General features: G+C 74.3%; 52 protein-coding genes and 2 riboswitches (2 of these 54 running past the window's edge). Of the genes, 25 read left to right on the top strand and 27 right to left on the bottom strand.

Annotated elements, in window-relative coordinates:
• On the top strand, nt 1-723 hold the 3' portion of the coding sequence (locus tag M8C11_RS03840; protein WP_252448329.1) for an ATP-dependent DNA helicase. The gene continues 1,419 nt to the left of window position 1, outside the view; only the last 723 of its 2,142 coding nucleotides appear in the window; its start codon lies beyond the left edge, outside the window; it ends in the stop codon at nt 721-723.
• 53 nt (nt 724-776) lie between these two features.
• Here M8C11_RS03840 and M8C11_RS03835 read toward each other — a convergent pair whose 3' ends face one another.
• Complete coding sequence (locus M8C11_RS03835; protein ID WP_308212722.1) at nt 777-2,051, bottom strand: AI-2E family transporter; 1,275 nt, start codon at nt 2,049-2,051, stop codon at nt 777-779.
• Nucleotides 2,052-2,223: 172 nt separating this feature from the next.
• Between M8C11_RS03835 and M8C11_RS03830 the strand changes: the two genes are divergently transcribed.
• Both M8C11_RS03830 and M8C11_RS03825 read left to right on the top strand, forming a co-directional pair.
• Nucleotides 2,224-2,571: a co-chaperone GroES gene (locus M8C11_RS03830; protein ID WP_120572899.1), complete on the top strand. Its 348-nt coding sequence runs from the start codon at nt 2,224-2,226 to the stop codon at nt 2,569-2,571.
• Nucleotides 2,572-2,678: 107 nt separating this feature from the next.
• The gene (locus tag M8C11_RS03825) at nt 2,679-2,837 is read left to right on the top strand and encodes a hypothetical protein (RefSeq protein WP_162881441.1); all 159 of its coding nucleotides are present in this window, start codon (nt 2,679-2,681) and stop codon (nt 2,835-2,837) included.
• 27 nt (nt 2,838-2,864) lie between these two features.
• Here M8C11_RS03825 and M8C11_RS03820 read toward each other — a convergent pair whose 3' ends face one another.
• Entirely contained in the window at nt 2,865-4,448 is a 1,584-nt protein-coding gene (locus M8C11_RS03820) for a PrsW family intramembrane metalloprotease (protein WP_252448328.1), read from the bottom strand.
• 23 nt (nt 4,449-4,471) lie between these two features.
• Nucleotides 4,472-4,594: riboswitch (SAM riboswitch) on the top strand.
• Between the two features lie 45 nt (nt 4,595-4,639).
• On the opposite strand from M8C11_RS03820, the gene M8C11_RS03815 reads away from it, so the two are divergent.
• On the top strand, nt 4,640-5,902 hold the full coding sequence (locus M8C11_RS03815) for an aminotransferase class V-fold PLP-dependent enzyme (RefSeq protein ID WP_252448327.1): 1,263 nt from the start codon (nt 4,640-4,642) through the stop codon (nt 5,900-5,902).
• A 119-nt stretch (nt 5,903-6,021) separates the two neighbouring features.
• Here the strand turns inward: M8C11_RS03815 and M8C11_RS03810 are convergent, their stop codons facing one another.
• Entirely contained in the window at nt 6,022-7,275 is a 1,254-nt protein-coding gene (locus M8C11_RS03810; protein ID WP_252448326.1) for an aromatic acid exporter family protein, read from the bottom strand.
• 69 nt (nt 7,276-7,344) lie between these two features.
• Between M8C11_RS03810 and M8C11_RS03805 the strand changes: the two genes are divergently transcribed.
• Nucleotides 7,345-7,980: a metal-dependent phosphohydrolase gene (locus M8C11_RS03805; protein ID WP_252448325.1), complete on the top strand. Its 636-nt coding sequence runs from the start codon at nt 7,345-7,347 to the stop codon at nt 7,978-7,980.
• On the opposite strand, the gene M8C11_RS03800 is transcribed toward M8C11_RS03805, so the two are convergent.
• On the bottom strand, nt 7,906-8,238 hold the full coding sequence (locus M8C11_RS03800; RefSeq protein ID WP_145753703.1) for a DUF4031 domain-containing protein: 333 nt from the start codon (nt 8,236-8,238) through the stop codon (nt 7,906-7,908). The two genes, M8C11_RS03805 and M8C11_RS03800, sit on opposite strands and share 75 nt — an antisense overlap.
• Before the next feature lie 33 nt (nt 8,239-8,271).
• On the opposite strand from M8C11_RS03800, the gene M8C11_RS03795 reads away from it, so the two are divergent.
• Nucleotides 8,272-9,672 (top strand): FAD-binding oxidoreductase, encoded by a 1,401-nt coding sequence (locus M8C11_RS03795; RefSeq protein WP_252448324.1) that lies wholly within the window; start codon nt 8,272-8,274, stop codon nt 9,670-9,672.
• Here M8C11_RS03795 and M8C11_RS03790 read toward each other — a convergent pair.
• Nucleotides 9,669-10,166: a hypothetical protein gene (locus M8C11_RS03790; protein WP_120572894.1), complete on the bottom strand. Its 498-nt coding sequence runs from the start codon at nt 10,164-10,166 to the stop codon at nt 9,669-9,671. The two genes, M8C11_RS03795 and M8C11_RS03790, sit on opposite strands and share 4 nt — an antisense overlap.
• A gap of 66 nt (nt 10,167-10,232) precedes the next feature.
• On the bottom strand, nt 10,233-12,050 hold the full coding sequence (locus tag M8C11_RS03785; protein WP_252448456.1) for a glycerol-3-phosphate dehydrogenase/oxidase: 1,818 nt from the start codon (nt 12,048-12,050) through the stop codon (nt 10,233-10,235).
• A gap of 68 nt (nt 12,051-12,118) precedes the next feature.
• Between M8C11_RS03785 and M8C11_RS03780 the strand changes: the two genes are divergently transcribed.
• The 3 genes from M8C11_RS03780 (at nt 12,119) to M8C11_RS03770 (ending at nt 15,816) form a co-directional block, all read left to right on the top strand.
• Nucleotides 12,119-14,533, top strand: coding sequence for a S8 family serine peptidase (locus M8C11_RS03780; protein ID WP_252448323.1), 2,415 nt, complete (start codon nt 12,119-12,121; stop codon nt 14,531-14,533).
• A 43-nt stretch (nt 14,534-14,576) separates the two neighbouring features.
• Nucleotides 14,577-15,503 carry a GNAT family N-acetyltransferase gene (locus M8C11_RS03775; RefSeq protein ID WP_252448322.1) on the top strand — a complete coding sequence of 309 codons (927 nt, stop codon included), beginning with the start codon at nt 14,577-14,579 and terminating at the stop codon, nt 15,501-15,503.
• Nucleotides 15,504-15,573: 70 nt separating this feature from the next.
• Complete coding sequence (locus M8C11_RS03770) at nt 15,574-15,816, top strand: hypothetical protein (protein WP_120572890.1); 243 nt, start codon at nt 15,574-15,576, stop codon at nt 15,814-15,816.
• Between the two features lie 73 nt (nt 15,817-15,889).
• On the opposite strand, the gene groL is transcribed toward M8C11_RS03770, so the two are convergent.
• From groL to M8C11_RS03755, 3 genes are all read right to left on the bottom strand, one after another.
• Nucleotides 15,890-17,512 carry a chaperonin GroEL gene (gene groL, locus M8C11_RS03765; RefSeq protein ID WP_013288853.1) on the bottom strand — a complete coding sequence of 541 codons (1,623 nt, stop codon included), beginning with the start codon at nt 17,510-17,512 and terminating at the stop codon, nt 15,890-15,892.
• Nucleotides 17,513-17,786: 274 nt separating this feature from the next.
• Nucleotides 17,787-19,007: a hypothetical protein gene (locus M8C11_RS03760; protein WP_252448320.1), complete on the bottom strand. Its 1,221-nt coding sequence runs from the start codon at nt 19,005-19,007 to the stop codon at nt 17,787-17,789.
• Nucleotides 19,008-19,297: 290 nt separating this feature from the next.
• Complete coding sequence (locus M8C11_RS03755; RefSeq protein ID WP_013288855.1) at nt 19,298-19,501, bottom strand: cold-shock protein; 204 nt, start codon at nt 19,499-19,501, stop codon at nt 19,298-19,300.
• Between the two features lie 218 nt (nt 19,502-19,719).
• On the opposite strand from M8C11_RS03755, the gene M8C11_RS03750 reads away from it, so the two are divergent.
• Nucleotides 19,720-20,235, top strand: coding sequence for a GNAT family N-acetyltransferase (locus M8C11_RS03750; RefSeq protein WP_252448319.1), 516 nt, complete (start codon nt 19,720-19,722; stop codon nt 20,233-20,235).
• 60 nt (nt 20,236-20,295) lie between these two features.
• On the opposite strand, the gene paaN is transcribed toward M8C11_RS03750, so the two are convergent.
• The 4 genes from paaN to M8C11_RS03730 all read right to left on the bottom strand — a co-directional run bounded on the left by paaN (nt 20,296) and on the right by M8C11_RS03730 (nt 25,818).
• Complete coding sequence (gene paaN, locus M8C11_RS03745; RefSeq protein ID WP_252448318.1) at nt 20,296-21,969, bottom strand: phenylacetic acid degradation protein PaaN; 1,674 nt, start codon at nt 21,967-21,969, stop codon at nt 20,296-20,298.
• A 52-nt stretch (nt 21,970-22,021) separates the two neighbouring features.
• Nucleotides 22,022-23,041: a GNAT family N-acetyltransferase gene (locus tag M8C11_RS03740; RefSeq protein WP_252448317.1), complete on the bottom strand. Its 1,020-nt coding sequence runs from the start codon at nt 23,039-23,041 to the stop codon at nt 22,022-22,024.
• Between the two features lie 295 nt (nt 23,042-23,336).
• Nucleotides 23,337-24,626 carry a threonine synthase gene (gene thrC, locus M8C11_RS03735; RefSeq protein ID WP_121686418.1) on the bottom strand — a complete coding sequence of 430 codons (1,290 nt, stop codon included), beginning with the start codon at nt 24,624-24,626 and terminating at the stop codon, nt 23,337-23,339.
• Between the two features lie 12 nt (nt 24,627-24,638).
• A riboswitch (SAM riboswitch) is annotated at nt 24,639-24,771 on the bottom strand.
• A 72-nt stretch (nt 24,772-24,843) separates the two neighbouring features.
• Nucleotides 24,844-25,818 carry a DMT family transporter gene (locus tag M8C11_RS03730; RefSeq protein WP_145753691.1) on the bottom strand — a complete coding sequence of 325 codons (975 nt, stop codon included), beginning with the start codon at nt 25,816-25,818 and terminating at the stop codon, nt 24,844-24,846.
• 89 nt (nt 25,819-25,907) lie between these two features.
• Here M8C11_RS03730 and M8C11_RS03725 point away from each other — a divergent pair, with 89 nt between their 5' ends.
• Nucleotides 25,908-26,216, top strand: coding sequence for a helix-turn-helix transcriptional regulator (locus M8C11_RS03725; RefSeq protein WP_091425503.1), 309 nt, complete (start codon nt 25,908-25,910; stop codon nt 26,214-26,216).
• Nucleotides 26,217-26,223: 7 nt separating this feature from the next.
• Complete coding sequence (locus M8C11_RS03720) at nt 26,224-26,865, top strand: DUF4232 domain-containing protein (protein WP_252448316.1); 642 nt, start codon at nt 26,224-26,226, stop codon at nt 26,863-26,865.
• A gap of 54 nt (nt 26,866-26,919) precedes the next feature.
• On the opposite strand, the gene M8C11_RS03715 is transcribed toward M8C11_RS03720, so the two are convergent.
• The 3 genes from M8C11_RS03715 to M8C11_RS03705 form a co-directional block, all read right to left on the bottom strand.
• Nucleotides 26,920-27,366, bottom strand: a complete 447-nt coding sequence (locus M8C11_RS03715) for a DoxX family protein (RefSeq protein ID WP_252448315.1) — start codon at nt 27,364-27,366, stop codon at nt 26,920-26,922.
• Between the two features lie 151 nt (nt 27,367-27,517).
• Nucleotides 27,518-28,435 carry an ABC transporter permease subunit gene (locus tag M8C11_RS03710; protein WP_145753685.1) on the bottom strand — a complete coding sequence of 306 codons (918 nt, stop codon included), beginning with the start codon at nt 28,433-28,435 and terminating at the stop codon, nt 27,518-27,520.
• Complete coding sequence (locus M8C11_RS03705) at nt 28,435-31,299, bottom strand: alpha/beta fold hydrolase (RefSeq protein WP_252448314.1); 2,865 nt, start codon at nt 31,297-31,299, stop codon at nt 28,435-28,437. Before M8C11_RS03705 ends, M8C11_RS03710 begins: the two co-directional genes overlap by 1 nt.
• 374 nt (nt 31,300-31,673) lie before the next feature.
• Here M8C11_RS03705 and M8C11_RS03700 point away from each other — a divergent pair, with 374 nt between their 5' ends.
• Genes M8C11_RS03700 through M8C11_RS03670 form a run of 7 tightly spaced genes read left to right on the top strand, consistent with a single transcriptional unit; the run spans nt 31,674 to nt 40,208 of the window.
• Complete coding sequence (locus M8C11_RS03700) at nt 31,674-32,852, top strand: hypothetical protein (protein ID WP_121686415.1); 1,179 nt, start codon at nt 31,674-31,676, stop codon at nt 32,850-32,852.
• Complete coding sequence (locus M8C11_RS30390) at nt 32,839-35,745, top strand: sensor histidine kinase (RefSeq protein WP_305884528.1); 2,907 nt, start codon at nt 32,839-32,841, stop codon at nt 35,743-35,745. The genes M8C11_RS03700 and M8C11_RS30390 overlap by 14 nt, the downstream gene beginning before the upstream one ends.
• A complete protein-coding gene (locus M8C11_RS03690; protein ID WP_013288866.1) occupies nt 35,742-36,206 on the top strand; it encodes a roadblock/LC7 domain-containing protein in 465 nt (154 codons plus the stop codon). The genes M8C11_RS30390 and M8C11_RS03690 overlap by 4 nt, the downstream gene beginning before the upstream one ends.
• Nucleotides 36,203-36,652 carry a DUF742 domain-containing protein gene (locus tag M8C11_RS03685; protein WP_120572877.1) on the top strand — a complete coding sequence of 150 codons (450 nt, stop codon included), beginning with the start codon at nt 36,203-36,205 and terminating at the stop codon, nt 36,650-36,652. Before M8C11_RS03690 ends, M8C11_RS03685 begins: the two co-directional genes overlap by 4 nt.
• Entirely contained in the window at nt 36,630-37,391 is a 762-nt protein-coding gene (locus M8C11_RS03680; RefSeq protein ID WP_199733027.1) for an ATP/GTP-binding protein, read from the top strand. Before M8C11_RS03685 ends, M8C11_RS03680 begins: the two co-directional genes overlap by 23 nt.
• 45 nt (nt 37,392-37,436) lie before the next feature.
• Entirely contained in the window at nt 37,437-37,931 is a 495-nt protein-coding gene (locus M8C11_RS03675) for a hypothetical protein (protein WP_252448313.1), read from the top strand.
• A gap of 36 nt (nt 37,932-37,967) precedes the next feature.
• Nucleotides 37,968-40,208, top strand: a complete 2,241-nt coding sequence (locus M8C11_RS03670; protein ID WP_252448312.1) for an AAA family ATPase — start codon at nt 37,968-37,970, stop codon at nt 40,206-40,208.
• 19 nt (nt 40,209-40,227) lie between these two features.
• On the opposite strand, the gene M8C11_RS03665 is transcribed toward M8C11_RS03670, so the two are convergent.
• The 4 genes from M8C11_RS03665 to M8C11_RS03650 form a co-directional block, all read right to left on the bottom strand.
• Nucleotides 40,228-41,268: an SRPBCC family protein gene (locus M8C11_RS03665; RefSeq protein ID WP_121683847.1), complete on the bottom strand. Its 1,041-nt coding sequence runs from the start codon at nt 41,266-41,268 to the stop codon at nt 40,228-40,230.
• 3 nt (nt 41,269-41,271) lie between these two features.
• The gene (locus M8C11_RS03660; protein WP_252448311.1) at nt 41,272-41,727 is read right to left on the bottom strand and encodes a hypothetical protein; all 456 of its coding nucleotides are present in this window, start codon (nt 41,725-41,727) and stop codon (nt 41,272-41,274) included.
• Nucleotides 41,728-41,881: 154 nt separating this feature from the next.
• Nucleotides 41,882-42,391 (bottom strand): GNAT family N-acetyltransferase, encoded by a 510-nt coding sequence (locus M8C11_RS03655; protein ID WP_252448309.1) that lies wholly within the window; start codon nt 42,389-42,391, stop codon nt 41,882-41,884.
• A 150-nt stretch (nt 42,392-42,541) separates the two neighbouring features.
• A complete protein-coding gene (locus M8C11_RS03650; RefSeq protein ID WP_252448308.1) occupies nt 42,542-43,444 on the bottom strand; it encodes a hypothetical protein in 903 nt (300 codons plus the stop codon).
• Nucleotides 43,445-43,596: 152 nt separating this feature from the next.
• Here M8C11_RS03650 and M8C11_RS03645 point away from each other — a divergent pair, with 152 nt between their 5' ends.
• Nucleotides 43,597-43,809 carry a hypothetical protein gene (locus tag M8C11_RS03645; RefSeq protein WP_013288875.1) on the top strand — a complete coding sequence of 71 codons (213 nt, stop codon included), beginning with the start codon at nt 43,597-43,599 and terminating at the stop codon, nt 43,807-43,809.
• A gap of 6 nt (nt 43,810-43,815) precedes the next feature.
• Here the strand turns inward: M8C11_RS03645 and M8C11_RS03640 are convergent, their stop codons facing one another.
• From M8C11_RS03640 to M8C11_RS03625, 4 genes are all read right to left on the bottom strand, one after another.
• Nucleotides 43,816-44,271: a DUF3263 domain-containing protein gene (locus M8C11_RS03640; RefSeq protein ID WP_252448307.1), complete on the bottom strand. Its 456-nt coding sequence runs from the start codon at nt 44,269-44,271 to the stop codon at nt 43,816-43,818.
• Nucleotides 44,272-44,409: 138 nt separating this feature from the next.
• Nucleotides 44,410-45,423, bottom strand: coding sequence for an ABC transporter permease subunit (locus tag M8C11_RS03635; protein ID WP_252448306.1), 1,014 nt, complete (start codon nt 45,421-45,423; stop codon nt 44,410-44,412).
• On the bottom strand, nt 45,420-46,418 hold the full coding sequence (locus tag M8C11_RS03630) for an ATP-binding cassette domain-containing protein (RefSeq protein ID WP_308212719.1): 999 nt from the start codon (nt 46,416-46,418) through the stop codon (nt 45,420-45,422). Before M8C11_RS03630 ends, M8C11_RS03635 begins: the two co-directional genes overlap by 4 nt.
• A 96-nt stretch (nt 46,419-46,514) precedes the next feature.
• Nucleotides 46,515-47,300: a DeoR/GlpR family DNA-binding transcription regulator gene (locus M8C11_RS03625; protein WP_120572866.1), complete on the bottom strand. Its 786-nt coding sequence runs from the start codon at nt 47,298-47,300 to the stop codon at nt 46,515-46,517.
• A gap of 198 nt (nt 47,301-47,498) precedes the next feature.
• Between M8C11_RS03625 and M8C11_RS03620 the strand changes: the two genes are divergently transcribed.
• The 3 genes from M8C11_RS03620 to nagA all read left to right on the top strand — a co-directional run bounded on the left by M8C11_RS03620 (nt 47,499) and on the right by nagA (nt 50,546).
• Nucleotides 47,499-48,428, top strand: coding sequence for an SIS domain-containing protein (locus M8C11_RS03620; protein WP_121683852.1), 930 nt, complete (start codon nt 47,499-47,501; stop codon nt 48,426-48,428).
• A 79-nt stretch (nt 48,429-48,507) separates the two neighbouring features.
• Entirely contained in the window at nt 48,508-49,440 is a 933-nt protein-coding gene (locus M8C11_RS03615) for an ROK family protein (protein WP_308212718.1), read from the top strand.
• A complete protein-coding gene (gene nagA, locus M8C11_RS03610; RefSeq protein WP_252448305.1) occupies nt 49,437-50,546 on the top strand; it encodes an N-acetylglucosamine-6-phosphate deacetylase in 1,110 nt (369 codons plus the stop codon). The genes M8C11_RS03615 and nagA overlap by 4 nt, the downstream gene beginning before the upstream one ends.
• Nucleotides 50,547-50,558: 12 nt before the next feature.
• Here the strand turns inward: nagA and M8C11_RS03605 are convergent, their stop codons facing one another.
• A complete protein-coding gene (locus tag M8C11_RS03605; protein ID WP_135242273.1) occupies nt 50,559-51,767 on the bottom strand; it encodes a DUF4032 domain-containing protein in 1,209 nt (402 codons plus the stop codon).
• Between the two features lie 141 nt (nt 51,768-51,908).
• Here M8C11_RS03605 and M8C11_RS03600 point away from each other — a divergent pair, with 141 nt between their 5' ends.
• Complete coding sequence (locus M8C11_RS03600) at nt 51,909-52,670, top strand: phosphatase PAP2 family protein (protein ID WP_252448453.1); 762 nt, start codon at nt 51,909-51,911, stop codon at nt 52,668-52,670.
• 16 nt (nt 52,671-52,686) lie between these two features.
• Here M8C11_RS03600 and M8C11_RS03595 read toward each other — a convergent pair whose 3' ends face one another.
• Nucleotides 52,687-53,832, bottom strand: coding sequence for a hypothetical protein (locus tag M8C11_RS03595; RefSeq protein ID WP_120572860.1), 1,146 nt, complete (start codon nt 53,830-53,832; stop codon nt 52,687-52,689).
• Nucleotides 53,833-54,111: 279 nt separating this feature from the next.
• Between M8C11_RS03595 and M8C11_RS03590 the strand changes: the two genes are divergently transcribed.
• Nucleotides 54,112-55,350, top strand: a complete 1,239-nt coding sequence (locus M8C11_RS03590; protein ID WP_252448304.1) for an APC family permease — start codon at nt 54,112-54,114, stop codon at nt 55,348-55,350.
• Between the two features lie 18 nt (nt 55,351-55,368).
• Here M8C11_RS03590 and M8C11_RS03585 read toward each other — a convergent pair whose 3' ends face one another.
• Nucleotides 55,369-55,858: the 3' portion of a TrkA family potassium uptake protein gene (locus tag M8C11_RS03585; protein ID WP_374666945.1), read on the bottom strand. The gene runs 1,295 nt beyond the window's last position; 490 of the gene's 1,785 nt are visible here — the last part of the coding sequence; its start codon lies off the right edge, out of view; its stop codon occupies nt 55,369-55,371.

Here is a 55,858-nt window from a genome sequence, read left to right as displayed (position 1 = left end):
GCCACCGAGGGCAGCCGGGCGGCGATCGGCACCGTACCGGCGACCGAGGGGCCGGGCTGGAGCTCGCTCGACGTCGGCTCGCCGTTCGACTACGCCCGGCAGGGCATCCTGTACGTGGCCGCGCACCTGCCCCGTCCCAGCGTCTCCGGGCTGCCCGGGCCGGCCGGTGAGGAGCTGCTGGCGCTGGTCGAGGCGCTCGGTGGTCGTACCCTCGGGCTCTTCTCGTCGCGACGGGCCGCGCAGCAGGCGGCGGAGCTGGTCCGCGCGCGGACCGACCTGCCGGTGCTGCTCCAGGGCGAGGAGGCGCTGCCGCTGCTGGTGCGCCGGTTCCGCGAGGTACGGGAGAGCTGCCTGTTCGGGGTGATGTCGCTCTGGCAGGGGGTGGACGTGCCGGGCGACGCCTGCCAGCTCGTGGTGATCGACAGGTTGCCCTTCCCCCGCCCGGACGAGCCGCTCGCGGCGGCGCGGGCGGCGGCGGTGGATGCCGGCGGCGGCTCGGGTTTCGCGGCGGTGAGCGTGCCGATCGCGGCGGTCCGGCTGGCCCAGGGCGTCGGCCGGCTGATCCGGGCCACCGGCGACCGGGGCGTGGTCGCGGTGCTCGACTCGCGGCTGGAGACGGCCCGCGGGTACGGCCCGTTCCTGCGGCGTTCGCTGCCGCCGTTCTGGTACACCACCCGTCCGGAGGTGGCCCGGGGCGCGCTGGAACGGCTCGCCAAGAGCTGACGCCCGCGCCTCCCCGGGCGGGGTGACGCGGGCGTCGGTGGATCTGTCGCCGGTCAGGGCGCCTGGGAGGCGACCACCACCGCGTCCGGTGGGGTGTCCGGCACGGTACGCGCGGCGAGCCGCCGGACCGCGGTGTTGACCACGGCGATCAGCGGCACCGCGACGAGCGCGCCAGCGATGCCGGCGAGCACCACGCCGGCGGCGATGCCGATGATCACGGCGAGCGGGTGGATGGCCACCGCGCGGCCCATGATCAGCGGCTGGAGCACGTGGCCCTCGACCTGCTGCACGCCGACCACCGCACCGAGGATGATCAGGGCGGTCACCGGGCCGCTGTCGACGAGCGCGACCAGCACGGCCACCACGCCGGACAGGAACGCACCGACGATCGGGATGAACGCGCCCAGGAAGACCAGCGCGGCCAGCGGGAACGCGAACGGGATGTCGAACAGCACCAGGAAGATGCCGATGCCGACCGCGTCGATGAAGGCGACGAGGACGGTGGCCCGCACGTACGCGCCGAGCGTCGCCCAGGACGCGCGACCGGCGTCGTCGACCTTCCAGCGGGCCGCGACCGGCAGCAGCCGGACCAGGAACCGCCAGATGGAGTTGCCGTCGCGCAGGAAGAAGAACGTGGCGAACAGCACGAGCACGGTGCCGGTGAGCACCTCGGCGAGCGTGGCGGCGGTGCTGAGCGCACCGCTGGTGAACCGCTCGGTGTTGCCGTTGATCCAGTTCTGCGCCTCGTTGATGTAGCGGTCGAGCTGGCTGTCGGACAGGTGCAGCGGGCCGGTCTTGAACCAGTCCTGGATCTGCCGGATGCCCTCCGAGGACTTCTCGCTCAGCTCCGGTACGCCCTTGATGAACTCGTTGACCACCAGCGTCAGCGTGCCGACCACGGCGGCCAGGCCGCCGACGAGCACCACACCGGTGGCGAGCGAGCGGGGCAGGCGGGCCCGGAGCAGCCAGCCGACCGCCGGGGCGAGCAGCGCGGAGAGCAGGAGCGCGACGGTCAGCGGGATGATCACGATGCTGATCGTGCCGATGATCTTGATGAGCGCCCAGGTCACGATGCCGATCACGATCAGCCGCCAGCACCACGCGGCGGTGATCCGCAGCGCGTGCGGCACCTCCGTGTCGTCCCGGCTCACAGTCGAGGAGTGCAACGCGGCCGGCGACCCGGCGCCCACGACCATCGCCTCCGGCGGGGCGGTCGGCCCCGGCGTGGCGGGCGAGGCCACTCCCGCGTCCTCCGCCTCCGCGGTGGCCCGCCGGGTCCGGGCCGTCTCCCGGCCCGACTCGTACGCGCGGCGGAGCCGCCCGCGCATCCGCTCGAAGCGGCTCAAGCGCACCTCCGGCAAAATCAGCCCCACCAGATCGCAGGGGGCACAGGATACGTCCGTACGCCCCACCCTAGGGCGACTCGGCCACACATTGCCCGCCCTGCGCACTCGCCAACCACACCGGAATCGACCGACGGCCACGCGGTAGCGTCTTCGCGTGACCGCCGACCAGAGTCTCGACGCCGGGCTGCCGATCCGTCTGCTGCACGACCGCGTGCTGGTGCGTACCGAGGGTGGCGAGGGGGAACGCCGCTCCACCGCCGGCATCGTGATCCCCGCGACGGCAGCCGTGGGCAAGCGGCTGGCCTGGGCCACAGCGGTCGGCGTCGGGCCGAACGTCCGCGCGATAGTGGCCGGCGACCGGGTGCTGTTCGACCCGGACGACCGCTCCGAGGTCGAGCTGCACGGGCGGGCGTACGTGCTGCTGCGCGAGCGGGACGTGCACGCCGTGGCGGCCGAGCGGGTGGAGACCACCGCCGCCGGCTCCACCGGCCTCTACCTGTAGCTCTCCCCCTCCGACGCCGCTCGCTGCGCGGCGGTGCTGTTTGCGGCGCTGCCCGGCGGGAAGCCCAGGCACCTCAGCGCGCCCTGGGGAGGGACACCATGCCGGTAGTGATCAAAAAGATCCTCGCCTGGGGATTCCTCGCGTTCCTGATCTACTTCATGGCGTTCCGGCCGGACGGGGCGGCGCAGGTGTTCAAGGGCATCGGCGGCGCGCTGATGGCCATCGCCCAGGGGCTCGGCGACTTCCTGACCGGCCTGATGAGCTGACCGCCGCCGCCGACGGGCCGAACGGCCTCAGCGCCCGGGATGCCAGGGCGCGCCCGGGTCGTGCCGGCCGCCCGGCCCGTGGCCGGCACCCGGGCCGTAGCCGTGACCGGAAGCCGGACCATGCCCGGCGGCCGGGCCGTGCCAGCCGGCCGGTCCGTGACCACCCGGGCCGTAGCCGCTGGGGCCGTAGCCGCCGTGCGGGAAGGCGGGCGGCTGGGCCAGCACCACCGGGATCGGCACCACCGGGTCGTCCGGCGCCTCGACCGGGCGCTGCGAACCGTCCGGGAACCGCAGGTGGTAGCGCTGACCGTCCCAGACCCCGACCGGCGCCTGCGGGTCACGACCGACGAAGAACGACCGGTACGCGGTGATCGCGTCCAGCAGCTCCCGTTCCTCCCGCGCCGTCCGCTCCCGCTCCTCCGGCTTGCGGTCCAGCCCTCGGCGCATCCCGTCGCGCAGCAGCGCCAGGCGGGTCGCGGCGAACTGGTAGCCGCGCATCGCGCGTACCCCGCCGTCACCGGCGACCCGGCGCGCCCACGTACGCGCCGCGTGCCGCCGGCCCAGGCTGCCCAGCGCCGCCACCTCGGGCGGAGTGAGCCAGCCCGCGCGGACGTAGTCCGGCAACGTGCGCTCGGTCAGCCGGCCCTCCCAGGCGCGCAGCCAGACCGCCAGCCCGACCATCGCGAAGAAGATCGGCACCATCACGCCGATGTAGCCGTAGAGCACGATCACGGTCTCGCCGGTGGCCTGGGCCAGCGAGGGCAGCAGGTTCCAGGTGCCGTGCAGGATCATCGCCAGCAGCAGCCCGGCGAGCGGCGCGAGCACCCGCACCCGCCGGTCGGCGGTTCGCGCGGCGACACCCAGCCCGACGCCGGTCATCGACGTGAACAGCGGGTGGGCGAAGCCGAACAGCAGGATCCGGACGATGAAGATCGCGATCACCTGCTGCGCGCCGGTGGCCGGACCGTACTCGTCGGCGCCCGCGCGGTAGCCGTGCCCGCCCAGATAGAGGATGTTCTCCACCATGGCGAAGCCGACCGCGGAGAGCCCGCAGTAGACCAGGCCGTCGGTGATGCCGGAGAACTCCCGCCGCCGGAAGATCAGCACCAGGAGCGGACCGGCCGCCTTGGTCAGCTCCTCGATGAACGGCGCGACCAGCACCGCGGTCAGCGCGACCGGCAGCCCCCGGTCTTCGAACAGCCCCGCGCTGGCCGTGTTCACCAGCAGCGAGATGGCGGTGGAGACGAAGGCGCCCCAGGCGAAGCAGAAGATCAGGTACTTCAGCGGCTCCGGCTCGTAACGGTCGAGCCAGAGGAAGCAGAAGACCAGCACCGGCACCGGCAGGATCGCCGCGATCACGCCGATCAGCAGCGCCTCGGCGCCCAGGCTCTCGCCGAGCGTGAACACCATGAACAGCGCACCGGCCGCGATCAGCAGCACCACGCCGGCCAGCACCAGGAAGCGCCGCCAGCCGAGCCGGCGCAGCGGCATCCGGGGCGCCGGCGCCCCCGGCGGGGCGGCGGGCGCGTGCGGTGGCGGCGGAGCTGCGCCGGGCGGGGTGTCGGCCATGCGGTCAGCGTAGTCACCCACGACCCACTGGTCCGGTCGCATCGTGAGGGCTATGCTCCCGGACAGGTCACGAGCGCCAGCGTCAAGCCCCGGCTTGCTGGCCGGCAACCCTCGTCGAGGTTCGCGGTGGGGTGCCCCGGGTGATGACCGGGCCCGGTGCCGCTCCGCGCGCCGGGCAAGCGCGGACCCCGTCCCGGCACCCCTGGGGTCCCTGTGACCCCGGAGGCTCCGGCATGACCGTCACCCTCGTACCCTCGCTGCCCGTGCTGCCCGCGCCGGTCCGGCCCGACCCGCTCGGCGTGCTCGGCGTACCGGGGGAGATCAACCTGGACCACGCCGCCAGCGCGCCGTGCGCGCGGGCCGCGGCCGACGCGGTGGCCGAGCTTCTGCCCTGGTACGCGAGTGTGCACCGCGGCGCGGGCGCGCTGTCGCGGCGCTGCACGCTCGCCTACGAGCGGGCCCGGCAGACGGTCGGCGACTTCCTCGGCACCCGCCCCGACGATCACGTGATCTTCACGCGGAACACCACCGACGCGCTGAACCTGCTGGCCCGGGCGCTGCCCGCCGGCACCACCGTGATCACGTTCGGCGGCGAGCACCACGCCAACCTGCTGCCCTGGCCGCGCGGATCGGTACGGCTGCCGGTGCCGGACAGCCCGGCCGGCGCGGTCCGCTCCCTCGCGGCGGCGCTCGGCGAACTCGCCCGCGACGCCCGGCCCGGCCTGCCCGTGCTGGTCGCGGTCACCGGCGCCGGCAACGTCACCGGCGAGTGCTGGCCGGTCGCCGAGCTGGCCCGGGTGGCCCACCGGCACGGCGCCCGCATCCTGGTCGACGCCGCGCAGCTCGCCCCGCACGCCCCGATCGACCTGACCGCGCTCGACGTGGACTACGTGGCAGTGTCCGGGCACAAGCTGTACGCCCCGTTCGGCGCGGGCGTGCTGGCCGGGCGCGCGGACTGGCTGGACGCGGCGCCGCCGTACCTGGCCGGAGGCGGCGCCACCAGCCACGTCGGCGCCGCGACGCACGAGGTGCGCTGGACGACCGGCCCGGCCCGGCACGAGGCGGGCACGCCGAACCTGCTCGGCGCGGTGGCGCTCGCCGCCGTGTGTGAGGCGCTCGGCGCGGCCGACCGGGACGCGCTGCACGCCCGGGAACAGGCGCTGCTGGCCCGGCTGCGTACCGGGCTGGCCGCGCTGCCGGACGTGGTGGAGCTGCGCGTGTTCGGCCCGGACGCGCCCCGGGTGGGCATCGTCAGCTTCGTGGTCGCCGGGCGGGACTCCGCCGAGGTGGCCGCCCACCTGGCGAGCCGGCACCGGATCGGGGTACGCGACGGCCTGTTCTGTGCGCACCCGCTGACCCGGCGCCTGCTGGCCGAGGCCGCCGCCCGTACCGGCCGCACCGACCTGCCCCCGACCGCCCTGCGAGCCAGCCTCGGCCTCGGCACCACGCAGGCGCAGGTGGACACCCTCCTGACCGCCCTGACCCACCTCCCCTAGTCCCTCCCACCCACCAGCCGCGCCCCACCCCGTCGATCATGAAGTTGACCGCCTCGGAAAGCGCTCTCCCTCCCGTCAACTTCATGATCACCCCGCAGGAGCCCAGGGGGCGGGGCGGGTCAGCCGACGGGTGGGGCTGTGGGCGGGTGGGCGGCGGGGTTGCGGGCTGCGGGTTCGCCCTGGCGGTTCTCGCCGAACGCCTGCCGTACCAGCCGGTTCGCCTCCTCCTGCTCGATCCCGGAGGCCACCAACAGGTCGCTCGCCGTGGTACGCACCTGGGCGATCACCACGCTGCCGGAGAAGCCGACCCCCTCGGCGTACGCCCGGCCGGCCTCGCTCACCGCGCGCAGCGACCGTTCGCGGGCCTCCTCCGGCTCCTGTCCGGCGGCGAACTCCTGCCGGAGCAGGCGTACCGACTCGGCCAGGTGACCGATCGCGTCCGGCATCGGCTCGGGGACCGGCTCGGCGTCCTCGATCATGGTGACGGCGCGGCGGATCAGCGTGCCGCTGTTGCGCATGGCCCGGTCGATCGGTTCGGCCGCCTCGGCGTAGTGGGTCAGCTCGCCGCGCCGGTGCCAGCGAGCGGGTGACAGCGTGCTCGTCTCCTTGGCGCCCTCGATCGCCTCGGAGAGCGCGGCCAGTTCCTCCTTGTTCTCGCGCAGCCGGAACAGCGCCCGCTGGGCCGCCTCCCGGTCCCGGTCGCGTACCGCGTCGGCGCAGGCGTCGAGCTGGTCGGCGAGCAGGTCCAGCGCCGGCCGGGCGGCCCGGTTGATCACCCGTAGCGGGTTGAGCGGCAGCAGGATGGCGGTGACCAGCAGCGCGATGCCGCCGCCGAGGAACGCGTCGATGAAGCGGGGGAACTCCAGGTTCTCGGTGGACGGGCTGAGCGTCACGATCAGCACCGCGGTGGCCGCCGCCTGGATGACGATGGCGACGCTCGCCCCGGCGAAGATGCTCAGCAGGATCGCCGAGGTCACGACGAGCGCGAGCTGCCACGCGCCGGTGCCGACGAAGTAGATGAGCGCGTCGCCGACGAGCACGCCGACTGCCACCCCGACGATCAGTTCGACGGTGCGGCGGAACCGCTGCCCCACGGAGGCGGCGAGCGTGCCGACAGCGGAGATCGGGGCGAAGACCGGCTGGGGGTTCTTCAGCAGCCGGTGCGAGATCAGGTACGCCAGGCCGGCGGCGAGCCCGGCCTGCACCGCCAGGCCGAACGCGGTACGGACCCGGTGCAGCCGGTCGTGCAGTGTGGCCTTGCTGCGGTGCCGCAGTTCCTCCATCGCGGAGGCGATCCGCTGGCCGTCACGGTCGCCCGGGCCGTCATGCTGATCGCCGCGACGAAGGAACGGCAGTCGTCGGTCCCGGGCCATGGCGGGTACTACCCGCGACGATCCCGCTGAATCCCCGGTCCGGTCGCGGAGTGGGGCAGACTGCACCCGGTGGACGATCTGACGGCACGGTGGCGGGAGACGGCACGGGCTGCGGGCGCGACCGATCCGGCGGGAGTCGACCGGGCCGGCGCCCGGCTGCTGGCGGGCTGGCGGGAGCCGCACCGGCGCTACCACGACGAGGCGCACCTGCGGGCGGTGCTCGACGTGGTCGACGCGTACGCCGGTCTGGCCCGCCACCCCGACGTGGTCCGGCTGGCGGCGTGGTGCCACGACGCGGTCTACGACCCGCGCGCGGCGGGCGACGCCAACGAGCGGGCCAGCGCCGACCTGGCCGGCGAGCTGCTGGCCGCCGCCGGGCTCCCGGCCGCGACGGTGACCGGGGTACGCCGCCTGGTGCTGCTCACCGCCGGCCACGTGGTCGGACCGGACGACCCGGACGGCGCGTTGCTCTGCGACGCCGACCTGGCGGTGCTCGCCGCCCCGCCGAAGCGGTACGACAGGTACGCCGCCGCGATCCGCGCCGAGTACGCGCACGTGCCCGAACCGGACTTCCGCACCGGCCGGGCCGCGGTGCTGCGGCACCTGCTCGCCCTGCCGGCGCTGTACCGCCTACCCGAGCCGCACGCCCGCTGGGAGGCCCGGGCGCGGGCCAACCTGTCCCGGGAGCTGGCCGCGCTCGCCTGAGACGCGGTGCTTCGGGCGGCGCAGGCCGGCGTCACGCAGCAGCCGGACGATCTCCCGCGAGGGCACGACCGTGGCGCCGAGCCACACCGCCGCCCGGAACCGCTCGGCGGGCACGTCGTAGTGATCCCGGTCGAAGCCGCGCCGGGGCGCACCGAGCATCTCGGCGAACGCGTGCAGCTCGGCGTACGAGACGTCGCTGATCAGGTGCGACCAGAGCCGGCCGCGCCAGGGCACGGCGGGCGGGTCCAGGTAGAGCACGGCAACAGACGGTACGCCGGTAGCCTTCCCGGCATGGCCGCCCATCCCCTCCTCGACGACCTGCGGGCCGCGCTCGGCGACGCCGCCGTGCTGACCGACCCGGACCTGCTGGCCGGGCACGAGCGCGACGAGGCCGACCTGTGCGACTCGGGCACGCCGCTGGTGGTGGTGCGTCCCCGCGACACCGACGAGGTGGTGGCGGTGGTCCGGGCGGCCGGGCGGCACGGCGTACCGGTGGTGCCGCAGGGTGCGCGGACCGGGCTGGCCGGCGCGGCGAACGCGGTCGCCGGCGCGGTGGTGGTGAGCACCGTGGCGATGGACGCGGTGCGGGAGATCGACCCGGTCGGCCGGATCGCGGTGGTGCAGCCGGGCGTGGTGAACGCGGCGCTCGCCCGCGCGGTACGGGAGCACGGCCTCTGGTATCCGCCGGATCCCGGCTCCTGGGAGTCGTCCACCATCGGCGGCAACGTGGCCACCAACGCCGGCGGCATGTGCTGCGTGAAGTACGGCGTGACCAGCGAGTACGTGCTGGGCTTGGAGGTGGTGCTCGCCTCCGGCGAGGTGCTGCGCACCGGACGGCGTACCGCGAAGGGGGTCGCCGGGTACGACCTGACCCGCCTGTTCGTGGGTTCGGAGGGCACGCTCGGCGTGATCACCGAGGTGACTGTGGCGTTGCGCCCGGCCCCGGAGGAGTCACTGACCCTGGTCGCGGTCTTCCCCACCGTGGCGACGGCCGGCGGCGCGGTCGCCGGGATCGCCGCGCGAGGGCTCACCCCGAGCCTGCTGGAACTGCTGGACCGGACGCATCTGCGGGCGATCGAGGCGTACCGGCCGATGGGTCTGCGCACCGATGCCGAGGCGCTGCTGCTCGCCGCCGTGGACACCGGCGCCCGGGCCGCCGACGACCTGGCCCGGCTGGCCGAGGTGTGCACGGCGGCGGGCGCCGACGAGGTCTACGCGGCCACCGACGCGACCGAGGCCGCGGCCCTGCTCCAGGCGCGGCGACTGGCCCACCCGGCGATGGAGCGGTTCGCGGCCGAGACGTTCCCGGGCGGCAACGGCGGCCTGGTCATCGACGACGTGGCGGTGCCGCGCGGCCGGCTGGCGGAGCTGCTGGACGGGGTGGCCCGGATCGCGGAGGCGTGCCAGGTGCCGATCGGGGTGGTCGGCCACGCGGGCGACGGCAACATGCACCCCAACATCGTGGTCGACCGGGCCGATCCGGCGAGCCTGGCCCGGGGGCGGCGGGCCTTCGACGAGATCATGCGGCTGGGGCTGGAACTGGGCGGCACCTGCACCGGGGAGCACGGCGTCGGCCTGCTGAAGCGGGACTGGCTGGCCCGCGAGATCGGCCCGGTGGGCGTACGCGTGCACCAGGCGATCAAGGCGGCGCTGGACCCGGCGGGGCTGCTGAACCCCGGCAAGGTGTTCTAGCCCTTGTCCTCGGCCGGTGTGGCCTGGGTGACGAGCAGCAGCACGTCGTAGGCCACCTTCGGCTTGGGCTCGCCCGGGCAGTCCTGGATGGTGACGGTCAGGTCCGGCGGCACGAGCAGCGTCGAGGTCAGCACGCCGATGCAGCCCTGCTTGTAGCCGCGGGCCTGGTCGGTCTCCTTCGCGATCGCCGGGTCCGCGAGCATCCGCTGGAGCCGCTTGGTCTGCTCCGGGCTCAGCGTGCCGGTGGCGTCCACGCCGTCACCGGCGCAGTCGCGGCACTGCCAGCGACCCGACGGGTCGACCTCCAGGTTGCGGACCGGGCCGTCGCCGAGCCGCTGCACCAGGGAGACGCGCCTGCCGTCCGGTGTCGGACTGGCCGTGCCCGCCGCCCCGGGTGTGGTGGCGCCCTCCGCCCGGCCGAAGGAGCAGCCGGTCAGAGCCAGCAGGACCACGACGCACAGGGCGGGGACGCGCAACCAGGATGGGCGAACCACGCCGGGAAACCTACACTTCCGTAGGTAGCGCGCACTAGCGGCCGAGCGGCCCGGGTCGGGGATCCCCTACCTGGGGGAGGCCGGAAGTTCAACGCCCGGGCCGCCGGTGCCCCGGTCGGCCGCGAACCCGCGCACGTCGGGCGCGCCGAGGCGGGCCGCGTCGGCCGCGATGTCGTCCGTCATGAGCTGCGACTCCCGCTCGGCCAGCACCCGCGCCCGGTAGTGGGCGACCTCCCGGTCCCGGGTCGCCGCGTCCCAGCCGAGCACCGCGCCCATCAGCTCCGCGGCGTGCTCCGCCGACTCCAGGCCGCGGTGGCTGGTCTCGATCGAGATCCGGGTACGCCGGGTGAGCACGTCCTCCAGGTGCAGCGCGCCCTCGGCGCGGGCGGCGTACGTCACCTCGGCGGCGAGGTATTCCGGTGCGCCGGCCAGCGGCGAGCCGAGCAGCGGATCGGCGTCGACCAGGGCGAGCAGGTCGAGCGTGAGGGTGCCGTAGCGCTCCAGCAGGTGCTCGACCACGCCGACCGCCACCCCGTGCCGGCGGGCCAGGTCGGCCCGGTCCCGCCACATGGCCGCGTACCCGTCGGCGCCGAGCAGCGGCAGGTCGGCGGTACGCGAGGGGCGGGTCCGGCCGAGCCGGTGCATCGCGCGGTCGACCACGTCGGAGGCCATCACCCGGTAGGTGGTGTACTTGCCGCCGGCGACCAGAAGCAGGCCGAGCATCGGCTCCACCACCGCGTGCTCGCGGGAGAGCTTGGAGGTGGAGTCCGCCTCGCCGGCCAGCAGCGGCCGCAGCCCGGCGTAGACGCCCTCGATGTCGGCGGTGGTCAGCGGCCGGTCCAGCACCTCGTTGACCTGCGACAACAGGTAGTCGATGTCGCTCGCGGTCGCGGCCGGGTGGGACCGGTCGAGTTGCCAGTCCGTGTCGGTGGTGCCGATGATCCAGTGCCCGCCCCAGGGGATCACGAACAACACGCTCGTCGCGGTACGCAGGATCAGGCCGGTCTCGCCGACGATCGCCGAGCGGGGCACCACGAGGTGCACCCCCTTCGAGGCCCGGACCCGCAGCTTCGGGCGCAGCCCGACGTCGTTGAGCATCCGCGACATGTCGTCGCTCCACACGCCGGTGGCGGCGATCACGGTGCGGGCGCGTACCTCGAACTCGGCGTCCGGCGAGCCGGCGGGCGCCTCCAGGTCGCGGACCCGCACGCCGGTGACCTCCCGGGCCTGGCGGATCAGGTCGACCGCACGGGCGCTCGTCACCACTGTCGCGCCGAGGCTGGCCGCGGTGCGCGCCAGCGTCACCACCAGGCGGGCGTCGTCGACCTGGCCGTCGTAGTAGCGGATCGCGCCGGCCAGCTTGTCCGGGCGCAGGCTGGGGAAGATCCGGCGGGTGCCCTCGCGGGTGAGGTGCCGGTGCAGCGGCATGCCGCGCCCGCCGCCGAACACGCCGGCGAACGCGTCGTACGCGGCCACGCCGAGGCCGTAGTAGGAGCGGCGGAAGAAGCGCCGGGGCAGGTCACGCGCGCCGCCCTCGGCCGGGAGCGGCACCAGGATCGGCACCGGCCGGACCAGGTGCGGCGCGAGCCGCGTGGCGAGCAGGCCGCGCTCGGTCAGCGCCTCGTGGACCAGGTGGAACTCCAGCTGCTCCAGGTAGCGCAGGCCGCCGTGGATCAGCTTGCTGGACCGGCTGGACGTGCCGGCGGCGTAGTCGCGCGCCTCCACCAGGGCGACCTTCAGCCCTCGGGACGCGGCGTCGAGCGCGGCGCCCGCTCCGGTCACGCCACCGCCGATGACCAGCACGTCGAACCGCTCGGCCCGGAGCCGGCGCAGGTCGTCGGCGCGGCGCTCGGCGGAGAGCCGGCCGGCCGTGGATCGGGACACACTCGGGTCACGCACCAGTCAACCGTAACCGTCCCGGGCGCGCCGCGACACGTCCCGGCCGTACCGTGATGACCATGCTGACCGGCCCGCCGCCCGCCCCCGTACCGCCGCCGCCACCGCGCGAGACCGGTCCGTGGCCGGTCGTCGCGGCGGTGGCGACCGGGGTGTGGATCGTGCTGGTCACCGTGCCGGGCCAGATCACCGGCTGGCTGGTCGACCAGGTGGCGCTGGTGATCGGCGCGGACCGGCCGGTGGCGGGCTGGCCGGTGATCGCGGTGGCCACAGTGCTGCTGGCCGGCGCCCCGGCGCTGGCCCTCGCGCTCGCGCCCCGCTCCCCCGCGCTGCGGGCGACCGGCCGGGCCTGGACCGCCGCCGTGGTCGCGCTCGGCGCGACCACGCTGCTGCGGACGGTGCCGCCGGTGCACCACGAGGCGTACCTGGCTGCGCTCGCGGTGACCGCCGCGGCGCTCGCGCTCGCCGCCGTCCGGCTCGGCCGCGTCCGGCCGCCGGTCGTGGTGGACGCGGTCCCGGAGGGCCGGTTCGGGCCGGTGTCGCTGCTGGCGATCGCAGCCGGCCTGGCCGTGCTGCTGCCCTGGGCCTGGGTGGGCGCGCTGGGCGGTGCGCTGGAGACGCTGCTCGCCGGCCTGGCCGCCGCCGCGCTGGGCGCGCTCGCCGGGGCGCTTCTCGGCGCCGGCTTCTGGGCCGCGTTCGGACCGGGTCCGGCCCGGCTGGTGCTGGTCGGCGGTCTGGTCGCCGGTGTGGCGCTGACGCCGCTCGCGGCCGGCGCCGGGCAGTCGGGCGTGCAGTTGCCGGCGCTGCTCCTGCTGCCGCCGCTCGGTTTCGTGCTGGCCGCGCTGGAGGCGGCGGCCCGCCACGCGGGCCGCCCGGCCGGGTCCGCGCCGGCGCGCCGACTGGTCGGGCTCGCCCTCCTCGGCCCGCTCGCCTTCACCGACCCGGAGGAGGTCAGCCTCCTGCTCTCCGCCACCCGCGACACACCGTTCTGGGTCGCGGTGGGCACCGGCGTGGCGTTCGCCGTCGCGGTCGTCCTGGCCGTCGCGTACGGCGTGCTGCTCGCCCGGTCCCGCGCCCGCGCGCCCCGGCGCGGTCCGGCCGCGCTGGCCGCCGCCGCGCTGCTCGCCGCCGTCGCCGTGGTGTACGTCGTCCCCGGCCGGCCGGGACTGTACGGCGAGCGGCTGCTCGTGGTGCTGCGCGAGCAGGCCGACCTGACCAGCCTGCCGGCCGGGGCGCCGGGCCGGGCCGGGCGGGACGCCCGGGCGACCGAGGTCTACCGGCGGCTGGTGGCCACCGCCGACCGCACGCAGGGCGACCTGCGCCGCACGCTGACCGGGATGCGGCTGAACCCGACGCCGTACTACCTGGTGAACGCGATCGAGACGGACGGCGGCCCGGCGGTGCGGGCCTGGCTGTCCAGCCGTCCCGAGGTGGCCCGGGTGCTGGTCAGCCAGCGGCTGCGCCCGCTGCCCGCGCCCGCCCCGCAGGCGCGCGGCGACGCGCCGGCACCGGCCGGTCCGGCCTGGAACGTCTCGCTGATCGGCGCGGACCGGGTCTGGTCCGAGCTGGGCGTCACCGGGTCCGGCGTGGTGGTGGGCAGCTCCGACTCCGGGGTGGACGGCCGGCACCCGGCGCTCGCGGACGGCTTCCGGGGCGGCGACGACTCGTGGTACGACCCGTGGGAGGGCCGCCGCTCCCCGGCCGACCGGGGTGGCCACGGCACCCACACGCTCGGCAGCGCGGTGGGCCGGGACGGGATCGGCGTGGCACCGGGCGCGAGCTGGGTCGGCTGCGTCAACCTGGACCGCAACATGGGCAGCCCGGCCCGCTACCTCGACTGCCTCCAGTTCATGCTGGCCCCGTTCCCCGAAGGCGGGGACCCGCTCACCGACGGCCGTCCCTCCCGCGCCCCGGACGTGCTCACCAACTCGTGGGGCTGCCCGCCGGTGGAGGGGTGCGACCCGGGTGCGCTGCGACCGGCGACCGCCGCGCTGACCGCGGCGGGCATCCTCGTGGTGGCCGCGGCGGGGAACACCGGCCCGTCGTGCGGCTCGATCGCGGACGCGCCCGCGCCGTACCCGGACGTGCTGACCGTCGGGGCGGTGGACCGGCAGCGGCGCGTCACCGAGTTCTCCAGCCGCGGCCCGGCGCCGGACGGCCGGGCCAAGCCGGACCTGGTCGCCCCCGGCGCCGCGGTGCTCTCCGCGATGCCGGGCGGCGGGTACGCCACCCTGGACGGCACCTCGATGGCCACGCCGCAGGTCGCGGGCGTGGTGGCGCTGATGTGGTCGGCGAATCCGGCGCTGGTCGGGGACCTGGAACGGACCCGGGCGATCCTGCGCGACACCGCGCAGCCGGTCGCCCGGCCCGCCGGGGCGGACGCCTGCGGCGGACCGCAGGACGTCTCCGGCGCCGGGCTGGTGGACGCGTACGCGGCGGTGCGCGCGGCCCGGTCCGCGGCGACCGGTTAACAACCCTGTCCATTGGCCTGCCGATGTTCTAGGGTCGGCGTCCATGGACGTGGAGATCATCGAGCTGGGCCGGGACCGGCTGCCCGAGGTGGTCGAGCTGTGCCGGCTGTCGTTCGACCTGCCGGAGGACGCGGCCGAGGCGTCAGCGGTGGTGGTCACCGTGGCGGAGCGGGCCGAGGCCGACCGTCCGGTGCTGCGCCTCGGCGCGGTACGCGGCGGCGCGCTGGTGGGCGTACTCGTCGGGTCGCTGTCGGCGGCCGATCCGCGTCTGGGCCACGTCGACCTGGTCGCGGTGGCGCCGACGGACCGCCGCCAGGGTGTGGGCGGGGCGCTGCTGGCCGAGGCGGAGAGCCGGCTCGGCGTGCTCGGGGCAGCCGAGGTGCTGCTCGCCGGCAATCCGCCGCACTACGCCTGGCCGGGCATCGACGTGCGCTACACGCCGGCGGTCTGCGCCGCGCAGCGGCTCGGCTACCGGCAGGACCGCACCGCCTGGAACATGACCGCCGACCTGTCCGAGGGGTCGGCGGCGCTGCGTCCGACCGAGGCCGCCGAGCAGCGGCTGGCCGGGCGGGGCGTGACGGTGCGCCGGGCCGGCGCCGACGACCTGCCGGCGCTCGCCGCGTTCGCCCGGTCCACGTTCGGCGGCGCCTGGGACGGTGAGCTGGCCGGTTCGGTGGGGCGGCCGGACGCGGGTGTGCACCTCGCCGAGCGGGACGGCGAGATCCTCGGGTTCGCCGCGTACGGGTCGGCGCGGCCGAGCTGGTTCGGGCCGATGGGCACCGCACCGGCGGCGGAGGGATCCGGGATCGGTGGCGTGCTGTTGCGCCGCTGCCTGCGCGACCAGGCGGCCGCCGGGATCACCGCCGCGCAGATCGGCTGGGTCGGGCCGGTGCCGTTCTACTCGAACGCGGCCGGGGCCTGGATCGAGCGGGTGTTCTTCCTCTACCGGAAAGCCATCAAAGGGGCATAGACTTCAATAGCGCCATTCGGCCTCCTTCGCCATCGACCGGGCTCTACGGTCGGAGCAGAGGAGGCGGTGCATGACCACGAATGACGAACGGGCCGAGGATCCGGCGGCGGCCCGGCGCCCGGCCGACGAGCTTCCCGGCCAGCTCCCGTTCGACCGGCTCGACGTCGGCGACGCCGAGCAGCTCGCCGAACTCACCGGCACCGACGGGCCACCGGTGGAGGAGCAACGGCAGCCGGTGGACGAGCCGAGGCGACCGCCACCGCCGTACGACAGGGCGCACAAGCGGCGCAACCAGCGCCCGCTGCCCACCTGAGCCGGGTACGCGGAAAGGGGGCGGACCGCTGACGCGGCCCGCCCCCTTTCGGCGTAACTGGGTGGAGCTGGACTCAGAAGTCCATCTCCCCGCCACCCGGACCGGCCGGGGCGGCCGGGGTCTTCTCCGGCTTGTCCGCCACGACGGCCTCGGTGGTGAGGAACAGCGCGGCGATCGAAGCGGCGTTCTGCAGCGCGGAACGCGTCACCTTGGCCGGGTCGATGATGCCCGCGGCCAGCAGGTCCACGTACTCGCCGGTCGCGGCGTTGAGGCCGTGACCCGGGTCGAGGTTGCGGACGCGCTCGACGACGACGCCACCCTCCATGCCGGCGTTGACGGCGATCTGCCGCAGCGGGGCGTCCAGCGCGATCTTGACGATCTGCGCGCCGGTCGCCTCGTCGCCGGCCAGGTCCAGCTTGTCGAAGGCGGTCTTGCCGGCCTGCACCAGCGCGACGCCACCACCCGGGACGATGCCCTCCTCGACGGCGGCCTTCGCGTTGCGGACGGCGTCCTCGATGCGGTGCTTGCGCTCCTTCAGCTCGACCTCGGTGGCCGCGCCGACCTTGATCACCGCAACACCGCCGGCCAGCTTGGCCAGACGCTCCTGCAGCTTCTCCCGGTCGTAGTCGGAGTCGCTCTTGTCGATCTCGGCCCGGATCTGGTTCACCCGGCCCTGGATCTGCTCGGCGTCGCCGGCACCGTCGACGATGGTGGTCTCGTCCTTGGTCACCACGACCTTGCGGGCGCGGCCCAGCATCTCGAGGCCGGTCGCGTCCAGCTTGAGGCCGACCTCCTCGCTGATGACCTGGCCACCGGTGAGGATGGCGATGTCGGTCAGCATGGCCTTGCGGCGGTCACCGAAGCCCGGCGCCTTGACGGCGACCGACTTGAAGGTGCCACGGACCTTGTTGACCACCAGGGTGGCGAGGGCCTCGCCCTCCAGGTCCTCGGCGATGATCAGCAGCGGCTTGCCCGACTGCATGACCTTCTCCAGGATCGGGAGCAGGTCCTTCACCGACGAGATCTTGCTGTTGACGATCAGGATGTACGGGTCGTCGAAGACGGCCTCCATACGCTCCGGGTCGGTCATGAAGTAGGCGGAGATGTAGCCCTTGTCGAAGCGCATGCCCTCGGTGAGCTCGAGCTCCAGGCCGAAGGTGTTGCTCTCCTCGACGGTGATGACACCTTCCTTGCCCACCTTGTCCATCGCCTCGGCGATGATCTCGCCGACGCTGGGGTCGGCGGCGGAGATGGAGGCGGTGGAGGCGATCTGCTCCTTGGTCTCCACGTCCTTGGCGAGCTTGAGCAGCTCCTCCGAGACGCTGGCCACGGCCGCCTCGATGCCCCGCTTCAGGGCCATCGGGTTGGCGCCGGCGGCCACGTTGCGCAGACCCTCACGGACCAGGGCCTGGGCCAGGACGGTCGCCGTCGTCGTGCCGTCACCGGCGACGTCGTCGGTCTTCTTCGCGACCTCCTTGACCAGCTCGGCGCCGATCTTCTCGTACGGGTCCTCGAGCTCGATCTCCTTGGCGATGCTCACACCATCGTTGGTGATGGTGGGGGCACCCCACTTCTTCTCGAGCACGACGTTGCGGCCCTTGGGGCCGAGGGTCACCTTCACGGCGTCGGCGAGCTGGTTCATGCCCCGCTCGAGGCCGCGGCGCGCCTCTTCGTCGAACGCGATCATCTTGGCCATACGGCGTTGTCCTCCTGGACACTCACGGGCCACCCGGATGCCCGGATGGGCCGTCTGGTGTACGCACCTTGGGGACGTCGCCACCTGGCGACGACGACGTCTCCTCGGTCGGGCCGGACAGCCCGCGACGACCGGCCTCGTACCGCCCCGGCGCCCTATCGGACACCGGCGCGGCCGTGGCCCTACCGCCCCGACCTTCTGGCACTCACCGTACGCGAGTGCCAATGACTTGTTTAGCACTCTCCCTAGCCGAGTGCAAGCACGACAGCCCCGCTCAGCCGAGTTCCGCCGCCAGCCGGGCCGCGTTCACCGGGCCTTCCTGAGCCCGCTGTTCGGCGTACGTGACGACCAGCCCGACCTGCTGTGCCAGGTATGCCGGAGTGGCCAGCAGGGCACCGAACACGGCCAGCACCACGGCGCCGATCGCGGTGCCGACGGCGTTCATCGGCTCGACACCGAACGCCGCCCCGCTGATAGCGCCCACCACGGCGTCGAGCACCGTCGCCGCGAGGAGCACCGCGATCACCAGCGCGACCCGGCCCAGCACCATGCCGAACCGGTTGTGGAACATCCGCCACGCCCGCCCGATCGGCTCCCGCCGCTCGAACAGGTAGACCGGGCCGAACAGGGCAAGCGCGAACGTGACGTAGATGCCGGGCAGCAGGCACAAACAGGTCCCGAGCATGGCCAGCAGCGAGACCAGGAGGGTCCAGCCCCACAGGCCGAGGGCACGCCGCATCCCGTACCGCAAGGCGGCGCCGAGTCCGGTCGGCTCGCCTGCCGCCTGGCGGGCGACCACCCAGGTGCCGGCGGCCCAGCCCGTCGCCTGGAGCAGGCCGAAGACCAGCCCGGCGGCCAGGAGCACGCCGTAGAAGGCGAACATCTGCCCCCAGAAACCGGCCGGAAGCACCGGCGCGCCGTCCGGGGCGGTCGCCAGCTCACCCTCCGGGGTGAAGACGAGCGTGAGGACGCCGATCACCGAAGCCGGGAGAACCTGGGTGAGCAGCACGATCGGCAGCAGTTGCCGCCAGCCGCGCCGCAGCGCGGCGGTACAGCGGGCGAACCAGGGACCGATGCCCGCGTGCGGCGGGTTGACGAGCGGATCCTGCGGGTCGATGCCGGGGAACCAGCCGGCGTACGCACCGGGACCGGCCTGCATCGGGTACGCCGCGCCGGGCATCGGGTAGGCCGCGCCGGGCATCGGATAGCCCGGGTACGCGGGACCGCCCCAACCCGGCGGCGGGGTGCCCGGCGGCGCGGTCCAGCCCTGCGGTGGCGTGCCCGGTGCGGTCCAGCCCTGCGGTGGCGTGCCCGGCGCGGTCCAGCCCTGCGGCGGAGTGCCCGGGGCGTTCGAGCCGGGCGGCGGGGTGTGGCCGGGCGGGACGTCGCCCGGCGCGGTCCAGCCGGGCGGGGCGCCCCAGCCGGGTTGGCCGGCCTGGTTCGGGACGCCGGGCTGCGGGCTGTCGTACCCCGGCTGGTCGGGCACGATCGGCACGGGGCCGGTATGACCGGCCCACGGGTCGGCGCCGGACGCGCCGGAGCCGGGCGTGGCCCCTCCGGTGGCCCCAGACGGTCCCGGTGCCGGATCGGCAGCGGGAGGCGGGGGCGCGGTCGGGTCGGCCGGAGGGCCGGACGCCGCCGGCTCGGTGGAACCCGACGGGGGCAGATCGGACATGGGCCCTCCTCAGCGACTACGGCTGGAACGGCTCATGATCTTCCATGGTGGTCGGCCGCAACGCAGCCCCCGGTCCGGGGTCCGATTGCGGGAGCACCGCCCGCCGCGGTTCAGGCGATGACGCGGACCCGCTCGGCCTGCGGACCCTTCTGCCCCTGCGCGATCTCGAACTCGACCCGCTGACCGTCGTCGAGCGCCTTGTAGCCGTCCATCTCGATCGCGGAGAAGTGGACGAAGACGTCCTGCCCGCCGTCGACGGCGATGAAGCCGTAGCCCTTTTCGGCGTTGAACCACTTCACGGTGCCCTGTGCCACGGTGCACTTCCTCACTCTGCGCGGCGTTCCAACACCCGGAGACCGGCGGACCGGCACCGGCGGCGCACCGATTCAGCGATCGGTGATGCTGAATTCAGTGACCGAAATCGCACGCTACACGAGGCGTGACGACGGCGCACGACCACAAATCGGGCATATTCCGGGGCGTACCCGGGCCTGTCGCACACCCGCCGCGAACCGTCCGGTATGCATGCGGCATGACCAGCGCGACCACCACGACCGCCGTCCGCCGGGTCCGGCCGACCGACGCCGCCCGGATGCGGGCGCTCCGGCTGGAGATGCTGGCCGACTCCCCGCTGGCCTTCCTGGAGACGGTGGCCGAGGCCGCCGCCCGGCCGCACGCGGAGTTCGCGGCCCGGGTCGCGGCCGTCTCCCGGGGCGACCACACCGCGCAGTTCGTGGCCGACCCGGGCGGCCGTCTGGTCGGCCACGCCGGCGGCATCGCCGCGCCGGACGAGCCGGGCCTGACGCTCGTCTACGCGGTCTACGTGACGCCGGCCCGGCGGGGCAGCGGCCTGCTGGCGGCGCTCGTCGACGAGGTGGCGGCCTGGTCGCGCGCCTGCGGACGGCCCGAGCTGATGATGGAGGTGGTGGTCGGCAACGACCGCGCCTACCGGGCCTATCAGAAGCTGGGCTTCGTGGACACCGGGGTACGGGTGCCGCACCCCCGGATCACCGGCCTGCACGAACTCCAGATGCGCCGCCCGGCCTGAGGACGCCGCCGGGTGCGTCGGTCGTCACCGCGACGACCGACGCACCCGGGATGCGGTGACTCAGACGTGCCGGCGGCTCTGCACGATGCGGAACCGGTTGGCGACGTACGCGCCGTCGGTCAGCGCCGAGTTGGCCGCCGCGTTCGCGCCCGAGCCGTGGAAGTCGGAGAACGCCGCCGACTGGTTGACGAACACCCCGCCGGTCAGGTTGCAGGACAGGTGCACCCCGGCGTCGATCGCCGCCTTCTCGGCCGCGTCCAGCACCGCCTCGTCGGTGGAGTAGACGCCAGCGGTCAGCGCACCCTTCTCCCCCACCGTCTCGCGCAGGATGCGCAGGCTGTGCTCGGTGGAGTCGGTGGCGATGGCGAACGAGATCGGCCCGAACCACTCCCGCGAGTAGGTCGCGGTGTCGGACGCGTCCAGCTTCACCACCGTCGGCGTACGCACCACCGCGCCGGGGAACGACGGGTGCTCGACGGTGCGCGACTCCAGCACCGGCTCACCGACCTTGGTGACCTCGTCCAGCCGCTCCAGCACGCCGTCGTTGACGATCGCGCCGGTCAGTTCGACGCCCCGGGCCGGGTCGGCGGTCAGCTTGGCGACCGCACCGGCGATACCGGCGGCCACCTCGTCGAAGCTCTTGTGCCCCTGGTCGGTTTCGATACCGTCGCGCGGGATCAGCAGGTTCTGCGAGGTTGTGCACATCTGGCCGCTGTACAGCGTCAGCGTGAAGCCGAGGTTGCGGCAGAGCCCGGCGAAGTCGTCGGTGGAGTCGATCACCACCGTGTTCAGGCCGGCCTTCTCGGTGTAGACGGCGGCCTGCCGGGCGTTCGCCTCCAGCCAGTCGCCGTACTCGGTGGAGCCGGTGAAGTCGACGATCTTGACGGCCGGGTGCAGGGCCAGCGTGGTGGCGAGCTTCTCGCCGTCGGTCTCGGGGGCGAGCTGCACCAGGTTCGGGTCGAACCCGGCCTCGGCGAGCACCTGGCGGGCGTACTTCACCGTGATCGCCAGCGGCAGCACCGCGCGCGGGTGCGGCTTCACCACCACCGGGTTGCCGGTGGCGAGCGAGGCGAACAGACCGGGGTACGAGTTCCAGGTCGGGAACGTGTTGCAGCCGATGACCAGCGCGACCCCGCGCGGCACCACGTGGAACGTCTTGGTCATCCGCAGCGGGTCGCCCTTGCCGGCGGCCTTCTCCCAGCCGGCCGTCCCCGGGTGGCGGGTCATCTCCGCGTACGCGTAGGCGACCGCCTCCAGCGCCCGGTCCAGCGCGTGCGCGCCACCGGCCTGGAACGCCATCACGAACGCCTGGCCGCTGGTGAACTGCACCGCGTTCGCCAGCTCGAACACGTTGCGGTGCAGCCGGTCCAGGATCTCCAGGCAGACACCGGCCCGGGCCTGCGGGCCCGCGTCGCGCCAGGCGGGCAGCGCGGCGTTCGCGGCGGACACCAGCTGGTCGGCGCCCGCGTGCGGGTAGCGCACGTCCAGCGCCACCCCGAACGGGCTGACCTCGGTGGCCACTGTGGTGCCGTCGCCGGCCTGGTCGAGCGGGAAGTCCCCGCCCAGGTACGCCTCGAAGGCGGCCTTCCCGTCGGCGGCGGCGGTCTCGCCGTACACCCGGGGGCTGGGCGACTCGGGGTAGGCCGACCAGTACCCGCGCTCCGCGATGGCGGTCAGCGCCCGGTCGAGGGTCTCGCGGTGCCTGTCGTACAGGGGGTGCGGGGTCTCCGTCATGCCCGCCATCATGCAACAGGAAGGCACCAGATCAGTAGGGGCGTGTCACAACTCAGATCGTCAACTGCCAGTCGACGGAACCGGCGGCGGGGCGGAAGCCGAGCTGTTCGTTGATCCCGATCATGTGGCGGTTCGCCGCCGCGTTCCAGGTGTCGACGACCCGCAACGCCGGTTCGTGCGCCAGCGCGTACGCCAGGTTTCCGGCCTTGCAGAGCAGGCCGAGCCGGTGGCCGCGGTGGTCGGGGTCGACGATGGTGATCTCCTGCCAGGCGTGACCGGTGCTGCCCGCGTCCAGGCCGAGCTGGGTCCAGCCGACCAGCCGGCCGGACGCCTCGTGCACCACGCCGGTGTTGTACCGGCGTACGCCCCGGGCGTCCAGCGCCCGCTCCGCGTCCCGCACCCGCGCCGCGTCCATCTGCTCCGGCTCCCAGTCCAGCTCACCCATCGGCGCGTCGACCAGCAGCCGGCCCTGGAGGTAGGCGACGTCCGCGACGTACTCCTCAGGGGTGTGGTCGCGCCACCGCACCGGCCGGTATCCGGTCGCCGCGGCGCGGGCCTCGGCCAGCAGCGCGGACAGCCGGTCGCGGTCGAGCCCGGCCACGTCGAGGCGGCGGCGGACGTCGGCCAGCGCCGGTTTGGCGCCCATGGCGGCGGCGAACGCGGCACCGGGGAACACCCGGTCCTCCTCGCCGGGCAGCGCGGCGACCGTCGCGCCGACGAGCCGCTTGCCCCCGTGCTCCCGCAGCAGCCGCACCCCGTGCTCGTGCAGCGCGCGCCCGATCCCCCGCCGCCGGTACGCCGGGTCCACGGTCAGTTCGACGCTCGCGTTCTCGGTGTTGTCGATCGTGTGCAGGTAGAGCCGCAGCCAGCCGACCGGCGACCCGCCGAGGCGGGCCACCAGCCAGCGCGTGTCGATGCCGGGCATCGGATGCGACAGCGGCGCCTCGAACCGCCGCCGGCAGGGGTCGGGCAGGTCCGGCTCGTCGACGGCCTGCGCGGCGCACGCGATCCGGTAGACCGCGTCGAGCGTCTGCCGGTCGGCCGGGTCCAGGGGCGTCACGGTGAGCGTCATGCCACCAAGGGTGTGCCGGACACAGCGAAGGGGCCAGCGGTTTTCCGCCGGCCCCTTCGGACGTTGGTCGGGAGGGACGTCCGCACAACGCCTCCGGCGTTGGGTCGCAAGAACTTGAAAAGTCTCCGGCGGATGCCCTCCCGCACGAAGCATCTTGCGCCGTCCGGTTCCTGCCGTCAAGTCCTTGAGGGCGGTTTTCTGGCACTCACCGCACATCACCGGTTACCCACCGGTCTCACCCGATCCCCCACCCGGGCGAGCCCACCTCCCCCACCCGGCCGAGGCCGGCTCCGGGTCAGGCGAGGAGGCCGGCGTCGCGGGCGGCGCGCAGGCTGGGCTTGATGCGGTGGGTGGGGCCGACCTGGGCGGCCACCGCGTCGAGCGTCTTCAGGCCCTCGCCGGTGTTGAACACGACCGTCTCGGCGGCCGGGTCGAGCCGGCCGGACTCGACCAGCTTGCGCAGCACCGCGACCGTCACGCCGCCCGCCGTCTCGGCGAACACCCCTGTGGTACGGGCGAGCAGCCGGATGCCGGCGCGGATCTCGTCGTCGTCGGCGTAGTCCATCCAGCCGCCGGTGCGGCGGACCGCCTCCAGCGCGTACAGCCCGGCGGCCGGGTCGCCGATGTTCAGCGACTTGGCGATGCCGGCCGGCTTGACCGGCGTGATCGTGTCGGTGTCGCCGTGCAGCGCGGTGGCGATCGGGTTGCAGCCGGCCGACTGCGCGCCGAACACCTTCCAGCCGCCGGCCGGCGCCTCGACCAGCCCGATCTCGACCAGCTCGGCGAACGCCTTGTCGATCTTGGTGAGCAGCTCGCCGCTGGCCATCGGGATGACCACCTGGGCCGGGATCCGCCAGCCGAGCTGCTCGGCCACCTCGTAGCCGAGCGTCTTGGAGCCCTCCGCGTAGTAGGGGCGCACGTTCACGTTGACGAACGCGGTGTCCTCGAACTCGTCGGTCTCCACCAGCTCGCCGCAGAGCCGGTTCACGTCGTCGTACGAGCCGTCGATGGCGACCAGGTCGCCGCCGTAGACAGCGGTGGTGACGACCTTGCCCTGTTCCAGGTCGCCGGGGATGAAGACGATCGACGGCACGCCGGCCCGGGCCGCGTGCGCGGCGACGGAGTTGGCGAGGTTGCCGGTGGACGCGCAGGCGTAGCGGGAGAAGCCGAGCGCCCGGGCCGCGGTGAGCGCCACCGAGACGACCCGGTCCTTGAACGAGTGGGTGGGGTTCGCGCTGTCGTCCTTGACCCAGAGCGGCGCGGTGAGCCCCAGCTCGGCGGCGAGGTGCGGAGCGGCGACGAGCGGGGTCAGCCCCGGGTCGAGCGTGACCCGGGTGGCCGGGTCCTGACCGGCGGGCAGCAGCGCCGCGTACCGCCAGATGTTGTCCGGACCGGCCTCGATCTGCTCGCGGGTGACGGTGGCCAGCGCGGCGGTGTCGTAGTCGACCTCCAGCGGCCCGAAACACTCGTAACAGGCGTGCTGGGCGGCGAGCGGGTATCGCGCCGAACAGGCGCGGCAGACCAGGGCGCGGGCCGGGCTGAGGGTGGTGTCGATACCGGTGGCGACGGGAAGCGTCGACGTCATGTCGAGGATTTCCTCTCATCTTTCCCCGCATCGCCGGGTGCGGCGGGGACGGAATTGGCACCTGCCCGCCGTCGCTCGTCGTCGAGCGTGCGGGTGGTTGCCGGGGCGTCGTCGGGCCGTATCCCTCAGCCCCTCTGGATGAGGTATTCAGTTGTGCCGCCGAGTCTAGGCGCTGCTCACGGCCGCGCCACCCCGGGATCCCACGCTGTGGGCCGGCTCAGCGTCCGACCACCGCGACCGGGTCGACCACCGCGGGCCGGTCCACCACCGCGACCGGCTCCGGCACCGTCGTGGCCGGCGCTGCCGAGCGGGTACGGGTGACGAGGTTCGCGGCCACCAGGGCGGCGATGGTCAGCCCGGCGCCCACCAGCTCCACCGCGACCGGGCGGTAGCCGCGCAGGATCTGCACCGCGAACGTGGCCACCGGCACCAGGTTCATGAACAGCGCGGCGTCGGCCGGGCCGAGCCGCCGTACGCCGGTGTTCCACGCCAGCACCGCGAGGACGGCGGCGACCAGCACCGCGTACGCGAGCTGGGGAGCGATCGCGACGAGGTCGGCGGCGGCCGGGGCGTGCTGGAGCCCGGTGAGGTCGGCGACGGCGCTGGCGGCGAGCATGGCGAGCATGCCCGCGACGGCGGTCAGCGTGGTGTAGCGCAGCGCGGACCACTCCGGGAACCGGCTCGCGCCGTGGGTGTAGAACGCCCAGCCGAGCACGGCGCCGATCATGAGCAGCCCGCCCCAGCCGAACTGGCCCAGTCCGTCGAGCCGGCCGCGGGTGATCACCAGACCGACGCCGGCCAGTGCGACGAGCGAGATGCCGAGCAGTGCCGGACGCGGGCGGACGCCGTCGCGCGCCCAGCGGACGAACTGGGTGACCAGCGGCACGGTGGCCGCGAACAGCGCGATCTGCTGCGGTGCGGCGTGGCCGAGGGCGAGGTTCATCAGCGTGTTGAACCCGGCGAAACCGAGCGCGCCGAGGAGCACCACCTCGACGCCGCGCCGCTGGGTGGCCAGGGCGGCGACCCCCTCGCGGGCCAGCAGCAGGGCGAGCAGCACGGCGGTGGCGAGCACGTAGCGGGCGGTGGTCAGGTTGAGCGCGTCCACGCGGGTGAGCGCGCTGGCGAGCACGGGGAACATGACGCCCCAGCTGACCGCGGCGAAGATCGGGAGGGTGGCGTGACGGGAACGCATCGCAGCTCCTATGTTCGAATACCGTCGAACCAACGGCACGACTCTAGGAGCTTGTTCGACGGTTGTCGAACATGGGTTATCGTAGTCACATGGAGCTGCACGAACCCGAGCTGCGCGAGGTACCGGTCACGGCCGTGCTCGCGGCGCTGGCCGACGACGTCCGGCTCCAGATCGTGCGGGCGCTCGCGCCGGGCGGGGAACACGCCTGCGGCTCGTTCGAGTTCGGCGTCTCCAAGGCCACCCGCAGCCACCACCTCAAGGTGCTGCGGGAGGCCGGCCTGACCCGCACCCGGGTCGCCGGCACCACCCGCTACGTGCGGCTGCGCCGCGAGGAACTGGACCGCCTCTACCCGGGCCTGCTCGACGCGGTCCTCGCCGAGCGCGGCGGAGTGGCATGATCACCGGATGCGGAGACCGGCGCGCCTGATCGGCGTCCTCACCGGCGTGACGCTGATGGCCGCCTGCACCCCGGCGCGAGGGCCCGCGGACGGACTGTCCGACCCGCCGCCGCGGCCGGGTGCTCCCACCGCCGACCACACGCCCGCCGCCACCTGCTCCCCGGAGGGCATCGCGATCACCGGGCTCGGGGTGAGCGCCGCGATGGGCCTGCGGGCGATGGGCCTGGAACTGCTCAACTGCGGCGACCGGCCGTACGAGCTGCGCGGCTATCCGGCGGTCACGCTCCGGGACGCCGACGGCGACCCGATCGAGGTGCGGATCATCCCGGGCGCCAAGCCGATCACCTCCGGCTTCGACCACCCGCCCACCCGGATCGTGCTGGCCCCCGGCGAGCGGGCCGGTGCGGCGCTGATCTGGCGGAACCTGGTCACCGACCCGACAGTGGTGGCGACCGACGGCAGGGAACTCGACGTCGCGCCGGTGGCCGGCCGGCCGGCGTACCCGGTCGCCCTGGACGGGCCGATCGACCTCGGCAACACCGGCCGGCTTGGCGTCAGCGCGTGGGAGCGCCGGAAGCCCGACCCGGCCGGCACACCCACGCCGGCCGTCCCGCCGCCGCCCACGACTCCGCCGGTCAATCCGCTGTAGAACCAGAGCCCGGCAGGGGTCGCCCCGACCGGGATCTGGTTCGCCGCCGCAGACTCAGGCCGGGACCGAGGCCGGGGCCGCGGTGGGCTCGGTCGCGATGGACCGGCGGCGGGCCAGCAGCGTGTCGACCGCCCAGTTTCCCGGGCCGAGCACCGCGACCAGCAGGAACGACCAGCAGAAGAGCGCGGCCAGCTCGCCGCCGTTCTGCATCGGCATCAGGTGGTCCGGCTGGTGCACCACGAAGTACGCGTACGCCATCGAGCCGGAGGCGAGCAGCGCGGCCGGCCGGGTGAACAGGCCGACGAGCACCAGCGCGCCGCACACGAGTTGGATCAGCGCCGCCCACCAGCCGGGCCAGGTGCCGAACGGGACGGCCCCGCCGGTGGCCGGGTTGCCGCCGAAGACACCGAAGATCGAGGCGGCGCCGTGGCAGAGGAAGAGCACGCCGGTGACGATGCGGAACAGGGACAGCACGGGGGCTTTCAGCTGCGCCGGGATCATGGGAAACCTCCTGGTACGGGTGCCGGACGCCGTCCAGGATGGCGGGACTATTGATTGATGTTAATCGATTTCTTTGCAGGCGGGACAATCCTGTGGGAACGCTCCCATGATATGGGCCGGACCACACCCGTGGCGACCCCCTCCGGTCACCTCAGCTCGTGACGTCCTTGCGGGTGAAGCGCCAGAAGGCCAGACCCCAGAACAGCGCGGCGTAGACGACCGCCGAGAACGCGCCCTTGACCACGTCGTCGGTCTGCATCGGCGTGGACAGCAACCCCAGCCAGGCGCTGCTGTAATGGGTCGGCAGCAGGTTCCGCAGCCCGCCCAGCGCGGTGATCTGGTCCAGGATGCTGGACAGGATCCACAGCAGCACCGCACCGCCGACCGCACCCAGCGCGGCGTCGGTGGTCACCGACAGCAGGAACGCCAGCCCGGCCACCACCAGCAGCACGACCGCGAGATAGCCGAGCACGCCGAGCAGCCGCAGCAACCCGTCGGCCGGGGCCAGCTCGGCCGAGACCTGGCTGCTCAGCGGCTTCCAGCCGTACCGGAGCGTGCCGGCGAGCAGCGCGGTGCCGGCCAGCAACAGCAGGGCCAGCCCGGAGTACGCGAGCGCGACGACCAGCTTCACCGCGAGCAGCCGGGCCCGGGGCACCGGCACCGCCAGCAGGTAACGCAGGCTGCCCCAGCTCGCCTCGCTCGCCACCGTGTCGCCGCAGAACAGCGCCACCACCACGACCAGCAGGAACGACGCGGACACCAGGATCGAGAACAGGGTGAAGTTGAGCCCGCCCGAGGTGGCCAGGTCGGCCAGGCTGGAGAACTCGCCCCGCCCGCCGCCGTCGTCGTCCCCGGCGTCGAACTGGAACGCCACCAGGATGATCAGCGGCAGCAGCACCATGAACCCCAGCGCGAGCTGGGTACGCCGGCGCGACGCCTGCCGCCGGAACTCCGCCGCGAACGGGAGCGTGGCCGAGGGCCGGTAACCGGCCGCCGCCCCGCCCGCGCCCGGCGCCGCCGTACCGGACGTGCCGCCACCAGGCGACGATGCCACAGAAGAACCCGCCATCACCGGTCCCCGCTTCCCCGAGAGTTCTCGCCCACCAGGGCGAGGAACGCGTCCTCCAGGCGGCGCCGGGGCACCACCCGGTCCACCCCGATGCCGGCGCGGACCAGTTCCGCCACCACCTCGCTGCGGGCGGTGCCGTTGGTGTCGACCACCAGCCCGCCGTCGGCGTCGGGCAGCACCCGTACGCCGCCGAGCCGGTCGAGCACCGTACGCGCCGCGTCCGGGTCGCTCACCTCGAACAGCACGCTCGGCGACTCGCCGACGATCTCCTCCACCGGGCCGGACGCCACGATCCGGCCCTTGTTCACCACCACCGCGTGCGTGCAGGTCTGCTCCACCTCGGCCAGCAGGTGGCTGGAGACCAGCACCGCCCGGCCGTCGGTGGCGTAGCGCTGGAGCACCCGGCGCATCTCGGCGATCTGCGGCGGGTCCAGCCCGTCCGTCGGCTCGTCCAGCACCAGCAGCTCGGGCAGGCCGAGCATGGCCTGGGCGATGGCCAGCCGCTGGCGCATGCCGTGGCTGTACTTCTTCGTCCGCCGGTGCACCGAGTCGCCCAGGCCGGCGATCTCCAGCGCCTCGTCGAAGTGCGCGTCCTCCCACGGCCGGCCGGTCGCCCGCCAGTACGCCTTGAGGTTGTCCAGGCCGGACAGGTGCGGCAGGAAGCCCGGCCCCTCGACCAGCGCGCCGATCCGGGACAGCACCGGCGAGCCCGGCACCAGCCGGTGACCGAAGACGTAGATCTCACCGGCGGTGGGCTGGGTCAGCCCCATCAGCACCCGCAGCGTGGTGGTCTTGCCCGCGCCGTTCGGCCCGAGCAGGCCGACCACCTGGCCGGGGTGCACCTCGAAGTCCACGTCGGACACCGCGACGAAGCCGTCCGCGTACTCCTTGCGCAGGTTGCGCACGGCGAGCGGGACGCCCGCGTACTCCGGGTGCACGGAGTCGTCCTGGCGACGGTGCCGGCGACGGGTGAGCAGCACGACCACGACGAGCCCGGCCACGATCGCGGCGAGCAGTCCGGCCAGCGCCCAGCGCCAGATCGTGGCGGTGGTGGGGATCGGCGTGGCGTCGACGGTGGGCAGCGTCAGCGGCCCGTCCGCGAGCGCCACCGTGTGCACGGCCGGTTCGGCCGGCGAGGCGTACGCCTGGTCCGACGTCGCCACGACGAGCCGCAGCCGGTGCCCGGCCTCGAGCCGCCGGACGATCCCCGGCAGCCTCACGGTGACCGGCGTGGCCGCGTCGACGGTGGCCGGCAGGCCGGTCAGGCGCACCGGCGCGACCAGGCCGGACGGCAGCGTGGCCGCGCCCTGCGGGTCGACGTCGTAGAGCTTCACGAACAGCACCGCCTCGCCGGTCGGTGAGGCGGCCCTGATCCGCACCGTGGGCGCGCCCACCACGTCGACCGGCTCGTCCAGCGGCGCCGACTCGAAGCGGGCGTGCTGGCCGGGGATGTCACCGGCGACGCCGTCCAGCAGCGAGCCGAGCGCGCCCGCGAACGGCACCGAGGAGATCGCCGCCGGGTTGCCGTTGGGCGGTACGGCGACCGGCTGCGGCGGACCGGCGAGGGTCACCTCGCGGCGGCCCTCACCGGTCAGGCCCGGATAGTCGGCGGTGCGGAAGCCGGTCGCCACCAGGCCCCGGTCGAGCGCGTCGAACCCGGCGATCCGGGAGAACGTGAACGTGTCGCCGGGGGCCGCCCCGTCGCCCTTGACGTAGTGGTCGAGCCACTGCGCGGTCAGGAACTTCACCCGGTCGGAGTCGGAGGTGGGCCCGGAGCCGCCGTCGTGGCCGCCGGTGAACCAGGCGACCCGCACCGGCGTGCCGGCCGCGGCGATGCCCCGGGCGTTGGCGTCCGCCTCGGCCAGCGGGAAGAGCGTGTCCGCCTCGCCCTGCACCAGCAGCGTCGGCGACTTGATCCGGTCCAGCACGCCGGCCGGCGACGACCGGCGCAGCAGCTCGACCGCCGCCGCGTCGGCCCGGCCGGTGGTGGCGATGCGCAGGTACGCGGCGCAGACGTCGGCCGCGAAGCGCCCGCAGGACGGGTCGGCGGCGCCGGCCGGCGCGCGACCGGGACCGCTGCCCGGCCCGGCGCCCGGCTGCGGGCTCGGCGGGCCGGCGGACTCGGGTGCGCCCTCCGGTGCGGTGGCGGTGGCCCCGGAGAGACCGGCCGGGCCGGATCCGGCGTTCCCGCCGCCGCCGAAGAAGATGCCCGCCCAGCCCTTCTTGAACACGCCGTCGGTGGGCTGCCGGCCGCTGCTCTCCGGCAGGAAGGCCCGGGACAGGTCGTTCCAGGTGATCATCGGGACGATCGCGTCGATCCGCTGGTCCTGCGCGGCCAGCAGCAGGGCCAGGCCGCCGCCGTACGAGCCGCCGACCACACCGACCCGGGGGTCGCCGGCCGCGTCGAGGCGGATGTCCGGCCGCTGGGCGAGCCGGTCGAGCAGCCGCTGCGCGTCCCGCACCTCGTAGTCGGGGTCGTCCAGGTGGATCTGGCCGCCGCTGCGCCCGAACCCGCGGGCGGTCCAGGTGAGCACCGCGTACCCGCGGGCGACCAGGTCCTCGGCGTCGGAGCGGACCGAGTCCTTGGTCCCGCCGAAGCCGTGCGCCAGCAGCACCGCCGGTACCCGGTTGGACGAGGAGGCGTCCTCCGGCAGGTAGAGCGTGGTGTCCAGGTCGACCGGCTCGTCGCCGGAGGGCCCGGAGCGTACCGTCACCGTCTCCGGCTCGGTCCGGAAGTCCGTGCCGCCCGGCCGGGCCACCCAGACCAGCGCGGCGGCGACGAGGACGACCACCACCACTGCGGCGACGGTGCGGCGCGGACGGCCGGCCAGGGCGCGCCGGAGCCGCGCGGCGGTTGATCTCATGCGCCACACGGTACGGGCCGACGGCTGAGCATTCGCTGAGATCCGCCGTACGTCTGTCCGGTTGCACCGATCGTCGCGTAGCGTCCGTCATCCGCCAAAGGTCCAGAGCGTCCCAGCGGGACGAATTCGGATCATGTGAATTCACATCTACGGGCGCAAACCATCGTCGATGTCACTTCTCGGCTACACGATCACACGCTACGTACCATTCGCCCTGACACAGGGTCACCCAAAGTGGACTGACGTGAAGCCGACTCATCGGCCGAGGTCCCACCCGCGTCCGGTTCGGCTACTTTTCCGGTCCGGTGCACGGGACTGCGTACGGCGACCTCCCGGGGCACCGATCGCCCCGCCGTCGCCGGAGGAGACACACCATGACAGTCCCCGCGTCGCGGGTCCGTCGGCGGCCCGCCGTACCGGGCCGTACGCTCGCCCTGGTTCTGGTGCTGGCGCTGCTGGCCCCGCTCGGGCTGATCTTCGTCCAGGCCGAACGCGACTTCGCCGACGACCACGACCTGGCGACCCGGGAACGGCTCGGCGTCCGCTACCTGCGCGCCCTCGGGCCGGTCACCGACACGCTGGTGGAGGCCCAGGCCATCGCCGTCGCCGAGGGAGCCGTGTCCCGGGCCTCGCTCGCCGCCGCCATCGAGGGCGTCGCGGAGGTGGACAACGCCGTCGGAGACGAGTTGCGCACCCACGAACGCTGGGCCGGGCTGCGGGCCAAGCTGGAGTCGCTGCCGGACCGCGGGATCGGTGACCCCGAGGCCGCGTACCGGGCCTACGGCGAGGCGTCCGACCTGCTCCTGGCCCTCTACCGCAAGGTCCGGGAGAGTTCCGGCCTGATCCGCGACCCGCGCTCCGACTCGTTCTTCCTCCAGGACGGCATCGGCGGCGACCTGCCCACCGCGACGGTGCTGGCCGGACGCCTCGTCGACCTGGCCCGGCTGTCCGCCAAGCGCCCCGCCGCCGAGCGCGCGCGGGTCGGCGCGGAGCTGGCCGAGCTGCGCGTCTCCGCGCTCGGTCCCGCCACCGACCTGGTCGCCGACCTGCGCTCGGCGGTCGACAGCTCGGAGAGCACCGACCTGGGCGCCAACGTGCTCACCCCGCTGGACACGTACCAGCGTTCACTGGAGACGTTCGCGACCTACTCGGCGCCCGGCGCCGGCCGGGCCGCGCCGGGCACCGACCAGCTCACCCGCGCCGGGATCAGCGCGCAGAACGCCGCCAAGGAGCTCCGCACGGTCATCCTCGACCAGCTCGACGCGCTGCTCGTGGAACGGCTCGACGCCCTGGAGCGGGACCGGCTGCTGGGCCGGATCGCCGCCGGGGCGGCGGTTCTGCTGATCGCCGGAATCGTCGCGCTGCACGTCGCCGCGCTGCGCCGGGACCGGTCCCGGGCCACCCCGGCACGCCGGGAACCGGCCGAGGCCGCACCGGCGCCCACTGTCCACCCGGAACCACCGCTCACCGCGCCCGGCGCCGACCGCCAGCCGGTCGCTGTGGGGCACGGTGGCGACGCCGACCGGTGGAGGCCGTTCGATGCTGCTCGGTAAATTACGCATCCGGGGCAAGCTCGCCCTGCTGGTGATCATTCCGCTGCTCAGCATGGTCGGACTGGCCGTACCGGTCGTCATCGACCGGGTGACCACCGCCCAGCGGGCCGCCGACACCGCCGAGACCGTCCGCGTCGCCAGCCGGGTCGGCAGCCTGGTCCAGGACCTCCAGCAGGAACGCCTGCTCTCGGTCGGGCTGCTGCTCGGGCGGGTGAGCCGTACCGAGCTGATCCAGAAGTCGGCCACCGTCGACGACCGGGTCGCCGACCTGCGCGCCGAGCCGCTGCCGTCGGCGGTCCGCGAGAGCCTCGACGGGGTACGGCGGCTGGAGGACGTCCGCAACGCCACGCTCGCCGGCCGGGCCACGCCGCAGCAGATCCTGACCGTGTTCGGCGAGGTCGACACCGCCCTGATCGACGCGTTGCGGCTGCCCTTCCAGGTGGACACCGACACCGCGGCCGGACGGCAGGTGCTCGCCCTGGACGCGCTGCTGCGCGTCGACGAGGCACTGAGCTCGTGCACCACCCAGATCGTGCTGGTCAAGGCGACAGGCGATCCGCTGGTGGCCCGGTCGTTCGTGGCGTGCATGGCGGGGCTCAACGTCGACAACCGGCGGTTCCGCAAGCTGATCACGCCCGAGCAGCTGAAGGTGGCCGAGCTGGACGACGCGGCGGTAGCCGCCCGGACCAGCCCGACGTTCCTGGTGGACAGCCTCCGGGACCCGGTCGGCGCGATCGCGCCGGTGCCGCTGGACGTGCTGTTCCCCTCGGCCCGGTCGATGATCACGCTGGGCCAGTTCGTGGAGAAGAAGGTCGTCGCGGACGTCATCGCGGAGACCCGCGCCCGGGAACGGGAGGCCCTGACCGCGGCCTGGCTGGTCAGCCTCGCGGCGGCGGCGATCCTGCTCGTCGTGGTGCTGCTGAGCATGACCGTCGCGCGTACGGTGGCCCGGCCGCTGAGCCGGCTCACCCGCTCCGCCGAGCGCGTCGCCCGGGTCACCGAGGCCGAGCTGACCCGGGTCGCCGACGACGAGTCCGAGACCGTCCCCCCGGTACGCCTCGACCCGGTGGAGATCAGCGCCCGGGACGAGATCGGCGACCTGGCCCGCGCGTTCGACCGGGTGCAGCACACCGCCGCCCGGCTGGTCGAGCGGCAGGTCGCCGGGCGGCGCAACGTGGCGCAGATGTTCGGCCACGTCGGCCGCCGTACGCAGAACCTGGTCGGCCGCCAGATCGCGCTCATCGACCGGCTGGAACGGCAGGAGACCGACCCGGGCCGCCTGGAGCACCTCTACCGGCTGGACCACATCTCCAGCCGGTTGCGCCGCAACGCGGGCAGCCTGGTGGTGCTCTCCGGCGCCACCGGCTCGGACGGTCACGTGGCGCCGGTCCCGCTGGCCGACGTGGTCCGGCTCGCGCTCGGCGAGATCGAGGACTACACCCGCGTCGACGTGGAGGTCCCGCCCGGCGTGGCGGCGTCCCCCGCCATCGCCGGCGACCTGGTGCTGACGCTCGCCGAGCTGATGGAGAACGCCACCTCGTTCTCGCCGCCGCACACGCGGGTGGTGGTGACCGGTGAGCTGACCGACGGCGGGGCACGGCTGGTCGTGGTCGACCACGGCATCGGCCTGACCGAGGACCGGATGGCCGAGGAGAACGCCCGGTTCACCCGGCGGGAACGCCTCGACCTCGCCCCGACCGAGGTGCTCGGCCTGTTCGTGGTCGGCCGGCTGGCCCGCCGGCACGGCTGGAGCGTCCGACTGAGCCACACGCCCGGCGGCGGCGTCACCGCCGCCCTGGAGATCCCGGGCGCCTCGCTCGTGATCCGCCGTCCCGAGCCGGTCGGCGTGAGCGCCGGCCGCGCCGCGGTGCCCGGCACCCACGAGCCGGAGCCGCCGGCCGTCGACGCGCCGGCCGGCTTCGACGCCGAGTTGCTGACCCGGGCCACGCGCAGCATGTCCAGCGGCGACCCGTGGAACGCCTTCGGCAGCCAGGCCGGCACCGCGGAGACGGACGAGGACGACGATCCGGCCGCCGGCGGTCCGCCGCCGGTCTGGCCGCCGGCGACCCGGCCGTCCGGACCGGCGGCACGTCCCGGGCACGTCACCCCGCCGACACCGGTCGTCGGCCCGGCCCCGGCCGCTCCCCCGGCCGCCGGGCCGGCGACCGGCCCGACCCTGGCGCCGCCGGCCACCCGCCCGGCCCTGGCGCCGTCCACCGGCCCGGCGCTCACACCGCCGTCCACCGGCCCGGCGCTCGCACCGCCGCCCGCCGGCCCGGCCGTCGCGCCGCAGCACGGACCCGGGCTCGCGCCGCAGCACCGCCCGGCGATCGCGCCGCAGCACGGGCCGGCAGTCGCGCCGCAGCGCGGGCCGGGGCTCGTGCCGCCGCCCGGTGGCGCCCGCCCGCCGGCGCCGGCCGGACCGCCCCCGGCCGTGGCGGCGCCGACCGGGCCGAACCCGGTCGGCCCGCCCGCCGGGCGGCCCGGTACCCGGTCGCCGATCCGCCAGCGGGTGCCCGGCGCGAACCTGCCGGCCGCGCCGCCGGCACCACCGGCCGGACCGGCCGGACCGGCCACCGGCGGGCCGCTGATCGGCGTGCCGGCGGACCCGTCGAGCGTCCGGGCCCTGGTCGAGGCGTTCCAGGACGGGGTACGGCGGGCCGAGGGCGACGTCGACCACGCGCCCCCGGCGGCGGAACGGCCCCGGCTCAGCCGCCGGGTGCCCGGCGCGAACCTGTCCGTCGCCCCGGCGCAGTCCGTGCCGCCCACCAGCTCCGACCCCGGCGATCCCGTCGAGGTACGCAACCGGATCAGCGAGTTCGAGGCGGGCGTCGCCCGTGCTCTGCGCGAAGTCAGTACCGACCGCCGCTACGAAGAGGACCCATCACGGTGACCAGCCCCTTCCTCCACGAGAACGTCGAACAGAGCACCACCGGCGACCTCAGCCCCGAGGCACGCACCTTCAACTGGCTGCTCGACTCGTTCACCTCCAGCACCGCCGGGGTGATGGAGGCGATCGCGGTCTCCTCGGACGGGCTGCTGATGGCCATGTCCGCGATCAAGGACCGGTCCAACGCGGAACGGCTCGCCGCCGTGGTCTCCGGCATGACCAGCCTCGCCGGGGGCGCGGCGAGCTGGTACGCGCTCGGCGCGCTCAACCGGGTGATCGTCGACATGGCCGAGGGCTACCTGCTGATCAGCGCGATCAGCAGCGGCTCGGTGCTCGGCGTCGTCGCCGACCGCACGGCCAACCTGGGCACCGTGGCGTACGAGATGACGCTGTTCGCCGGCCGCGCCGGCGGTGCCCTGAGTCCGCGCCTGATCGCCGAGCTGAAGAACGCCGTACAGCAATGAGCCCAGGGGCCGCCGGCGCGGACCCGGAGCCGGAACCCGGCTTCCGGATCCGCCCCTTCCTGCACGCGTCCGCTCCGGTGCCGGAGCCGGACGCGGGCGACGGGGAGCCGACCGGCCCACGCCCCTTCGTGCTGACGTCCGGACGGGTGGACGGCGACCCGGCGATCGGCCTGGAGACCCAGGTCACCGCTCGTCCGGGCAGCACCTCGTGGGCGGTGACCGCCCGGTTGGCCCCGGAGCTGGCGGCGATCGTCGCGATCTGCGCCGAGCCCGTCTCGGTGGCCGAGATCTCCGCCCGGACCCGGATGCACTTCGGGGTGACCCGGGTGCTGGTCGGCGACCTGCGGGCCGCCGGCCATCTCGACGTGCACGTCGCGGACGTCGACGACGCCCTCGATCCCGACATCATCCTGCGAGTGATTGATGGACTTCGTGCGATCTCCTGAATGGCCGGCGGCCGCCACGGGCGGGCCGTCCGCCAACAGCGCCCCGAGCCGCTACGGCGGCCCGGCGCCGCTGATCGGCCGGGCCACGCCGCCCCCGCCCACGCCGCCGCTGCCGTACCTGCCGCCCGGTGTGCCGCCGGCCGAACCGGCCCCGATCGTCAGCCGGGTGCCGGCGCCCCGGCCGCCGATCCCGGTCAAGATCCTCATCGCCGGCGGGTTCGGGGTCGGCAAGACCACCACCGTCGGCGCGATCTCCGAGATCGCTCCGCTGACCACCGAGGCGGAGATGACCACCGCCGGCATCGGCATCGACGACCCGGGCGGGGTCGCCGGCAAGACCACCACCACCGTCGCCATGGACTTCGGCTGCGTGACCATCGACCGCAGCCTGAAGCTCTACCTCTTCGGTACGCCCGGACAGGCGCGCTTCGGGTTCATGTGGGACGACCTGGCCCGGGGCGCGCTCGGCGCGCTCGTGGTGGTGGACAGCGCCCGGCTCGACGACTGCTACCCGGCGATCGACTTCTTCGAGCGGTCCGGGTTGCCGTTCGCGGTGGGCGTCAACGCCTTCGACGGCCGGCTGGCCCTGGACCTGCCGTCGATCCGCTGGGCGCTGGCGATCGGTGAGCACGTGCCGCTGGTGCAGTTCGACGCCCGGGACCGCCTCTCGGTACGGGACGCCCTGCTCGTCGTCCTGGACCGCGCGCTGGACCGGGCCACCCGATCCCGGGCAGGCTGAACCGGCAGTCGTTTCGATCCGTTGTCCGGCGAAGGGGTGGACGCCATGAGGGGTGATCTGGACGAGACACTGGCCCGGATGGCGCGGCGCGAGGAGGCGCTGCGCCGCCGGGCGCCGATGCCCGGGGAGCCGGCCGGGGCGACCGGGCCGGACGTACCCGAGGAGGCGGGGGACGAGCCGGGCGACGGGCGGGCGGGGCACGGCGCGTACCGGCTGCGCGGTGGCGAGGCGCCGGTGCGGCGTGACCCGGTCGAGGAGGTCGCCGATGCGGTCCGGCGGGTGGTGGCCGAGCATCCCGGGCTGGCCGTGACGCTGCGCGTGGAGCTGGGCGAGCAGGCGTACCCGCTGCGGGTCTCCTGGTCCGGCTCGGCGGTGACGGTGGGCCCGGCGGCGCCGCCCGCGCCGCCGCCGGCGTGGCCCATGTCGGTGAAGACGGTGCCCGCGCCCGGCCACGACCCGCTGGAGTCCGACCCGGCGGCCCGGCTGGCCGAGATGATCCGGCGCGACCCCTCGCTGCTGGACGACCCGGGTACGCGCTGACCGGCACCCGATGATCGGGGCGGCTACTGTCGGCGGGTGGCCGAACCCGACCTGACCCTGACCGCGACGCTGCGGCCGGCCGCGCTCGACGCCCGGCGCGGCGTGGTGCGCCTGCATCCCGAGGTGCTCACCGCGTTGGCGCTGCGCCCCGGCGACCCGGTACGCCTGACCGGCCGCCGGGTCACCGCCGGCATCGCGGCCGCCGCCGAGCCGAGCACCAGCGGCGCCCTGCTGCACGCCGACGACCTGCTGCTGGGCAACCTCGGCCTGCGGGCCGGCGGCCAGGTCACGGTGAGCCCGCTGCCCGCGACCCCGGCACGCCGGCTCACCCTGTCCGGCCCGGCCGCTGTGGTCGCCGCGGTCCCGCCGGAGATGCTGCGGCTCGCGCTGCTGGGCAAGGTGGTCACCGCCGGGGACGACGTCTCGCTGCTGCCGCAGGACGTGCTGCCGGACGCCGCCGTGCGCGGCCTGATCGAGGCCGCCCGGCGCAGTCTGGCCAGTTCCGTCGGGTACGCCTGGACGAGCACGCTGCTCACCGTCGTGTCGGCCGAACCGGCGGTCGGCGCGCTCGTCACCATGGACACGGTCGTGGGCTGGGAACACGGCGCCGCCACCCGCGGCTCCGGCCCGGCGTCCTCGGCCTCCACCGCGCGGGTCTCCGCCCCCGCCGCCCCGGCCGGGACGGAACCCGACGCGGACCTGCTCGGCCCGGAGGACGCGCCCGACGTGGACGAGCTGCCCGGTCTGCGCGCCCAGGCCGAGGAGCTGACCGAACTGCTGGACCTGGGCTTCCACCACCGCGAGGTGCTGGGCCGGCTCGGCACCACCGTCTCGCTCGGCGTGCTGGTGGAGGGTCCGGCCGGCTCGGGCAAGTCCGCGCTGGTGCGTGCCGTGGCCGCCCGGGTCGGCGCGGGCGTCCGGCCGCTGTGGGCACCGGAACTGGCCGCGCTCAGCAACGACGCGGCGGCCCGCCGGCTGCGCGAGGCGGCCTCGGCGGTACGCGCCGGTGGTCCCGCCGTGCTGCTGGTCACCGACGTGGAGTCGATCGCCCCGGCCGACGAGCCGGGCCCGCTGGCCACCGTGTTCCGGCAGGTGGTCGCCGAGACGCTGCGGGCCGGCGCCGCTGTGGTGTGCACCAGCGGGCGCCCCGAGGCGGTCGACCCGGCGCTGCGCGGCCCGGACCTGCTCGCGCTGCGGATCACCGTGCCGTTGCCCGACGCGGCGCTGCGCCGGGAGCAGTTGACGGTGCTGACCCGCGAGGTGCCGCTCGCAGGTGACGTCCGGCTGGACGAGGTGGCCGCCCGTACCCCCGGGTTCGTCGCGGCGGACCTGGCGGCGCTGGTACGCGAGGCCGGGGTGCGCGCGGCGCTGCGGCAGAAGACGGTGGAGACGCCGACGGTGGCGATGGCCGACTTCACCGCCGCGCTGGAGGTGGTCCGGCCGACCACGATGTCCGCGTCCACGCTGGAGCTGGCGTCGGTGACGCTGGACGACGTGGGCGGGCTGCACGAGGTCAAGCAGACGCTCACCGAGTCGGTGCTCTGGCCGCTCACCTATCCGGACACGTTCGCCCGGCTGGGCGTGACACCGCCGCGCGGCGTGCTGCTCTACGGTCCGCCCGGCTGCGGCAAGACCTATCTGGTGACCGCGCTGGCCGGTACCGGGCGGGCGAACGTGCTGTCGGTGAAGGGCGCGGAGCTGCTCTCGAAGTGGGTGGGTGAGAGCGAGCGGGCGGTCCGGGAGCTGTTCCGCCGCGCCCGCCAGGCCGCGCCCACGCTCGTCTTCCTGGACGAGGTGGACGCGCTGGCCCCGGTACGCGGGCAGGCCACCGACGGCGGTACCACCGACCGGGTGGTGGCGGCGCTGCTGACCGAGCTGGACGGCGTGGAGGCGCTGCGCAACGTGGTGGTGGTCGGCGCGACCAACCGTCCCGAGCTGGTCGACCCGGCGCTGCTGCGTCCCGGCCGGCTGGAACGGCTGGTCTACGTGCCGCCGCCGGACGGTCCGGCCCGCGCGGAGATCCTCCGCGCGTCCGCCCGGGACGTCCCGCTCGCGCCGGACGTGGACCTCGACGCGCTCGGCGCCGAGCTGGACGGCTTCTCCGCCGCCGACTGCGCCGCGCTGATCCGGGAGGCGGCGCTGGCCGCCATGCGGGAGTCGCTGGAGGCGAGCACCGTGACCGCCGCGCACGTCGAGGCGGCCCGGACCCGCGTCCGCCCCTCCCTGGACCCGGTGCAGCTCGCGCACCTGGAGTCGTACGCCACCGGCCGGTCCTGACGAACCGGCCCGCCTCCGGTCAGCTCTCGCCGCGGCGGCGGGCGGCCGGGCGGCGGGGACGCTCCGGGACGCGGCGGCGCCGCTCGGGTTCGCGCTGCCCGCGTGCCGGACGGCGGGAGCGCTCCGGCGCGGTCAGGACCGGCTCGTCGGCGTACTCGTCGTCGTCGAAGTCCTCGCCCTCGTCGTAGGCGGCGTACTCGTCGTCCTCCGGCCCGGCGTCACCCCGCTCCTCCCGGAGCGCGGTCTCGTGATCCTTGACGACCTGGGAGTCCTCGATCTCGCCGCGCCAGCCCTCGACGGAGTCCGGGTCGAGCACGGTCTCGGTCATCACGTGCCGGACGAAGTGCTTCAGCTCCAACCGCACGCGGCGGCCCTGGGCCCGCCACAGGTTGCCGGTGTGCTCGAAGAAGCCCTGCGGGTGGTACTCCAGCACCACCAGGATCTTCGTCAGTTCCGGGCCGACCTCGTGGAAGCTGACCGTGCCGTCGACGGAGCCCTTCTCGCCCTTGGAGCGCCAGTGGATCAGCCGGTCCGGGATCTGCCGGACGATCGTCGACTCCCAGGTGCGGTGCGACCAGAGGACCTGCGCCTTCCAGGTCATCTTCTCGTCGGCGTCGCAGTCGGCCTGCTCGACCTTCTTCATGAAGCTCGGGAAGTCACCGAACGTCGTCCACTGGTTGTAGGCGACCCGGACCGGCACGCCGACCTCGATGGTCTCGACGATGTTGGTGACCTTGAGCTTCTTGCCCCCGCCCTTGCCGCCCTTGCCACCCTTGCCGCCGCCGAACACCGACATCACCTTCTCCTTACCGCCGGCGAGGCCGGCATGGAACATCGCCTTCAGCGGGGAGTCGCCGTCCGCGAGCTTCTGCGCGCCGGTGGCCGCGGCGACCAGGCCCGGCCCGCCGCCCTGCTTGGCGTACTCACTGAGCCGACCGGTGGCGCCGGTGACCCGCTCGGTGACCGCCTCCACGGCCCGCTCCCCGATCGCGGAGGCGAGATTGCGCAGCTCGCCACCGATCTGGTCGCGGGCCCGGTCGGCCAGGCTGCTCGTCGCCACGGCTCACCGCCCCCGATCGGCTCGGGCCGGCACCGGCGCGCCGGGCTGGTCGTCCAGCTCCTGCTCCTCGTCGGGCGCGGAGCGCTCGCCCTTCGGCGCGGAGCGCGACCCGTCCGGCGCGGAGCGCTCGGCATCCGGCCGGCCCGCGCCACTCTTGCGGCGCAACGCGTCGGCACCGCCGCGCAGTCGTCCGCCGATGGCGTCGATGCCGTTGCCGGCGGCCGCGGTCGCGGCCGCCCGCCCGGCCGCCACCAGCGGCGGGCCCAGCCCACCGAGGTTGCGCAGCTGCGGGTTCGCGGCCATCAGGTCCGCGCCGAGCTGCTTCAGACCGCCCGGGCGCCGGCTGGCCCGCCCGGCGGCGACCGCCGCGGCGAGCGTCAGCGCGGTACGCATCTTCTTCCGGCGACCCAGCAGATAGCCGAAACCGACTGCCAACGCCACCCGTGATCCGCTTTTCATCCGCTCTCCTTCGCGCTCTCCGGGAGGCGGACATCGCGTCCCGGAGAGGCGGGCAGTACCCGTCACCCCATCGGCAAAACATTTCCGCAGGAGCGCGAAACCACCCATCAAGGCGGTACTGAGCAGGAGAAACGTAAACGGTGAGCGAGGAGCCTCAGCGGATCGGAAGTGCCGAATCCAGGCTCATCCGGGCGTGCAGGCTTCCGCCTTCCTCACGCAATTCCGCACCGCATTTACGCAGCACCGAGATCGCACCCGCATTGTCCGGAGTGGTTTTCGCGACCACTGTGTGCATCCCGGCCGCCGCGGCGGCGTTCAGCAACTGTCGCAGCGCGGCGGCGCCCAGGCCCCGGCCCCGCGCCGACCGGCCCAGCCACATGCCGGTCTCCACCGTCCCCGGCTCGTCCCGGCGGGTCATCCGCACCATGCCGACCACCTCACCGCCGGAGACGATCGCGTACATGGCCGTGCGGGTCGGGCCGTTCAGCCCGCCGAGGCTGGCGCGGTGGAACTCGCGGAACGCGTCGCGGCGGGCCAGCGACCAGCCCGCGGGGGCGTCCACCGGAGGCATCACGTCCTCCGGCTCCGCCTCAGCCGCCGCTACGGAGAGCAACGGTTCCAGGTTCCGTTCGTCCACCGGCTCCAGCCGTACAGCACCCGTCACGTCGCGCAGTCTGCCGCGCGTGGTCCGGGTCGTCCACCCCTTTGGGGAGGGATTGCCGCTATGGCCGACCGCCTCGTCCGGTCGTACCCCCGGGGTGTTCCCGCCTCACGCTGCGTTGTCATCCGACCGGTCGTTCCGGCGTGAGCGTGGTCACGCCGAGGGGTCGAACTCGCAGAGCACTGCCGAGGCGTCGTCGGTGCGCTTGTGCCGCCGCAGCCGGTCCGGGTGGTCCCGCTCGGCCGCGCGGACCCGGCCGATCAGCCCCTCCGGGCCCTCCACCGCCAGCACCTCCAGCAGCCCGGCCCAGTCGAACAGGCCGAACTGGTCGACCGCGCAGGAGGCGCCGTCGCTGAGCAGCGCGGCCCGGCGCAGCGCCCCCGGACCGCGCAGCGGAAGCGTCCCGGTCAGCGCGTGGTACGCCGCGTCCGGGTCGCTCGCCGCCGCCCAGTAGCCGTGGGTGCGGTTCATCCGGGTCCGCTGCACAGTCGTCGCGCGCCGGAACCGGGTCGCCGGGTCGGTCTCGCCGTCGGGCAGCGCGGCGGCGCTGCGACGCAGGTCCGCCACCGCGTCCGCGAGCCGGTCGTCGGTGACCACCTCGATCCCGCGGTCGGTGTCGAGCACCAGCGGGCTGTCGCAGAGCACCAGGTAGTCGACCCGGTCACCGCTGTGCCGCAGCAGGCAGACCGTCGACGACGGGGTGCCGGGATGGTCGAGGTCGCACGTCCCGCCGTGGTCGGCCCGTACCGCGAGGATCGCCGCCGCGAGGCTGCTCATCAGCGTGGCGGCGGGGCGGGCCGCGACCGCCAGGCCGATCCGGGCGGCCAGGTGGCGGACGTACCAGGCGGGGCCGTGCGCGCAGCCGGTGTCGAAGCCGTCGGGCACCGTCGCGCCGTCGAGGACGCCGACGAGCGGGCCGAACCGGAAGACCACGTCCTCGTTCTCCGGCCGTCCGGGCGCCGGGTCGGAGGCGGAACGCACCCGCATCACCGGCGCCTCCGCGACCGGGCGGGCCGGGCTGCTGCCGATCGCGTACCTGCGGTCTGGTGCCCCCATCGTCGGCCTCCGTTCGTCGTCGCCGGCCGCCTACCCGGACCGCGCCGGGTCATCCGCCGCCGACCCCGATCGTGGTAACCGTGCGTCATCTTCCCCGGACCTTCGGTAGCGTCGGACGCGACCGGGTCGGTCCCGGTGACAGGGGGTACGAGATGTTGGAGCGGTTGCACGAGGGCGGCATCCGGGCGGAGCACGCCTACCTCGCCGGATTCGTCAGCATCGGCCTCTCGGTCACCAGCTGGTTCCTCTCCAAGCACATGGAGCGCGCCGGGGTGGCGCGGGCGGACCGCTGGGGCATCTTCATCGGCGAGTGGGCGCCGACGTTCTTCGCCATCGGCAACGGGCTGCGCACCTACGAGAAGTGACGCCGGTCAGCGGCGCCGGTTACGGGCACGCGACGAGCGCAGCCGGCGCAGCCGGCCGATCAGCACCGGCTCGGCGGCGAGCGCGGCCGGCTGGTCGAGCAGGGCGTTGAGCAGCTGGTAGTACCGGGTGGCGGAGAGCCCGAACGTGTCCCGGATGGCCTGCTCCTTGGCGCCGGCATGCTTCCACCACTGCGCCTCGAACGCGAGGATCCGCCGTTCCCGCTCGGTGAGGCCGTCGCCCGGGGCGTCGGACGGTGCCGGGGCGGACGCCGTACCACCGGACGGGGCGACGTCGTCGAGGGACGTGCTGTCGTCGGCGGGCGCGGACCGGTCCGGCGGCGTGGACTCGACCGGGGGCGCGGTGCGTGGCGGCGGGACGGCACCCGCCTGGCGCGTACCCGCTGTCGGCCCCGACGGGTCGGGCCGGTCGACGGCGGCCCGCTGCGAGGCGTCGGCGGACATGGCGCGCTCCTCTCCGACGGCAGGTGACCGGCACGAGGAACGCGCCGGCCGGGGGAGCCCCAGCGTAACCAGGGCCGCCCCCGGCCGCATCGGACGCGGGGTCCGCACCGCCGGGGGGAGCCGGCGGCGCGGACCAGGTCAGGCGATGTCCCGCCGCCGCATCGTCCAGAACGCGGCCACGAGCGCACCCACCAGGGCCACGCCGAACACCACGGCCGACTGCTGCCAGGTGACCACGTACGTCGCAGGCTCGCAGGCGCCCTGGGAGAACTGGCAGGTGTCGTAGTCGAACAGCTCCGCCTGCTTCAGGAACCACGACTGGGCGTACGTGGAGAGCACGTACCGGTCCCCGAACTGGACGCCGAGCACGGCGACCGCGATCCGGATGCCTATCTCGCTCACCGCGAAGATGCCCACCGCCGCGCCGAGCGCCATCGCCGTGTGCCGGCCGAGCGAGGCCAGCGCGAACCCGACCGCCGCCACGAGCAGAGTCATCCCCAGCGCCCGCAACCCGTCCAGCCCGATCGACTGCCACACTCCGGCGGTCATCTTCGCGGTGCTGCCGCGCTGGCTGGCGATCAGCCAGAACGCCGCCGTCCAGAGGGCGCCGAGCACCACGGTCAGGCCGAACACGGTGGTGAGCAGGGCGGCCAGCTTCGTACCCAGCACGGTGAGCCGTTTCGGCCGCCAGAGCAGCAGGTTCATCATCCCGCCGGTGTTCCACTCGGCGCCCACGAAGGAGGCGCCGACGATGAAGCCGAACAGCGCCACGGAGGCGGCGAACACGGCGATGAACAGGGGGAACTCGGCCCGGAAGTCGAACTGGTACGGCAGGTACCACTTCGCCTCGAACATGTCGGGCTGCGGCTGGTAGTCCTTGCCGCAGTTCGGGCCGTACCGTTCCTCGGTCTTCTCGCCGCGCGCCTGGGCCGCCTCGCACTCCGCGATGGTGCGCTTCCACTCCGTCATCGCGGACTGGTAGTCGTTGTTCGCCTTGGCCTCGGCCTCGGCCACCGCGGCGGGCGACAGCTTCTCGCTGGAGAAGCTGAACGCGGTCGCGACCGTGGCCAGGCCGAGCACCAGCAGCACGAGCATCAGCCGGGTCACCCGGCGCTTGCCGAGCCGGCGCAGCTCGGTGACGAACAGGCTCATGCGCCCCAACCTCCTGCGGTGCCGGTCTGGTCGACCTTGGCGGACTGATCGACCTGACGGTGCTGGCCGGGGACCGGCGCGGTGGCGGTCAGTTCGAGGAAGACGCTCTCCAGGTCGACCGCGACCGGGGTGAGCTCGCTGACGTAGAGGCCCTGCTCGGCGAGGAGCCGGCTGACAGTGGCCGGCTTGTCCACACCGGACAGCACCAGGTGGTCGGGCTCGGTGGCGACACGGACCCCGGCGCGGGTGAGCGCGTCGGCGGCCTGGGGCAGGTCGCTGACCGCCTCCAGGCGGACCCGCACGGAGGCCTGGGAGTGGGCCGCGAGCACCTGCTCGACCGGCCCGAACGCGACCCGGCGGCCGAGCGAGATGATGGTGACCGAGTCGCAGATGAGCTGGATCTCGCCCAGGATGTGGCTGGAGAGCACCACAGTCATGCCGTTCTCGGACAGGTCCCGCATCAGCCCGCGCATCTCCCGGATGCCGCCCGGGTCGAGGCCGTTCGCCGGCTCGTCGAGGATCAGCAGCTTGGGGTTCTTGAGCAGCGCGGAGGCCACAGCGAGGCGCTGCTTCATGCCGAGCGAGTAGGTCTTCACCCGCTCGGCGGCCCGGTCGCGCAGCCCGACCAGCTCCAGCACCTCGTCCACGCGCTGCTTGGGCAGCTCACCGGCCTGGGCCAGCAGGCCCAGCGTGTCCCGCGCGGAGAAGTGCGGGAAGAACTGCGGGCTCTCCACGATGGCGCCGACCTGCCCGGCGACCGCCGGCAGGGCGTGCGGCAACTCCTGGCCGAGGATGGCCATCCGGCCGCCGTTGGGCCGGATCAGGCCGAGCAGCGTACGCAGCGTGGTGGTCTTGCCCGAGCCGTTCGGGCCGAGGAAGCCGTGCACCTGGCCGGCCTCGACTCGCATGTCGAAGCCGTCGAGCGCGTGGCGGACCCCGCGTTTCCGGCTCCGGTACGTCTTGCGGAGACCTTCGATCTCCAGGACAGCCGACACAGCTGACCTCCCCCGATAAGTAGGCGTCAGCGACACCATACGCGGTATGCACCGGAAGGCAATACCCGGTATGCAGTGTCGGCGTGTCGGTTGAGGTCAGGCGCAGACGACGTGCACGCCCGCGTCGCGGAACGCCGCCACCACGTCGGGGGACGCGCCGGAGTCGGTCACCAGCGTCTCGACCCGGTCCACCGGGCAGATCCGGGCGAACGCGTGCCCGCCGAGTTTGGAGGAGTCAGCTATCACGACGACCCGCTTGGCCCGCGCGACCATGAGGCTGTTCATGGCCGCCTCGCCCTCGTGGTGGGCGGCGGCGCCGAGCTGCGGGTCGATCGCGTCCACGCCGAGCAGCGCGACGTCCAGCGTGACCTCACGCAGCAGCGCCCCGCCGAGCGGGCCGACCAGCTCGAACGACTTCGGCCGGACCACGCCGCCGGCCACCACCACCTTCATCCGCGAGCGCACCAGCAGCTCGTTGGCGATGTTCAGCGCGTTGGTGACCACCGTGAGCTGGGCGCCCTCCGCACTGGTGTTGAGATCGGGGCGGACCGCCAGCGCCCGCGCCACCTCGGTACTCGTGGTGCCGCCGTTGAGACCGACGACGGTGCCCGGCGACACGAGCGCGGCGGCCGCCGCGCCGATCCGCTGCTTCTCGGCCGAGTGCTTCGCGGTCTTGTAGCGCAGCGGCAGGTCGTAGGAGACGCCGTTGGCGACCGCGCCACCCCGGGTACGGGTGATCATCTGCTGCTGGGCGAGCTGGTCGAAGTCGCGGCGGATGGTGGCCTGGGAGACGTCGAGCCGCTCGGCCGCCTCCTCGACGGTGACCCGCCCGCTGTCGGTCAGCATCTCCAGCAGCGCGTTCCAGCGCGCGTAGCGGTCCACCGCGGGGCCCTCCCCAGACTATGCGTGAACGGTGATCGGTTGCGTGCACACTAGTGCGCGAAACTGGGTCCGCGCAAAACCCTGCGCTGCGCGAACTGGGAGATGGTTGCCACGACCACCCCACTTCGCGCAGAATGACGCGCGAAAGGCGGCCGTATCGCGCCGTATTGCGCAAGGTCTCCCCGGCGAGGAGTTGTCATGGCGTACGTGCACGCGGAGATCGCGAGCCAGCCCGACTGCTGGCGGGAGGCGGCGCGCCTCGCCCCGACCGTCGCCGCGCACCTGCCGCGCCCCGGCGAGCGGGTCGCCGTGGTCGGTTGCGGCACGTCGTGGTTCATGGCCACGGCGTACGCCGGGCTGCGCGAGGCCGCCGGCCAGGGCGAGACCGACGCGTTCCAGGCCAGCGAGTTCCCGGCCGGCCGCCGGTACGACCGGCTCATCGCGATCACCCGCTCCGGCACCACCACCGAGGTGCTCGACCTGCTCACCGCGCTGCGCGGGCGGATCCCCACCACGGTCCTGGTCGGCGACCCGGACTCGGCCGCCGTCACGCTCGCCGACGCCACAGTCGCGCTGCCCTTCGCCGACGAGCGGTCGGTGGTGCAGACCCGCTTCGCCACCACCGCGCTCGCGCTGCTGCGTGCCCACCTCGGCGAGGACCTCGGCCGCCTGGCCGCCGACGCCGAGGTGGCCGTACGCGCCCCGCTGCCGATCGACCCGGCCGGCATCGAGCAGGTCACCTTCCTCGGCCGCGGCTGGACCGTCGGGCTGGCCCAGGAGGCCGCGCTGAAGTGCCGCGAGGCGGCCACGTTCTGGGCCGAGGCGTACCCGGCCATGGACTACCGGCACGGCCCGATCTCGGTCGCCGCGCCCGGCCGGCTGGTCTGGGCGCTCGGCGAGATCCCGGACGGCCTGCCCGAGGACGTGGCTGCGACCGGCGCCGCGTTCGTGCACAGCCGCACGCACGGCTGGCGCACGGTGCTGACGAGCTGGTCGGCCGGCCGCAACCCGGTCGACCCGATGGCCGACCTGATCCTGGCCCAGCGCTTCGCGGTCGCGCTCGCCACGAGCCGCGGCCTCGACCCGGACGCGCCCCGCCACCTCACCCGGTCCGTGGTCCTGGCATGAGCGAACGCACCGAGCGCAGCGAGGGCCGTGAGCGCATGCCCGGCCGGCACAGCGTGAGCGAGCGAAGCGAGCCCACGGCGTGAGCCGCGGCGACGAGGTCGTCGTCGCGCTGGACGTGGGCGGCACCGGGATGAAGTGCGCCCTGGTCCGGCCGGACGGCACGACGGTGCACACCGAACGGCACGCCACCGACGCCCGGCGCGGCCCGGAGGCAGTGGTCGGCACGATCCTCGACGTGGCCGAAGGGCTGGCCGGCAAGGCCCGCGCCGACGGCCGTACGCCGGTGGCCTGCGGCATCGCCGTACCCGGTGTGGTCGACGAGGCGCGCGGCGTGGCGGTCTGGTCGGCGAACGTGGGCTTCCGGGACGTACCCCTGCGGGAGCTGGCGGGCACGCGGCTGGGACTGCCCGCGGCGCTCGGCCACGACGTGCGTGCCGGCGGCCTGGCCGAGGCGCGGCTCGGGGCCGGGCGGGACGCCGGCCACGTCCTGTTCGTCGCGATCGGCACCGGCATCGCCGCCTCACACGTGGTCGACGGGTCGGCCGCCACCGGCGCGCACGGCGCCGCCGGGGAGATCGGCCACATCCTGGTACGCCCCGGCGGCCCGCGCTGCGGGTGCGGGCGGACCGGCTGCCTGGAGGCGGTGTCGTCGGCCTCGGCGATCGGGCGCCGGTACGCCGAGCTGTCCGGCGCGCCCACCACCGCCGCCGAGGTGGCCGACCGCGCCGCCGCCGGTGAACCGCTCGCCGTGGAGGTGTGGCAGGAGGCGGTCGAGGCGCTCGCCGACGGACTCGCCACCGGGCAGGCGCTCTACGATGTCTCGACGGTGGTGCTCGGCGGCGGGCTGGCCCAGGCCGGTCCCCGGCTGTTCGACCCACTGCGGGTGGCGTTGCGCGAGCGGCTGACGTTCCACCGCGAGCCGCGCCTGGTCGGGGCTGACCTCGGTGACGAGGCCGGCTGCCTGGGCGCCGCCCTGCTGGCCCTGGACACCCTGGCGAAGGAGAGTCGATGACCCGGCGCGTGACCGGCAAGGTGGTGACCCCGACCGGCGTCATCCGGCAGGGTTGCGTGGAGATCGCGGACGGGCGGATCACCGCTGTCGCCGAGTATCCGTCGGTGCGTGACGGGCACTGGATCGTGCCGGGCTTCGTGGACATGCACACCCACGGCGGCGGCGGGCACACGTTCACCACCGGCGACCCGGAGTCGGCGCGGCAGGCCGCCGCGTTCCACAGCGGGCACGGCACCACCACGCTGCTGGCCAGCCTGGTCAGTTCCCCGTTCGAGCTGATGCGCGACGCCACCGCCGCCTACCGCCCGCTGGTGGAGTCCGGCGTGCTCGCCGGCGTCCACTTCGAGGGCCCGTACCTGTCCGCCGACCGCTGCGGCGCGCAGAATCCGGAGTTCCTGCGCGACCCGTCGACCGCCGAGCTGACCGAGCTGATCGAGCTGGGCGGCGGCGCCGTCCGCATGGTCACCATCGCTCCCGAGCGGGACGGCGCCACCAAGGCGATCGAGCTGCTGGTGTCGCACGGCGTGGTCGCGGCGGTCGGGCACACCGACGCCACCTGGGAGCAGACCCGGGCGGCCGTGGCCGCGGGCGCGAGCGTCGGCACCCACCTGTTCAACGGGATGCGCCCGGTGCACCACCGCGAGCCCGGCCCGGTGGTGGCGCTGCTTGAGGCCCCGAACGTGGTGTGCGAGCTGGTCGCCGACGGGGTGCACCTGCACGACGGCATGCTCGGCTTCGCCACCTCGGTGGCCGGCCCGGAGCGGGCCGCGCTGATCACCGACGCGATGGCCGCCGCCGGGATGCCCGACGGCGAGTACGAGCTGGGCGGCCAGGCGGTCACCGTGTCCGACGGGGAGGCCCGGCTCGCCCACAACGGCGCGATCGCCGGCAGCACGCTCACCATGGACGCGGCGCTGCGCCACGCGGTCGGCGCGGGCGTGGCCCTGCCGGACGCCTGCCGGATGGTCGCCACCACCCCGGCCCGCGCGATCGGTCTGGGTGACCGGGTGGGCGCGCTCATCGCCGGGCTGCGCGCCGACCTGGTGATGCTGGACGACGACCTGAACGTGGTACGGGTGATGCGCGGCGGCGACTGGGTGGAGTGATCCGCCCGGGCGTCAGACCGTTGGCACCTCGACGCCGAGCACCGCCTGCTCGTCCGGGCGGTGCACCAGCACGTCGGCCAGGTACGACTGCACCGCCCGGCGCATCCCGACGTCCCGCCCGGCCTGCTCGGAGAGCAGCCACTTGTGCTCGATGATCTGGGCGAACAGCTCCTGCGGCTCCAGCTTGCGGCGCAGGTGCGCGGGCACCGCCCGGACCACCGGCTCGAAGACCTCGGTCAGCCAGCGGTGCGCCGCCTGCTGCTCGTCGGTCAGGTCGCTCTCCAGCCGGTAGGCGTCCAGGTCGTTGAGGAGCTTGCGGGCCTGGTTCTCCTCCGCGTCCAGGCCGGTCAGGCGCAGGAGCCGCCGGGTGTGGTAGCCGGCGTCGACCACCTTCGGCCGGACCAGGTAGCGCCCGTTGTCGACTGTCGACATGGCCACCTCGGCCACGTCGAAGCCCAGCTCGTTGAGGCGGCGGATGCGGCGCTCGATGTCGTGCCGGGCGGCGCGCTCGACCTGCTGCTCGTACGTGATCTCGTGCCAGAGCCGCTCGTAGCGCCGCACGACCTCCTCGCAGACCACCTCCGGGTCGATCGACTCGTGCAGCAGGCCGGCGGCCTGGAGGTCGAGCGCCTCGCCGAAGATGTTGACCCGGGCGATCTCCAGGTCCTCGCCGCGCTGGCCGTTGGACAGCGACGGGTGAAGCGCCCCGGTCTCGGCGTCGACCAGGTAGGCGGCGAACGCGCCCGCGTCCCGCCGGAACAGCGTGTTCGACAGCGAGCAGTCGCCCCAGAAGAACCCGGTCAGGTGCATCCGCACGATCAGCGCGGCCAGCGCGTCCAGCAGCCGGTTCATCGTCTCCGGGCGCAGCGTGTTGGAGAACAGCGCCCGGTAGGGCAGCGAGAACTGGAGGTGCCGGGTGATCAGCACCGGGTCCAGCGGCTCGCCGTCGTCGGTCTGCCGGTCGGCCACGATCGCGATGGCCTCGACCGACGGGAAGTCGATCCGCTCCAGCGCCCGCAGCAGGTCGTACTCGCGCTCGGCGACCCGCTCGCCGGTCTCCTTCACCGCGTAGACGTACCCGCCGAGCCGGACGAACCGCACGATGTGCCGGGAGATGCCCTGCGGCAGCGCCACCAGGTGCTCGGCAGGCCACTGCTCCAGCGGGGTCGACCAGGGAAGGTCGAGCAGCGCCGGGTCGACGAGAGCCGAGGTGATCCGCACGGCAACCAGTGTGACCGCTGACCCCCGCGCCGCGCTTCCCTTCGTGGCTGGGCACACAGCCGCCGATGCCCGCGCCGCCCGGCCGCCGCCCGCGGCCGGTAGCGTGGTCGCGTGCGTCAGACCTCGGGGGTACGCGGTGACCTGCGGCTGCGGCCGGTCCGGCCGGCCGGGTGGTGGTTCGACGGGCTGCTGCTCGCGGCAGTGGCGGCGCTGACCGTCGCGCTCGCCTCCGGTCACCTGTTCGGCCTCGACCGGGCGGTCGCCGACTGGTCCGACGACAACCGCCCGACGGCTGCCCGCTGGGTGGCGATGACACTGAACCTGCTCGGCCAGGGCACCCCGCTGACGCTGCTCGCGGCCGGGCTGGGTGTGCTGCTGGCGCTGCGGCTGCGCTCGGTGCGGCCGCTGCTGCCGCCGGTGGTCGGGTTCGTGCTCACGTTCTTCACGATCGGCCCGCTGAAGGTGTGGACGGCCCGCCCGGCGCCCAGCGCCTCGGTCAAGGAGCCGTTCCTGTCGCCCGAGCAGACGCTGCCGCTGTTCCAGCACGACCTGCCGGTGCGGTTCGCGCAGTCGTACCCGTCGGGGCACGTCGCCAACGCGATCGTCTGGTACGGCGTCCTGGCGCTGCTGCTGGCCCCGCTCGTGCGCACGTTCGGCCGCACCGTGCCGCCCCCGCTGGTCACAGTGGTCCGGGTGGTGCCCCCGGCGGTGGTCTTCTGCACCACCGTCTACCTGGGCTGGCACTGGCTGACCGACTCGGTCGCCGGGCTGCTGCTCGGCCTGCTGCTGGACCGCCTGCTGCGCCGGGTGCCCTGGGACGACCTGCCGCTGCCCCGCCGCCTCGGCGACTCGGGCCGGCCGGTCGCCTGGTCCGCGCCGCCCGCCACCTCCGGAACGCGGTGACGGGCGGGCGCGGCGCTCAGCCGGCCGGGCGGATCTCCACGATGCTGATCCGGGTACGGGTGCTGTAGGTCAGCCTGCGGCGGTGGTCGTCGTCCTCGGGCCGCACCGCCACCTGGATGCGGATCTGGGTGCCCTTCGGCAGCTCGACCCGTTCGTCCGGCGTACTCACCACGAACACTCCACCGGTGGTCTCCGGGTCGATCGACACGCGCTCCTGCCGCAGCAACGGGGTGTCGTTCTCCGCGTCCCCGGGCCGGGTGTACTCGGCGCGTATCCGGACCAGGTCGTCGCGCCGCAGACCACGCAGGTCGACTGTCGCCTGGACGCTGACCAGCCCGGTCTCCGGCACGGTCCAGTGGTACAGGCCGGTGGCCCAGCGGATGGCGTGGAACCGGTCGGTGGTGTCGAGCGTGTCGCCCGCGTGCGCGGTGCTGTGGAAGGTGGCGATCACGTCCCGTTTCGTGGTCGTGGACGTCTTCTCGCCGATCATCGTCGCGAAGTCGCCGGCGGTGCCGCGGAACGCGTCCGCGTCACAGGTGTGCTGGCGGCCGATGATCGCCGAGTCGGTGAACTGCCAGATGCGCGGCGTCTCCGCCGGCTTGCCGTATCGGGTCCAGCCCGGGCCGGAGTCCCCGCCGGCCCGCGCGTACGCGGCCTTGAAGTCCTCGGCCACCCGGTACGGGTAGTCGGCGTTCCAGCGCGGGAGGTCGCCCAGGTCGTCGTCGCCGTACTGGCCGCGCGACGCGTACATCACCGCCACCTTGCCGGTGCGTTCCTCCAGTTCCCGGCCCACGTCGACGCCGATGTGCGGGGGCACGTCGTCGGTCGGCCAGCGCTCCAGGTCGATCTGCCAGAAGAACCCGTCGTACGTGCGCCACCAGGGGGTGTGCTTGTCGGCGTAGTCGACGGCGGTGGCGGCCTGGTCCTCGATGGAGACGTCGGAGTGCACCACCACGTACATGCCCAGAAACGGGATGCCCGCGTCCTTGGCCGCGGTGAGCATCACCCCGTAGTACTGGCTGTGGAACGTGCCGTCGCGCGACTGTTCCGTGCCCTTGTAGGTCATGAAGTCGATGCCCGCGGCCCGGGCGTCCCGGATCCGGTCGGCGGTCAGCCCCCGGTCGACGTCGTAGTCGCTCGCGTCCCAGCCGAACAGCGTCATGTGCGGTACCTCCCGCGATCGCGGTGAAGTGGTTCCCGGAACTGCCGGAGCCGATTCGAGGGCACCTTTGCCCGATCGACGCGGAAAGAATCTGATCATCGCCATCGGACAGGACAATCGGCACGGAAGAATTGTGAACCGCGCTTGACCTGCGTAAACGACTCTACCGAGAGCGTCGACAATCGACCACCGCTGAGCGCGCTTTATTTATGCAAATCATTTTCGTCAATTTGCGCCCGCAGGCACCTGCCGTTCACCTGAGCGCTTTAGGCTGCCGGTGTGGAACAGCTGGCACGGCGACTCGGCGTACCCGACGCGGTCGTCATCGGTCTGGGCTCGATGCTCGGCGCGGGCGTCTTCGTGGTCTTCGCCCCGGCCGCGGCGGCGGCCGGCGGCACCGGCCTGCTCGTCGCGCTGGCGGTGGCCGGCTTCATCGCCTACTGCAACGCCACCAGTTCGGCCCGGCTCGCCGCCCGCTACCCCGAGTCCGGCGGCACCTACGTCTATGGCCGGGAACGCCTGCACCCGTTCGCCGGTTTCCTGGCCGGCTGGGGGTTCGTGGTCGGCAAGACCGCGAGCTGCGCGGCCATGGCGCTGACCGTCGGGGCGTACCTGTGGCCGGGGCGGGCGCGGCTCGTCGCGGTCCTCGCCGTGGTGGCGGTGACGGCGGTGAACCTGCGCGGGATCGGCAAGACCGCCACCGCCACCCGGGTCCTCGTCGCGGTGGTGCTCACGGTGCTCGCCGTGGTCGCGGTGACCGGCGCGCCGCAGGTCGCCGCCGACCGGCTCACCGCACCGGCGGGGATCGGCGCGGGCGGCGTGCTGACCGCCGCCGGCCTGCTGTTCTTCGCCTTCGCCGGGTACGCACGGATCGCCACGCTGGGCGAGGAGGTACGCGACCCGGAGCGCACCGTCCCCCGGGCGGTGCCGCTGGCGCTCGGCGCGGTGCTGGCGATCTACCTGACGCTGGCGGTGGTCGCGCTCGGCGTGCTCGGCGCCGACCGGCTGGCGTCCACGGACGCGCCGCTGGTCGAGGTGGTGACCGCCGCCGGGCACCCGGGGCTGGCCTGGCTGGTCCGGGCCGGTGCGGCAGTCGCGGTGACCGGGGTGCTGCTGTCGCTGCTGGCGGGCGTCGGCCGGACCACGCTGGCGATGGCCCGCCGCCGGGACCTGCCGGGCGCGCTGGCAGCGGTCCACCCGCGCCTCCGGGTGCCGCACCGCGCCGAGCTGGCGGTGGCCGTCGTGGTGATCGCCGTGGTGACAGTCGGCGACGTCCGGGGCGCGATCGGCTTCTCCAGCTGCACGGTGCTGGTCTACTACGCGATCACCAACGCGTCGGCGCTCACACTCGGCCCCGACCCGGACCGGCACGTCCCGGTACGGCTGCTCGCCGCGCTGGGCCTGGTCGGCTGCCTGGTGCTCGCGGTCAACCTGCCGCTGCCGAGCGTGCTCGCCGGGTTCGGCGTGCTCGCCCTCGGCGCGCTCGGGTACGCCGTCCGCAGGCGTCGGCCGGCCTGACCGAGCCGACGCGCCCGGTCACTCCTGCGGGCGGCGCGCGGCGGGCGGGCCGGTGGGCGCCGGCGGCGGCGCGGGCGTGGTCTCCCGGAGCAGCGCGGTCAGCCCGGCCCGCCGGGCCACCACCGTCAGCCGGTCACCGGCCTGGATCACCATGCGCGGGTCGGCCGACCAGTCGGCCTTCTGGTTCGGGCGGGTGTACGCGAGCAGGCGTACCTCACCGGGCCGGGCCACCGCGCTCAGCGGACTCCCGTCCAGCGGCGAACCGGCCACCACCGGCACCTCGGTGACCAGCAGCGCGTGCCGGTCGACCGGGATGGTGGCGACCACCGCGCGGTCGAGCAGCGCCGCCGCGAACGCCGGCGCGGCCAGATAGGACACGCTGCGCGAGATGCCGATGCCGAACGCCTGCTGGATCCGCTCGGCGAAGTCGCCGTCGAACAACCGCAGCACCACGCGCAGGTCCGGGTCGAGGGACCGGGCGATCAGCGCGGCCCGCAGGTTCGTCCCG

Origin of the sequence: Micromonospora sp. CPM1, assembly GCF_023896895.1 — a bacterium.
Taxonomy (GTDB): domain Bacteria; phylum Actinomycetota; class Actinomycetes; order Mycobacteriales; family Micromonosporaceae; genus Micromonospora; species Micromonospora tulbaghiae.
Note: the sequence above shows the minus strand (reverse complement) of the source record. Positions and strands in the feature narration are given on the sequence as shown.

What these genes read in the sequence shown, in the direction of transcription:
- M8C11_RS03835 (WP_308212722.1), bottom strand. Translation starts at nt 2,051, where the DNA reads ATGCGCGGGCGGCTCCGCCGCGCGTACGAGTCGGGCCGGGAGACGGCC.
- M8C11_RS03820 (WP_252448328.1), bottom strand. Translation starts at nt 4,448, where the DNA reads ATGCGACCGGACCAGTGGGTCGTGGGTGACTACGCTGACCGCATGGCC.
- M8C11_RS03815 (WP_252448327.1), top strand. Translation starts at nt 4,640, where the DNA reads ATGACCGTCACCCTCGTACCCTCGCTGCCCGTGCTGCCCGCGCCGGTC.
- M8C11_RS03810 (WP_252448326.1), bottom strand. Translation starts at nt 7,275, where the DNA reads ATGGCCCGGGACCGACGACTGCCGTTCCTTCGTCGCGGCGATCAGCAT.
- M8C11_RS03795 (WP_252448324.1), top strand. Translation starts at nt 8,272, where the DNA reads ATGGCCGCCCATCCCCTCCTCGACGACCTGCGGGCCGCGCTCGGCGAC.
- M8C11_RS03780 (WP_252448323.1), top strand. Translation starts at nt 12,119, where the DNA reads ATGACCATGCTGACCGGCCCGCCGCCCGCCCCCGTACCGCCGCCGCCA.
- M8C11_RS03775 (WP_252448322.1), top strand. Translation starts at nt 14,577, where the DNA reads ATGGACGTGGAGATCATCGAGCTGGGCCGGGACCGGCTGCCCGAGGTG.
- M8C11_RS03770 (WP_120572890.1), top strand. Translation starts at nt 15,574, where the DNA reads ATGACCACGAATGACGAACGGGCCGAGGATCCGGCGGCGGCCCGGCGC.
- groL (WP_013288853.1), bottom strand. Translation starts at nt 17,512, where the DNA reads ATGGCCAAGATGATCGCGTTCGACGAAGAGGCGCGCCGCGGCCTCGAG.
- M8C11_RS03750 (WP_252448319.1), top strand. Translation starts at nt 19,720, where the DNA reads ATGACCAGCGCGACCACCACGACCGCCGTCCGCCGGGTCCGGCCGACC.
- paaN (WP_252448318.1), bottom strand. Translation starts at nt 21,969, where the DNA reads ATGACGGAGACCCCGCACCCCCTGTACGACAGGCACCGCGAGACCCTC.
- M8C11_RS03740 (WP_252448317.1), bottom strand. Translation starts at nt 23,041, where the DNA reads ATGACGCTCACCGTGACGCCCCTGGACCCGGCCGACCGGCAGACGCTC.
- thrC (WP_121686418.1), bottom strand. Translation starts at nt 24,626, where the DNA reads ATGACGTCGACGCTTCCCGTCGCCACCGGTATCGACACCACCCTCAGC.
- M8C11_RS03730 (WP_145753691.1), bottom strand. Translation starts at nt 25,818, where the DNA reads ATGCGTTCCCGTCACGCCACCCTCCCGATCTTCGCCGCGGTCAGCTGG.
- M8C11_RS03725 (WP_091425503.1), top strand. Translation starts at nt 25,908, where the DNA reads ATGGAGCTGCACGAACCCGAGCTGCGCGAGGTACCGGTCACGGCCGTG.
- M8C11_RS03720 (WP_252448316.1), top strand. Translation starts at nt 26,224, where the DNA reads ATGCGGAGACCGGCGCGCCTGATCGGCGTCCTCACCGGCGTGACGCTG.
- M8C11_RS03715 (WP_252448315.1), bottom strand. Translation starts at nt 27,366, where the DNA reads ATGATCCCGGCGCAGCTGAAAGCCCCCGTGCTGTCCCTGTTCCGCATC.
- M8C11_RS03710 (WP_145753685.1), bottom strand. Translation starts at nt 28,435, where the DNA reads ATGGCGGGTTCTTCTGTGGCATCGTCGCCTGGTGGCGGCACGTCCGGT.
- M8C11_RS03705 (WP_252448314.1), bottom strand. Translation starts at nt 31,299, where the DNA reads ATGAGATCAACCGCCGCGCGGCTCCGGCGCGCCCTGGCCGGCCGTCCG.
- M8C11_RS03700 (WP_121686415.1), top strand. Translation starts at nt 31,674, where the DNA reads ATGACAGTCCCCGCGTCGCGGGTCCGTCGGCGGCCCGCCGTACCGGGC.
- M8C11_RS30390 (WP_305884528.1), top strand. Translation starts at nt 32,839, where the DNA reads ATGCTGCTCGGTAAATTACGCATCCGGGGCAAGCTCGCCCTGCTGGTG.
- M8C11_RS03685 (WP_120572877.1), top strand. Translation starts at nt 36,203, where the DNA reads ATGAGCCCAGGGGCCGCCGGCGCGGACCCGGAGCCGGAACCCGGCTTC.
- M8C11_RS03680 (WP_199733027.1), top strand. Translation starts at nt 36,630, where the DNA reads ATGGACTTCGTGCGATCTCCTGAATGGCCGGCGGCCGCCACGGGCGGG.
- M8C11_RS03675 (WP_252448313.1), top strand. Translation starts at nt 37,437, where the DNA reads ATGAGGGGTGATCTGGACGAGACACTGGCCCGGATGGCGCGGCGCGAG.
- M8C11_RS03660 (WP_252448311.1), bottom strand. Translation starts at nt 41,727, where the DNA reads ATGAAAAGCGGATCACGGGTGGCGTTGGCAGTCGGTTTCGGCTATCTG.
- M8C11_RS03650 (WP_252448308.1), bottom strand. Translation starts at nt 43,444, where the DNA reads ATGGGGGCACCAGACCGCAGGTACGCGATCGGCAGCAGCCCGGCCCGC.
- M8C11_RS03645 (WP_013288875.1), top strand. Translation starts at nt 43,597, where the DNA reads ATGTTGGAGCGGTTGCACGAGGGCGGCATCCGGGCGGAGCACGCCTAC.
- M8C11_RS03640 (WP_252448307.1), bottom strand. Translation starts at nt 44,271, where the DNA reads ATGTCCGCCGACGCCTCGCAGCGGGCCGCCGTCGACCGGCCCGACCCG.
- M8C11_RS03635 (WP_252448306.1), bottom strand. Translation starts at nt 45,423, where the DNA reads ATGAGCCTGTTCGTCACCGAGCTGCGCCGGCTCGGCAAGCGCCGGGTG.
- M8C11_RS03620 (WP_121683852.1), top strand. Translation starts at nt 47,499, where the DNA reads ATGGCGTACGTGCACGCGGAGATCGCGAGCCAGCCCGACTGCTGGCGG.
- nagA (WP_252448305.1), top strand. Translation starts at nt 49,437, where the DNA reads ATGACCCGGCGCGTGACCGGCAAGGTGGTGACCCCGACCGGCGTCATC.
- M8C11_RS03595 (WP_120572860.1), bottom strand. Translation starts at nt 53,832, where the DNA reads ATGACGCTGTTCGGCTGGGACGCGAGCGACTACGACGTCGACCGGGGG.